51 protein-coding genes, 5 tRNA genes and 1 pseudogene are annotated in these 48,977 nt (G+C 57.4%); 30 read left to right on the top strand and 27 right to left on the bottom strand.

Going from position 1 to position 48,977, the window contains the following annotated elements; genetic code table 11:
* The 3 genes and pseudogenes from B5E43_RS12855 to B5E43_RS12845 all read right to left on the bottom strand — a co-directional run.
* Nucleotides 1–278 (bottom strand): annotated as a pseudogene (locus B5E43_RS12855) (amidohydrolase); the annotation flags it as partial.
* Nucleotides 279–321: 43 nt separating this feature from the next.
* Nucleotides 322–837, bottom strand: a complete 516-nt coding sequence (locus B5E43_RS12850) for a hypothetical protein (protein ID WP_087397330.1) — start codon at nt 835–837, stop codon at nt 322–324.
* Nucleotides 828–1,325 carry a GNAT family protein gene (locus B5E43_RS12845; protein WP_087397328.1) on the bottom strand — a complete coding sequence of 166 codons (498 nt, stop codon included), beginning with the start codon at nt 1,323–1,325 and terminating at the stop codon, nt 828–830. The genes B5E43_RS12850 and B5E43_RS12845 overlap by 10 nt, the downstream gene beginning before the upstream one ends.
* A gap of 206 nt (nt 1,326–1,531) precedes the next feature.
* Between B5E43_RS12845 and B5E43_RS12840 the strand changes: the two genes are divergently transcribed.
* From B5E43_RS12840 to groL, 10 genes are all read left to right on the top strand, one after another.
* Nucleotides 1,532–2,074 (top strand): NUDIX hydrolase, encoded by a 543-nt coding sequence (locus B5E43_RS12840; protein ID WP_087397326.1) that lies wholly within the window; start codon nt 1,532–1,534, stop codon nt 2,072–2,074.
* 31 nt (nt 2,075–2,105) lie between these two features.
* A complete protein-coding gene (locus B5E43_RS12835) occupies nt 2,106–2,816 on the top strand; it encodes a response regulator (RefSeq protein WP_087397338.1) in 711 nt (236 codons plus the stop codon).
* Nucleotides 2,817–2,907: 91 nt separating this feature from the next.
* Nucleotides 2,908–4,692, top strand: coding sequence for an ATP-binding protein (locus B5E43_RS12830; protein WP_242964828.1), 1,785 nt, complete (start codon nt 2,908–2,910; stop codon nt 4,690–4,692).
* Entirely contained in the window at nt 4,685–6,010 is a 1,326-nt protein-coding gene (locus B5E43_RS12825; protein ID WP_087397324.1) for a hypothetical protein, read from the top strand. The genes B5E43_RS12830 and B5E43_RS12825 overlap by 8 nt, the downstream gene beginning before the upstream one ends.
* Before the next feature lie 2 nt (nt 6,011–6,012).
* Entirely contained in the window at nt 6,013–6,831 is an 819-nt protein-coding gene (locus B5E43_RS12820) for a hypothetical protein (RefSeq protein ID WP_087397322.1), read from the top strand.
* Between the two features lie 124 nt (nt 6,832–6,955).
* On the top strand, nt 6,956–7,786 hold the full coding sequence (locus tag B5E43_RS12815) for an aspartate/glutamate racemase family protein (protein WP_087397320.1): 831 nt from the start codon (nt 6,956–6,958) through the stop codon (nt 7,784–7,786).
* A 114-nt stretch (nt 7,787–7,900) separates the two neighbouring features.
* On the top strand, nt 7,901–9,019 hold the full coding sequence (locus tag B5E43_RS12810; RefSeq protein ID WP_087397318.1) for a class I SAM-dependent RNA methyltransferase: 1,119 nt from the start codon (nt 7,901–7,903) through the stop codon (nt 9,017–9,019).
* Between the two features lie 23 nt (nt 9,020–9,042).
* Nucleotides 9,043–9,945: a YegS/Rv2252/BmrU family lipid kinase gene (locus tag B5E43_RS12805; RefSeq protein ID WP_087397316.1), complete on the top strand. Its 903-nt coding sequence runs from the start codon at nt 9,043–9,045 to the stop codon at nt 9,943–9,945.
* A 256-nt stretch (nt 9,946–10,201) separates the two neighbouring features.
* Complete coding sequence (locus tag B5E43_RS12800) at nt 10,202–10,486, top strand: co-chaperone GroES (RefSeq protein ID WP_087397314.1); 285 nt, start codon at nt 10,202–10,204, stop codon at nt 10,484–10,486.
* A gap of 34 nt (nt 10,487–10,520) precedes the next feature.
* Nucleotides 10,521–12,149, top strand: coding sequence for a chaperonin GroEL (gene groL / locus B5E43_RS12795; RefSeq protein ID WP_087397312.1), 1,629 nt, complete (start codon nt 10,521–10,523; stop codon nt 12,147–12,149).
* Between the two features lie 232 nt (nt 12,150–12,381).
* On the opposite strand, the gene B5E43_RS12790 is transcribed toward groL, so the two are convergent.
* Nucleotides 12,382–12,654 carry a DUF6465 family protein gene (locus B5E43_RS12790; protein WP_087397310.1) on the bottom strand — a complete coding sequence of 91 codons (273 nt, stop codon included), beginning with the start codon at nt 12,652–12,654 and terminating at the stop codon, nt 12,382–12,384.
* Between the two features lie 235 nt (nt 12,655–12,889).
* A complete protein-coding gene (locus tag B5E43_RS12785) occupies nt 12,890–13,315 on the bottom strand; it encodes a helix-turn-helix transcriptional regulator (protein ID WP_087397308.1) in 426 nt (141 codons plus the stop codon).
* Nucleotides 13,316–13,550: 235 nt separating this feature from the next.
* On the opposite strand from B5E43_RS12785, the gene B5E43_RS12780 reads away from it, so the two are divergent.
* From B5E43_RS12780 to B5E43_RS15275, 4 genes are all read left to right on the top strand, one after another.
* The gene (locus tag B5E43_RS12780; RefSeq protein WP_087397306.1) at nt 13,551–13,979 is read left to right on the top strand and encodes an NfeD family protein; all 429 of its coding nucleotides are present in this window, start codon (nt 13,551–13,553) and stop codon (nt 13,977–13,979) included.
* 34 nt (nt 13,980–14,013) lie between these two features.
* On the top strand, nt 14,014–14,979 hold the full coding sequence (locus tag B5E43_RS12775) for an SPFH domain-containing protein (RefSeq protein ID WP_087397304.1): 966 nt from the start codon (nt 14,014–14,016) through the stop codon (nt 14,977–14,979).
* A 165-nt stretch (nt 14,980–15,144) separates the two neighbouring features.
* Nucleotides 15,145–15,885: a polysaccharide deacetylase family protein gene (locus tag B5E43_RS12770; RefSeq protein WP_242964827.1), complete on the top strand. Its 741-nt coding sequence runs from the start codon at nt 15,145–15,147 to the stop codon at nt 15,883–15,885.
* Nucleotides 15,886–15,984: 99 nt separating this feature from the next.
* Nucleotides 15,985–16,155 (top strand): hypothetical protein, encoded by a 171-nt coding sequence (locus tag B5E43_RS15275; RefSeq protein ID WP_164475095.1) that lies wholly within the window; start codon nt 15,985–15,987, stop codon nt 16,153–16,155.
* Nucleotides 16,156–16,195: 40 nt separating this feature from the next.
* Here the strand turns inward: B5E43_RS15275 and B5E43_RS12765 are convergent, their stop codons facing one another.
* Nucleotides 16,196–16,714: a putative ABC transporter permease gene (locus B5E43_RS12765; protein ID WP_087397299.1), complete on the bottom strand. Its 519-nt coding sequence runs from the start codon at nt 16,712–16,714 to the stop codon at nt 16,196–16,198.
* 184 nt (nt 16,715–16,898) lie between these two features.
* On the opposite strand from B5E43_RS12765, the gene pyrB reads away from it, so the two are divergent.
* From pyrB to B5E43_RS12735, 6 genes are all read left to right on the top strand, one after another.
* Entirely contained in the window at nt 16,899–17,960 is a 1,062-nt protein-coding gene (gene pyrB / locus B5E43_RS12760) for an aspartate carbamoyltransferase (protein WP_087397298.1), read from the top strand.
* A gap of 122 nt (nt 17,961–18,082) precedes the next feature.
* Nucleotides 18,083–18,156: transfer RNA gene (locus B5E43_RS12755), tRNA-Gly, on the top strand.
* 3 nt (nt 18,157–18,159) lie between these two features.
* Nucleotides 18,160–18,236: transfer RNA gene (locus B5E43_RS12750), tRNA-Arg, on the top strand.
* A gap of 48 nt (nt 18,237–18,284) precedes the next feature.
* Nucleotides 18,285–18,361, top strand: a tRNA-His gene (locus B5E43_RS12745).
* Nucleotides 18,362–18,420: 59 nt separating this feature from the next.
* Nucleotides 18,421–18,495 (top strand) — tRNA-Gln (locus tag B5E43_RS12740).
* Between the two features lie 86 nt (nt 18,496–18,581).
* Nucleotides 18,582–18,657: transfer RNA gene (locus tag B5E43_RS12735), tRNA-Lys, on the top strand.
* Between the two features lie 133 nt (nt 18,658–18,790).
* On the opposite strand, the gene B5E43_RS12730 is transcribed toward B5E43_RS12735, so the two are convergent.
* Complete coding sequence (locus B5E43_RS12730) at nt 18,791–19,285, bottom strand: DUF5677 domain-containing protein (RefSeq protein WP_143383012.1); 495 nt, start codon at nt 19,283–19,285, stop codon at nt 18,791–18,793.
* Nucleotides 19,286–20,148: 863 nt separating this feature from the next.
* Between B5E43_RS12730 and B5E43_RS12725 the strand changes: the two genes are divergently transcribed.
* The 4 genes from B5E43_RS12725 (at nt 20,149) to B5E43_RS12710 (ending at nt 25,412) form a co-directional block, all read left to right on the top strand.
* Nucleotides 20,149–21,432 carry a glycosyltransferase family 2 protein gene (locus B5E43_RS12725; RefSeq protein WP_087397294.1) on the top strand — a complete coding sequence of 428 codons (1,284 nt, stop codon included), beginning with the start codon at nt 20,149–20,151 and terminating at the stop codon, nt 21,430–21,432.
* Nucleotides 21,433–21,563: 131 nt separating this feature from the next.
* On the top strand, nt 21,564–22,082 hold the full coding sequence (locus tag B5E43_RS12720) for a shikimate kinase (RefSeq protein ID WP_087397334.1): 519 nt from the start codon (nt 21,564–21,566) through the stop codon (nt 22,080–22,082).
* A gap of 76 nt (nt 22,083–22,158) precedes the next feature.
* The gene (locus B5E43_RS12715) at nt 22,159–24,024 is read left to right on the top strand and encodes a DEAD/DEAH box helicase (RefSeq protein WP_087397292.1); all 1,866 of its coding nucleotides are present in this window, start codon (nt 22,159–22,161) and stop codon (nt 24,022–24,024) included.
* A gap of 50 nt (nt 24,025–24,074) precedes the next feature.
* Nucleotides 24,075–25,412, top strand: a complete 1,338-nt coding sequence (locus B5E43_RS12710; protein WP_087397290.1) for a butyryl-CoA:acetate CoA-transferase — start codon at nt 24,075–24,077, stop codon at nt 25,410–25,412.
* Between the two features lie 43 nt (nt 25,413–25,455).
* Here B5E43_RS12710 and B5E43_RS15270 read toward each other — a convergent pair whose 3' ends face one another.
* From B5E43_RS15270 to mnmA, 9 genes are all read right to left on the bottom strand, one after another.
* Entirely contained in the window at nt 25,456–25,623 is a 168-nt protein-coding gene (locus B5E43_RS15270; protein WP_164475094.1) for a hypothetical protein, read from the bottom strand.
* A 1-nt stretch (nt 25,624) separates the two neighbouring features.
* The gene (locus B5E43_RS12705) at nt 25,625–26,170 is read right to left on the bottom strand and encodes a hypothetical protein (RefSeq protein ID WP_087397288.1); all 546 of its coding nucleotides are present in this window, start codon (nt 26,168–26,170) and stop codon (nt 25,625–25,627) included.
* A 244-nt stretch (nt 26,171–26,414) separates the two neighbouring features.
* On the bottom strand, nt 26,415–27,035 hold the full coding sequence (locus tag B5E43_RS12700; protein ID WP_087397286.1) for a TatD family nuclease-associated radical SAM protein: 621 nt from the start codon (nt 27,033–27,035) through the stop codon (nt 26,415–26,417).
* Between the two features lie 15 nt (nt 27,036–27,050).
* Complete coding sequence (locus B5E43_RS12695; protein WP_087397284.1) at nt 27,051–27,815, bottom strand: TatD family hydrolase; 765 nt, start codon at nt 27,813–27,815, stop codon at nt 27,051–27,053.
* A gap of 37 nt (nt 27,816–27,852) precedes the next feature.
* Entirely contained in the window at nt 27,853–28,392 is a 540-nt protein-coding gene (locus B5E43_RS12690; protein ID WP_087397282.1) for a DUF4352 domain-containing protein, read from the bottom strand.
* Nucleotides 28,393–28,535: 143 nt separating this feature from the next.
* Complete coding sequence (gene metG / locus B5E43_RS12685) at nt 28,536–30,509, bottom strand: methionine--tRNA ligase (RefSeq protein WP_087397281.1); 1,974 nt, start codon at nt 30,507–30,509, stop codon at nt 28,536–28,538.
* Nucleotides 30,510–30,536: 27 nt separating this feature from the next.
* Nucleotides 30,537–31,424, bottom strand: coding sequence for a hypothetical protein (locus B5E43_RS12680; protein ID WP_087397278.1), 888 nt, complete (start codon nt 31,422–31,424; stop codon nt 30,537–30,539).
* Nucleotides 31,425–31,523: 99 nt separating this feature from the next.
* Nucleotides 31,524–31,823 (bottom strand): hypothetical protein, encoded by a 300-nt coding sequence (locus tag B5E43_RS12675; RefSeq protein WP_087397276.1) that lies wholly within the window; start codon nt 31,821–31,823, stop codon nt 31,524–31,526.
* 5 nt (nt 31,824–31,828) lie between these two features.
* Complete coding sequence (gene mnmA / locus B5E43_RS12670; RefSeq protein WP_242964826.1) at nt 31,829–32,914, bottom strand: tRNA 2-thiouridine(34) synthase MnmA; 1,086 nt, start codon at nt 32,912–32,914, stop codon at nt 31,829–31,831.
* A gap of 248 nt (nt 32,915–33,162) precedes the next feature.
* Between mnmA and nrdD the strand changes: the two genes are divergently transcribed.
* A complete protein-coding gene (gene nrdD / locus B5E43_RS12665) occupies nt 33,163–35,289 on the top strand; it encodes an anaerobic ribonucleoside-triphosphate reductase (protein ID WP_087397273.1) in 2,127 nt (708 codons plus the stop codon).
* Nucleotides 35,290–35,307: 18 nt separating this feature from the next.
* Nucleotides 35,308–35,826, top strand: a complete 519-nt coding sequence (gene nrdG / locus B5E43_RS12660) for an anaerobic ribonucleoside-triphosphate reductase activating protein (protein WP_087397270.1) — start codon at nt 35,308–35,310, stop codon at nt 35,824–35,826.
* A gap of 49 nt (nt 35,827–35,875) precedes the next feature.
* Here nrdG and B5E43_RS12655 read toward each other — a convergent pair whose 3' ends face one another.
* From B5E43_RS12655 to B5E43_RS12605, 11 genes are all read right to left on the bottom strand, one after another.
* Nucleotides 35,876–36,457 carry an ATP-binding cassette domain-containing protein gene (locus tag B5E43_RS12655; protein ID WP_087397269.1) on the bottom strand — a complete coding sequence of 194 codons (582 nt, stop codon included), beginning with the start codon at nt 36,455–36,457 and terminating at the stop codon, nt 35,876–35,878.
* Entirely contained in the window at nt 36,450–37,235 is a 786-nt protein-coding gene (locus B5E43_RS12650) for an ABC transporter permease subunit (RefSeq protein ID WP_087397267.1), read from the bottom strand. The genes B5E43_RS12655 and B5E43_RS12650 overlap by 8 nt, the downstream gene beginning before the upstream one ends.
* Nucleotides 37,222–38,304, bottom strand: coding sequence for an MqnA/MqnD/SBP family protein (locus B5E43_RS12645; protein WP_087397264.1), 1,083 nt, complete (start codon nt 38,302–38,304; stop codon nt 37,222–37,224). Before B5E43_RS12645 ends, B5E43_RS12650 begins: the two co-directional genes overlap by 14 nt.
* Before the next feature lie 35 nt (nt 38,305–38,339).
* A complete protein-coding gene (locus B5E43_RS12640) occupies nt 38,340–38,993 on the bottom strand; it encodes a Crp/Fnr family transcriptional regulator (protein WP_242964825.1) in 654 nt (217 codons plus the stop codon).
* 162 nt (nt 38,994–39,155) lie between these two features.
* Complete coding sequence (locus B5E43_RS12635) at nt 39,156–39,788, bottom strand: DUF1847 domain-containing protein (protein WP_087397260.1); 633 nt, start codon at nt 39,786–39,788, stop codon at nt 39,156–39,158.
* A gap of 24 nt (nt 39,789–39,812) precedes the next feature.
* Complete coding sequence (locus tag B5E43_RS12630) at nt 39,813–40,373, bottom strand: Fe-S-containing hydro-lyase (protein ID WP_087397258.1); 561 nt, start codon at nt 40,371–40,373, stop codon at nt 39,813–39,815.
* A 16-nt stretch (nt 40,374–40,389) separates the two neighbouring features.
* On the bottom strand, nt 40,390–41,229 hold the full coding sequence (locus tag B5E43_RS12625; RefSeq protein WP_087397257.1) for a fumarate hydratase: 840 nt from the start codon (nt 41,227–41,229) through the stop codon (nt 40,390–40,392).
* 153 nt (nt 41,230–41,382) lie between these two features.
* Nucleotides 41,383–42,954, bottom strand: coding sequence for a hypothetical protein (locus B5E43_RS12620; RefSeq protein WP_087397255.1), 1,572 nt, complete (start codon nt 42,952–42,954; stop codon nt 41,383–41,385).
* Nucleotides 42,951–43,490 (bottom strand): sigma-70 family RNA polymerase sigma factor, encoded by a 540-nt coding sequence (locus tag B5E43_RS12615; protein WP_087397253.1) that lies wholly within the window; start codon nt 43,488–43,490, stop codon nt 42,951–42,953. The genes B5E43_RS12620 and B5E43_RS12615 overlap by 4 nt, the downstream gene beginning before the upstream one ends.
* A gap of 109 nt (nt 43,491–43,599) precedes the next feature.
* Nucleotides 43,600–44,334 carry a DUF554 domain-containing protein gene (locus tag B5E43_RS12610; protein WP_087397251.1) on the bottom strand — a complete coding sequence of 245 codons (735 nt, stop codon included), beginning with the start codon at nt 44,332–44,334 and terminating at the stop codon, nt 43,600–43,602.
* Between the two features lie 126 nt (nt 44,335–44,460).
* A complete protein-coding gene (locus B5E43_RS12605) occupies nt 44,461–45,099 on the bottom strand; it encodes a sugar O-acetyltransferase (protein WP_087397249.1) in 639 nt (212 codons plus the stop codon).
* A 318-nt stretch (nt 45,100–45,417) separates the two neighbouring features.
* Between B5E43_RS12605 and B5E43_RS12600 the strand changes: the two genes are divergently transcribed.
* The 4 genes from B5E43_RS12600 to B5E43_RS12585 form a co-directional block, all read left to right on the top strand.
* Nucleotides 45,418–45,792 (top strand): Na-translocating system protein MpsC family protein, encoded by a 375-nt coding sequence (locus B5E43_RS12600; protein WP_158099063.1) that lies wholly within the window; start codon nt 45,418–45,420, stop codon nt 45,790–45,792.
* Nucleotides 45,793–46,022: 230 nt separating this feature from the next.
* Nucleotides 46,023–47,024 (top strand): Nif3-like dinuclear metal center hexameric protein, encoded by a 1,002-nt coding sequence (locus B5E43_RS12595; RefSeq protein WP_087397245.1) that lies wholly within the window; start codon nt 46,023–46,025, stop codon nt 47,022–47,024.
* A 118-nt stretch (nt 47,025–47,142) separates the two neighbouring features.
* Complete coding sequence (locus B5E43_RS12590; RefSeq protein WP_206407002.1) at nt 47,143–48,288, top strand: hypothetical protein; 1,146 nt, start codon at nt 47,143–47,145, stop codon at nt 48,286–48,288.
* Nucleotides 48,289–48,444: 156 nt separating this feature from the next.
* On the top strand, nt 48,445–48,977 hold a 533-nt coding region (locus B5E43_RS12585), incomplete at its 3' end, for an FAD-dependent oxidoreductase (protein WP_143383010.1).

Here is a 48,977-nt window from a genome sequence, read left to right as displayed (position 1 = left end):
GTGGCGTCGGGGTGGGTGGGACAGGCCAGACCGTCCAGCTCCCCGATGAGGGCCACGTTGGGGCCCTCCCCGGCGCCAATGGCCGCCTTCACACCGGTGATAGCCAGGCCCTCCCGGGTCTGAAGCCCCAGTTCCTTTAAAAAGTCCGCCACCAGCTTGGCGGTGCGGTACTCGTGGTAACCCTGTTCAGCGTGGTGGAAGATGTCGTCGGCCAGAGTTTGAAGGCGGTCAGCGTTGGCATCCAGGATGGATAGAATTTTTTCTTCTATGCGGTCCATAGGACTCAACTCCTTATATGTAGTAATAGTCCAAAACCTGGGCTTATAGCCCGGACAAAACGGTGGCAGCGGTGTCCAGGAAGGGAATCAGCAGCACGCAGGCCAGCACACCGCAGGCCAGAATGAGTAGAATCTCCCGGGTGGAGAAGGGGGACTTGTCCCGAAGCCGGGGACAGGCGATGCGGGCAATGAAGTACAGGGCTACTGCCGAAAAGGTGGGAGGGTAAGGTGCGGCTCCCTGAGGAAACAGCCGAAGCAGGGCGTCCAGGACGGCAAGGACTGCCGCCAGGAGAAGCAGACTGTTTTCCAGCTGGATCTGAGTGAAGGGGGGCTTGGAGCGGCGGCGGTCCTCCTGGGCGTGGGTAAGAAGGGAACAGACCAGGGCCCAACTGAGCAGCACCCGCCACAGAACACCCCAGACGGCATGCCCCGGAGCCCCAAACAGGGCCGCCAGGGCGGCTGCCGTCCCCAGCAGCAGACACAGCAGGGTCAAGGAGAACCAAAACAGCTTGGGGTCCTCCTTGTGGGAGCGCAGTCCCAAGGTCTCCTTTAAGGACATGGCGCCGCCCCCACGCATTTCTGATAAGCGATCCGAGGGGTGCCGTCCTCAATCCAAATGCGGCCGCATTTGGTAAAGCCGTTTTTCTCCAAAACCCGCTGCATAGGCAGGTTGTCATCGTGGGTGTCAATGCGGATGTTGCCCGCCTGAGCCAGGCACCAATCCAGAAGCTGGGTGGCCATCCCCTTGACCTCGCCCCGGCTGGCCACCCGGTGGACGGCGCAGTAGGGGGCGTCGTTGAGCCAGGCCCCCTCAATGACCTGGTAGGTGGGGTCCTCTCCGGGAATCATGGCAAAGACGGCTTGGAGACGGCCGTCCACCTCGCAGACATAGCTGTGGCCCAGACGGATGTCCTCCCGAAGCAGGTCTTCCGGTGGAAAGTGATCCCCCCACTGGGTTGGGTTGCCTGACTGCTTCATAAATCGGCGGGCGTTGGCGTAGATGTCCAAAATATCCTGCCAGTCGGCAGGCTGCGTTTTCCGAATCAAAGGTCTCACGCTCCGTTGGTTCAATTCCGGCGGAAGGGCCGGTGGTTCAGCCTGTATTATACTCCCTTTCTCCCGGTCCGTACAGTCAATACGGGAAATTTTCCCCCGGTCCGGCCTTGCCGCTTTACCGGGGGAACGGCTTGTGCTATACTAAATAATGACTGAGTATGTGCCCTGGCACGTGGAAATAAGGAGGAATGAACTCGATGGATCTGACGGAACATACCGTAGAGAGCAAGACCATCTTTGAGGGGAAAATCGTAAAGCTGAACCTGGACCAGGCCCGGCTGCCCAACGGTACCCTGGCCAGCCGGGAGGTGGTCTACCACCCCGGTGGGGTGGCGGTGCTGGCTCTGGACGAAGATAATACGGTGACGCTGGTGCGGCAGTACCGCTATCCCATTGGACAGGAGCTGGTGGAGCTGCCTGCGGGCAAGCTGGACCACGGGGCGGAGGAGGACCGGCTGCTGGGAGCCAAACGGGAACTGAGCGAAGAGACGGGACTGGAGGCAGAGGAGTGGACCTATCTGGGGTATACCCTGGCCTCCCCGGGCTTTTGCAACGAGGCGCTGCACATGTATTTGGCCAGGGGGCTGAGCCGTTGCCAGCAGCACCCGGACGAGGATGAATTTTTGGATGTGATCACCATGCCCTTTGCCCAGTTGGTGGAGCAGGTGATGGACGGAACCATTACAGACGCGAAGACGGTGGCGACCACGCTGAAGGTGAAGGTGCTGCTGGGTCTGTGATCTCCAATGGATGGAAAAGGAGGAATACGCCGTGGGAAAGACCATTCTGATCGTGGAGGATGAGCAGAATATCGTGGATATTCTGTCCTTCAATCTCAGCCGGGAGGGTTATGACACCCTGGAGGCCTATGATGGCCCCTCCGGCCTGCAGCTGGCACTGGAGCAGAACCCCGATCTGATTTTGCTGGATCTGATGCTGCCGGGCATGAATGGGTTTGACGTGTGTAAAAAGGTGCGCCAGTCCGGGTCCTCCACCCCGATTTTGATGCTGACCGCTCGGGAGGAGGAGGCAGACAAGGTGCTGGGCCTGGAGCTGGGGGCGGATGACTATATCACAAAGCCCTTTTCTATGCGGGAGCTACTGGCCCGGGTAAAGGCCAACATCCGGCGGGTGTCCATGGCCCCGTCCGCCCCTGCCGCCGTTCAGGAGGAGGGGGAGCATGTGCTGCGGTTGGGCCGGGTCACCATCGACCAGGAGAAGGCGGTGGTCACCAAGGACGGCCAGCCCCTAGATCTGACTCAGCGGGAGTACGACCTCATCCGCTTTTTGGCGGCCCAGCCGGGAAAGGTGTTTTCCCGGGAGGCCCTGATGGAGCATGTGTGGAACTACGAAGGGTACGTAGGAGACGTGCGGGCGGTGGATGTGGCGGTGCGGCGGCTGCGGGAAAAAATTGAGGATGACCCGGCCGCTCCCAAGTTTATCGTCACTAAGCGGGGAATGGGCTATTTGTTCGGGGGTTGACGGCTCCCACGCAGTTTCATCCAACAAGCGGAGGAAGAGACACAGTGAAAAACGAAAATCCCCCCGGGGCTGAGAGAGAGGAGGTGTCCCCATGCGCAGCTTACACATGAAACTGGTTATGATTATGGTGCTGCTTATTTTGTCCCTGATGGCGGTGGTGGGGGCCTTCCTCATCAATTCGGTAACCGCCTTTTATCTGGAGGACTTTTACAGCCAGATGTCCGATGCCTTTGCCGACCCGGATATGTACCGGGACCTGACCACCCAGACGGAGGAGGAACTGGCGGGGGAAGCGGACGGAGCGGAGATGATCTACGACGTGCTCAAGGCCTATGTGGGCGAGCTGGGTGTGGACGGACGCAACCGGAAGCTGTACATTTTGGACAGCAGTGGCGTGTGCCTGATCCGCCCGGACGGAGATACGACTCCGCTGGAGTACACCTATAACCTCTCCTTCGCCCTGACCACGGGGATTGAGACGGGCCAGGCGGGGGACGAGAGCAACCTGGCGGTGGACTATATGGACGTGGCCATCCCCATTGAGCGGGGAGGGACCTCCTATGTCATTTACATCCTGGACAACAAGGCCACGGCCAACGACCTGACCGATCAGATGTTTGTGTTTATCATGGAGTCGCTGGTCTTTGGCCTGGTGATCTCCATTTTGCTCTCCTTCCTGCTGTCCAAGACTATGGTTACCCCCATTCAGCGCCTGACGGAGGGAGCCATGCGGGTAGCCGAGGGGGATTTTTCCCGAAAAATCGAGGTAGCGTCCCGGGACGAGATCGGAGTGCTGACGGACACCTTTAATGACATGGCTGACCAGCTCCAGGACACGCTTCGCCAGGTGGAAAACGAGCGCAACAAGCTGGACACCCTGTTTTTGCATATGACCGACGGCGTGGTGGCCTTTTCCCACCAGGGCCAGGTGATTCATTCCAACCCCGCTGCGGCCCGCATGCTCCACCGCTTCATCGGGCCCAATACCACCTACGATCAGCTCTTTGGCCAGGCGGCCAGCCTGGAAGAGGTACTCCAGGCACCGGACCATCTGGAGGGAGAGCTCCAGGTCCAGGACAGCTTTTTGCAGCTGCTGATGGCCCCCTTTGACCGGGGACGGGAGGGCGGCGGCGCCCTGGTGGTCATTCACGACGTCACGGAGCAGCGGAAGAATCAGGAGATGCAGCGGGAGTTTGTGGCCAATGTCTCTCACGAGCTGCGCACCCCCCTGACCAATATCCGCTCCTATGCCGAGACCCTCACGGAAAACGCCGGAGAGCTGCCCCAGGCCATGGAGAAGAAGTTTTTGGGGGTCATTCTCAACGAAAGTGACCGCATGACTCACATTGTCCAGGATCTGCTCACCCTGTCCCGGTTCGATTCCGGGCGGGATGATTTGAAGTTGACCCGGTTTTCCTTTGAGGCGGCGGTGCAGGACCTGTATAACGCAGTATACATGGAGGCCCAGCGCCATGGACACTCCCTGACGCTGAACACAGAGGAAGCCATTCCCAGCATTGTGGCTGACCGGGAACGGATTGTTCAGGTCATGATGAATATTGTATCCAACTCCATTAAATACACGCCGGACGGGGGCCATATCGCCATTTCCGCCGGGCACAGTGAGGACTGGGTGTGGCTGGAGGTGGATGACGACGGAATCGGCATTCCGGCAGAGGACCGGCCGCGGATTTTCGAGCGGTTTTATCGGGTGGATAAGGCGCGCTCCCGCCAGTCGGGCGGTACCGGCCTTGGCCTGTCCATCGCTAAGGAGATCGTGGACCGGCACCAGGGGCGGCTGACCCTGCTGAATAAGACGGGGCCGGGCTTGACGGTACGCCTGGAGCTGAAGATTGAGGGACCCGACCATGGATAGAAAAGCAAAACAGCGCCGGGTTGTGGAACTGGCAAAGGATGTTGTGATTGTGGCTCTGGTGTGCTCCGCGTTGTTCCTGGCCTCCCGGATTCAGCTTTTGGACGAGTTGGGAGGAGCCCCAGCCGGGGAGGAGCAGCAGAGCGGCGTGGTACAGACGCCGGAGGGTTCCCGTGCGGACGCGGCCCGGCCTCTGCGTCTGGTCGCCAATCTCACCGGAGCGGGAAGCCCTGTGCGCTATGGAGTTCAGTACGACACTCAGCAGTCCGATCTGCTCTTCCAGCAGGTGGCCAGCCTGCTGGCCGAGGCGCTGTCCAGCGCGGGAGAACCGACACAGGTCAGCCGCCAGGAGTGGGAACAGGCCCTGGCAAATGCGCCGGGCGTGGCCTTTGATTTTCAGGGGACCATCCCTCTGCCTGTGCTGGTGGGCTGGCTGTCCGGAGAGAATACGGCTCTGGACGGCTCTGTACGCAGATTGGTGTTGACCACCTATGAAAATCAGGTGGCGGTGTACTATCGGGATGAGGAGAGCCAGCGCTATTACCGCTGCCTGTCGGCCATGGCCAACCAGCTCCACTTGACGGAGGCACTGGGAAATTTGGGAGAAAACGGGGCTCAGTATGCCTTTGAGACCGAGAGCTACCCGATGTTGGACCCGGATACCCTGATCTCAGCGGATACTCCCGTCCCTGTGGTTTACACGGCAGCCAATCCGGCTTCCGGAGGACAGGCGGATCTGGAGACGATTTTAAATGAATTGGGCTTTGCCTCCTCCAACGGCAGCTTCTACACCTCGGTGGACGGCCAGGTGGCCCGCATTGGAAGCGACACGCTGCGTCTATATGACCAGGGCGTGGTGGAGTACCAAGCGGGAGAGGAGGGGGCCGGCTTTTTCCAAATCTCGGCCCGGGATGAGGAGAGCTTTCTCTTTGAAGCGGTGGAGATGTGCCGGCAGCTGACGGCCGCCACACTGGGGACCCGGAGTGGTGCAGCCCGGTTTTATCTATCTCAGGTTCGTCAGGCGGAGGACGGGCTGGAGGTGAGTTTTAACTACTGCCTCAACGGCTCTGTGGTGCGCTTGGAGGGAGGAGAGGCGGCGGAATTTTCCATCCAAAATGGCCAGATTGCCTCCTTCCGGCTGGTCCTGCGCAGCTATACCGACAGTGGAAAGACCTCCGTGGTCATGCCGGTGCTCCAGGCAGCAGCGGCCATGGAGGCGCAGGGCCTGAAAGGGAAAGAGCTGCTGCTGATGTATACAGATACCGGCTCCGACACCGTGACAGCCGGCTGGATGGCAGCGGACAGCGGACAGGAGGATTGAAGATGGAAGTACCCAAGCTAAAAAATATTGCCATCCTCATCCTGGTGATCACCAACCTCTGTCTGCTGGGCCTGGTGCTGCAACGGGAGCTACAGGACCGGTATTTTCGTTGGCAGGCCCGGGAAAATGCCATCCAGCTGTTGGTCCAGAGAAAAGGAGTGAAGCTGGATGAGCAGGAGGTGCCGGAGGAAATCCAGCTGCTGCCCCAGACCGTGACCCGGGATCTGGAGCAGGAAGGGGTCCTGACAGCCCAGCTGCTGGGCGACGGAGTTCAAACGGAGAACCGGGGGGCGGGCGTGTACCGCTACTTTAATGACAAAGGTTCCCTGCAATTTCACAGTGATGGTACCTTTTCCGGCCAGTTCCATCCGGGATTCTTCCCTGTGGGGGAGAACTGGGAGCAGGGCTGCCGGTCGGTGCTGGAACAGATGGGGTTTCAGAGCGAGTGGTTGGAAACCAAGGGAAACGCTCTCATCTTCCGCCAATGGTGGGGAGAGGCGCCCCTGTTCAATCAGCAGGTCACCCTTGAAATTTCCGACGGGTGTGTCACTGCCATGACGGGGGGACGGCGCCTGATCGGCGAGCCGGTGGAGGATACCACCCGGCACACCGTTTCCCCGGCCACCGCCTTGATTGAAGCCTATAATGGGATCAATGCGCTGGGGTATGTGTGCAGCCGGATTGACCATATCACCCAGGGCTATATCAGTTCCACGGCGCTGAACGGCCCCATGATGCTTACTCCGGTGTGGCGGGTGAGTGCTGACACGGGAGAATACCAGCTCAACCTGGTCACCGGAGAGCTAACCCGGGTATCCTGAGGCTAAAATTTCTCGTGCGGGAAAGATTCGGCTTTACCCGCCCGGGGAGCTGTGGTAAGATAGCCGGGTATGGGGAGCGGGCGCAGAAGCCCGCCGTTTACCCAGGGAGAGGGAGCGAGAGCGTATGTTTCATCGGAAAAGCCCAATCGGTGTTCTGGATTCCGGAATTGGCGGCTTTAGTGTGGCCCGAAGAGTCCAGCAGCTGCTGCCTGGGGAGGATCTCATTTACTTTGGAGATGGGGCCCATATTCCATATGGAAACCACTCAGAGCAGACCATTGTAGCCATGGCCCGGTACATGTTTCACTTTATGGAGGAGCAGGGGGTAAAGGCGCTGCTGGTGGCCTGTAACACCATTTCCTGCGTCATCGACCAGTGCCTGGATGCGGTGTCCTGCCCCACCTTTAACGCAGTTCAGGCGGGGGCGGATGCGGTATCTGCCCTGGAGCTGGAGAAGGTAGGAGTGATTTCCACTGTCTTTACCCACAACTCCCGGTGCTATCCCCAAAAGATATTGGCCCAGAGCCCCAAAAAGTTGGTGGTGCTCAGCTGCGGCTGCCCCGATTTGGCCCGCCTGGTGGAGCACAACCTGGGGGACCCTTCCGGTATGGCGGAGGTGGAGCGGGAGCTGCGCAAGGAGCTGGACGGCATGGTATATGAGGAGCATATCCAGTGCTGCGTGCTAGGCTGCACCCACTACCCCCTGGTGGAGGATAGCATTCGGGGGCTCTATCCCGGTCTGCCCCTCATCGACCCGGCGGAGGAGATGGCCCGGCAGCTGCGGGAGGACCTGTCCAGCCGGGACCTGCTGCGGGAGGAAGGACATACAGGTGGGCTGGAAATTTATACCACAGGAGATGTGGAGGAGTACGCATTGCGGGCGGCACAGGTGGGGCTGCAGCGGGTGCGGGGCGTGCACGCATATCCCCCCATGGAGCTGACCTGCGGCGTTTGATGCCGGTGCAGGCGGACGTCGGAACGTCCCCACGGGCCCGCTGGAGACAGCGGGCTTTTTTGTGAAGAGGATGTCCGGTGAAGGAGAAAGAGAGAAAGTGGAGGTGCTACACACATGGGGGAGCTGACCTTTGGGGTGCCCACCCTGTTTGGATTGGAGAGCCTATGCGCCGATGAGATGCGGCGTCTGGGGCTAGAGGAAGTAAAGGCGGAAAACGGACGGGTGTTGTGCCGGGGCGGTTTGGCGGATTTGCCCCGTTTGAATGTGAATCTCCGTACTGGGGAGCGGGTGCTGCTGATTATGGGTACCTTCCCCGCCGAGAACTTCGACGCTTTGTTTGAGGGGACCCGGGCGCTGCCCTGGGAACGGTTTATTCCCCAGGAGGGGCAGTTCCCTGTGAAGGGACACAGCCTCAATTCAGCCCTCCACTCCGTGCCGGCCTGCCAGTCCATTGTGAAAAAGGCGGTGGCGGCCCGGCTGGGGAGCTGCTATGGGCTAAACACCCTGCCTGAGACCGGGGCCCTCTATCAGATCCAGTTTTCCATCATGAAGGACACCGCTGTGCTGATGCTGGATACCAGTGGGGCGGGCCTGCATAAGCGGGGCTACCGGGCCCAGGGGGTGGACGCCCCCCTGCGGGAAACTTTGGCGGCGGCCATGGTGATGCTGTCCCGGTACCGGGGAAAGGACCCTCTGTGCGATCCCTTCTGCGGCAGCGGAACCATTCCCATTGAGGCGGCGCTGATTGCGAAAAACCGGGCGCCCGGCTTGAACCGCAGCTTTTCTGCCCAACGGTGGAGATGCCTGGACAAAAAGCTGTGGATGGAGGCTGCGGACGAGGCCATGGACCGGGAGTTTGACGGCGACTATGAGATCTGGGGGGGCGACCTGGACCCTAAAGCGGTGGAGCTGGCCCGGCATAACGCCCAATTGGCGGAGGTGGAGGACCTGGTCCGGTTTGATGTGGACGACGCCCGCACATTCCACTGGGGCGGACTGCGGGGGCGGGTGGTTACCAACCCGCCCTATGGAGAGCGGATCATGGAGCGCAGAGAGGCCGAGGAGCTCTACCGGGCTTTTGGGAAGGCGTGGCAAAAGTTCCCGGAGGGCTGGAAGCTCTTTCTCCTGTCCTCCCACACGGAATTTGAACGCACCTTTGGCCAAAAAGCGGACAAAAAGCGCAAGCTCTACAATGGCATGCTCAAGTGCGATCTGTTTATGTACGGGCTGTAAGGCGGGGGAGGAATTGGTGAGGTATGCGTCACCTGTTTATCATCAACCCCGCCGCGGGACGGAAGGGAAGTACCGCCCATCTAGAAGGTCTTCTGTCGGAGCTGTCGGTCCCCCATGAGAAGATCTACACAAAGGGGGCCGGGGATGCCCGGGAGATTGCCCGCCAGGCAGCAGCCACAGGGGAAGAGGTGCGGCTATACGCCTGCGGAGGAGACGGGACCCTCAATGAGGTGGTCAACGGGGCGGCAGGGTTTCCCAATGCTGCGGTGACCTGCGTGCCCAAGGGCACGGGCAATGACTTTCTAAAACTGTTTGGGCCGGAATACCGACAGCTGTTTTACGATTTGGAGGGGCTGGCCGTGGGTCCCCAGACCCCCTTTGATCTGATGGACTGTAACGGTCACCTGGGACTGGATGTGGTGTGTGCGGGGGTGGACGCCCGCATTGCCGCCGGGGTCCACCGCTATAAGGACCTGCCGGGGGTGTCCGGGAAGGGGGCCTATGTGCTCTCTTTGTTGGAGCAGGTGCTGCTGCGGGGGATTGCCTGCCCCATGGAGGTGGAGGTGGACGGGAAACGTTGGCAAGGGGAGACGGCTGTCCTGTGTGTATGCAACGGCCGGCATTACGGAGGCGGCTTTATGCCGGTGCCCGAAGCCATGCCCGATGACGGAATCCTGGATGTGCTGTTGATTCCCAAGGTAAGTCTGCTCACCTTCGCCCGCCTGGTGGGAAAGTACGCCAAAGGCCGCTATCGGGACTACCTCCAACTTATACAGGACTTCCACACCACACAAATTACTTACCGCTCTCGGGAGGAACTGGTTACCGTGGTGGATGGAGAGGTGCTGCGGGATACTCAATTTACCCTGCGCCTGTCGGAGAAAAAAGTGAATTTCTTCTACCCCGCCCAAGCCCGCTATCGTTGAAATTTAGCACTCCGAAGAACCAATTGTGAACGAAACGTAAATTTCTCAAAATCAACCCCTAATTTTTTTAAATTAGGGGTTGATTTTTTGCGGGAAAGCGGGTATTATCATAGTCAGAGTTAGCACTTAGATAAAAAGAGTGCTAAAACCCGAGAGAGAGGTTCCTCTCAAGCCGGAAAATAGCCGGGGAGAGGAGGGGACGCTCTTCCTAATCATTGTTAATACCAATATTTATCCTATAAGGAGGAACCCAATTATGAAACTCAAGCCTTTGTCTGACCGTGTCATTGTAAAGCTGGTAGAGGCGGAGGAGACCACCAAGGGCGGTATCATCCTCACCGGCGCTGCCAAGGAGAAGCCCGAGGTGGCTGAGGTCATCGCTGTGGGTCCCGGCGGCATGGTAGACGGGAAGGAAGTCGTTATGACCGTGAAGGTGGGCGACAAGGTTATCACCAGCAAGTATGCCGGCACCCAGGTGAAGCTGGACGGCGAAGAGGTCACCATCGTCCGTCAGAATGACATTCTGGCGGTAGTCGAGTAAGAAAAACGTCTAGATCGTTTGGAGGTAATGCGTTATGGCTAAAATTATTTGCTACGGCGAAGAGGCCCGCAAGGCCCTGGAGAAGGGTGTTAATCAGCTGGCTGATACCGTGAAGATCACTCTGGGCCCCAAGGGCCGCAACGTGGTGCTGGACAAGAAGTTCGGCGCCCCCCTGATCACCAATGACGGTGTAACCATCGCCAAGGAGATCGAGCTGGAGGACCCCTTTGAGAACATGGGCGCTCAGCTGGTGAAGGAGGTCTCCACCAAGACCAACGATGTGGCTGGTGACGGTACCACCACCGCCACCCTGCTGGCTCAGGCCATTGTTCATGAGGGCCTGAAGAATTTGGCTGCCGGTGCCAATCCCATGATCATGAAGAAGGGCATTGCCAAGGCCACTTCCGCTGCCATCGAGGCTATGAAGGCCAACAGCCAGAAGGTCAACGGCAGCGCGGATATCGCCCGCGTGGGTGCTGTCTCCTCCGGCGACGAGAGCATCGGTAAGCTGATTGCCGAGGCCATGGAGAAGGTGGGCCATGACGGCGTCATCACCATCGAGGAGTCCAAGACCGCTGAGACCTACTCTGAGGTCGTGGAAGGCATGCAGTTTGACCGGGGCTACATTACCCCCTACATGGTCACCGACACCGAGAAGATGGAGGCCAACCTGGACGACGCCCTCATCCTCATCACTGATAAGAAGATCTCCAACATCCAGGAGCTGCTGCCCATTTTGGAGCAGGTGGTTCAGTCCGGCAAGAAGCTGCTGATCGTTGCTGAGGATGTGGAAGGCGACGCTCTGTCCACTCTGATCGTCAACCGTCTGCGCGGCACCCTGAATGTGGTGTGCGTGAAGGCCCCCGGCTTCGGTGACCGCCGCAAGGAGATGCTCCAGGATATCGCCATCCTCACTGGCGGCCAGGTGATTTCCGCTGATGTGGGTCTGGAGCTGAAGGAAGCTCAGATGGATATGTTGGGCCAGGCTCGCCAGGTCAAGGTGACCAAGGAGAATACCACCATTGTCAATGGCGCCGGCAAGTCTGAGGACATCAAGGCTCGCGTGGCCCAGATCAAGAGCCAGATCGAGGTTACCACCTCCGATTATGACAAGGAGAAGCTGCAGGAGCGCCTGGCCAAGCTGGCCGGCGGTGTGGCTGTCATCAAGGTTGGCGCTGCCACCGAGGTGGAGATGAAGGAGAAGAAGCTGCGCATTGAGGACGCTCTGAACGCCACCCGCGCCGCTGTGGAAGAGGGCATTGTGGCTGGCGGCGGTACCGCTTACCTCAACGCGATCCCCGCTGTGGAGAAGCTGCTGGCTGACGCCGAGGGCGACGAGAAGACCGGCGTGCAGATCATTGCCCGCGCTCTGACCGCTCCCGTCAAGCAGATCGCTGCCAATGCCGGCATCGACGGCTCCGTGGTGCTGGAGAAGATCAAGGAGTCCGGCAAGACCGGCTATGGCTTCGACGCCTACAACGAGACCTACGTGGATATGATTTCCGCCGGTATCGTGGATCCCACCAAGGTCAGCCGTTCCGCTCTGGAGAACGCCGCCTCCATCGCCAGCACTCTGCTGACTACCGAGGCTCTGGTGGCCGACAAGCCTCAGCCCCCCGCACCTGCCGCTCCCGCTGCCCCCGACATGGGCGGCATGTACTAAGCGGTCTCGCCAAAAAGAAAGAAGGCCGGCACACATCATTGATGTGTGCCGGCCCTTTGTCATTTTTATATAAAATGCCCCCGTCCAAACACAGTCGGAAAACCTCACCCGAAGGGGGAGAGTCACCTGGGCACACACAAACCCAAGCCGGAATGTGTTGGAATGGGGGCATATGTCACTGGTCAATTGTGCCGGTCAGCCGGCGTGTTGTGGTCCAAAAAGTGCAGAGAAATTAAAACTCCACGCAACCAGTCTCGGTCTCGTTTACCACGTAATAGGCCTTTTTCTCCTCGGGCTTCACGTAAACCGTGAGCTTCTTGATGGCGGAGATCTTGTGTCCATCGGCCACATAGGTGTCCTTGATCTTGTCGGCCAGATCGGTTATCTTCCACTCATGGCCGGCGAATTGGATATAGATATCCTCCTCACACTTGGTAACGGTTCGGGCCACTGTCTTCTTAACCTGGGACACAGAGGTGTCTTTTGCCTTGACAGTTCTGGTCATAAAAAATTCCTCCCTTAATATCAATATCTTCTTTGGTTAGAGTATATGCTGTAATGATATTTTATGATATTTTATACCACATATGCTATATTTTCAAGTGGTAAGGTGCTTAGAAATCCTTGAATTTGGAAGGATTTGGTATGGCAAAAAAACGGATTATATTGGAAACCCGGTAATGATTGCTTCAAAATGGGAAAAGAGAATGAAATACTACAAGAATACTCAAAGATTCAGATTAAATGAGCGCCTTTTCTTCGTGGAAAATCAATTGATCGTTAATTTCGGGGAGGGAGAGGTGATGAATCAGTCCATAGTAAATAATAGCGTCCCGTTTATGCCTGAGGTATAATTGGGCGTAGCCTGCCTGTTTGAGCAGGGTTTGTGTTTCCTCAGAAGAGGCCTGTAGACCAATGCAAATGCACAGCAGGCGGTCTCGGGAGGGAATCCTACGTCCAGAAAATACTTGGTGGAGGTAAACTTCGCTGATGTTGGCGCACCGGGCCAGAGAGGCTTTGGAAATATTTTTTTTCTCGTAAAGCCGGGACAGAAGCTCAGATATGTCCCAATCAAAAAAGCTAGTCTGATTGCTTTTTAAATATTTATCCAGATTTGGTTGACTCAGTAACTCTGAGCCCAGGTCATCGGTATTCTTGAAGACCATTCCTGTCCTCCCTTTCCCGCAAGATCTCATTACCGTAACTTTACAGGATTTTGAACAGGGAAACAATATGCTGTTTGCATAGTGGCAAGGGAAGGAAGAACTGAAGCAAAGGAGCTTCCAGATTTTTGGGGGAGTGGCTATGAAATCTAGTGGTAATCAGAATGAAGTTATGATATGATAAAGAAAAACTTTGGTGTACCCAACTGAGAAGTGCGGGAAATAGAAAGGAGTCGCTATGCTGCCGAGTGCGATTTGGTTGATTGCGTTGATCGTATTGATTGTGGGAGAAGTGCTGACGGTAGGCCTAACCTTTATCTGGTTTGCAGTGGGAGCGCTGGGCGGATTGATTGTTGCGGTAATGGGCGGTGGGATCTGGCTACAGATAGTCGTATTTCTCCTGCTGTCTGCCTTGTCTCTGGTGCTGATTCGGCCAGCGGCGGCCCGTTTTATGAAAAACAGCCGGTCTCCTACTAATGCTGACCGAGTGATTGGGCAGACCGCTGTGGTGACAGAGGCGATTGACAACATTGAAGGAAAGGGGCAGGTAAATATTGCCGGACAAATTTGGTCGGCCCGAAGCCAGGAGGGAGTGGCCGTCCCGGTGGGAACGGAAGTAAAGGTGCTCCGGATTGAAGGAGTCAAAGTATTTGTGGCGTTGAAATGAGAGTGGACATCAATACAGATATGGAGGAGAACCTATGCTAAAATGGATTATTTTGGGAATCATTGTTCTGTTTGTTTTAATCCTTTTGGGGTCTTGTATCAAGATTGTTCCCCAGTCCCGAGCATTTGTGATTGAGCGTCTGGGTGCGTTCCGCACGGTTTGGGAAGTGGGCTTTCATGTGAAGGTACCCATTTTTGAGCAAGTGGCCAAAAATGTTTCCCTGAAGGAGCAGGTGGTGGATTTCCCGCCCCAGCCTGTGATTACCAAGGATAATGTGACCATGCAGATCGACACGGTGATCTACTTCCAGATTACCGATCCAAAGTTGTACACCTACGGGGTAGAAAATCCCATGTCCGCCATTGAGAACCTTACTGCAACCACCCTGCGTAATATTATTGGCGACCTGGAGCTGGATCAGTCTCTGACTAGCCGGGATCACATCAACAGTCAGATGCGCGCCATCCTGGACGAGGCCACGGACAACTGGGGTATTAAGGTCAACCGGGTGGAGTTGAAGAACATTATGCCGCCGCGGGACATTCAGGAGTCCATGGAGAAGCAAATGCGGGCGGAGCGGGAGCGCCGGGAGGCCATTCTGCAAGCAGAAGGCCAGAAACAGTCCCAAATCCTGGTGGCGGAAGGCGAAAAGCAGTCGGCCATTCTGCGGGCCGATGCAGCCAAGCAGGCGGCTATTCTCCAGGCGGAAGGTGCCAAGCAGGCTAAGATTCTGGAGGCTGAGGCCGAGGCCGAGGCGATTATGAAAGTACAGCAGGCCACTGCTGATGCAATTAAGCTCATCAATGAGGCACAACCAGGAGAGGGCGTCATTAAAATTAAGGCCTTGGAGGCCTTTGAGGCGGCCGCCAATGGAAAGGCCACTAAGATTATTATTCCCAGCGAAATTCAGGGACTGGCTGGACTGGCAGCTGCCGCCAAGACCGTCTTTGATACGGAGGACCCGAAAGCCTCGGCTGTGAAGCCTGGGACGAAGGGCTGATTGAAATTCATTTTATTTCCGGCGCCCCCACTGAAAAGAACCGGTCGGGGGCGCCGGTTTTTGTATGTAGGTCTGGAACGAAAACTAACAAAAACTGTGAGGCAACAAACGGATTCTCTTGGCGCATACTGTCCATGAATGACATGGAAAGGGGCGGAAGGGAATTTGAAAGGGAAATGGCCCAAGCGTCTGCTGTTAATGGTCCTTTCAGCTGGACTGGCGCTGGCGGGAGGAGAGAATGCGTATCCCCTTCCGGTGGGAGGAGAAGCTCAGGTGGAGCTACCGACGGGACCTGCGCCGTTGGTGGCGCTGACCTTTGATGATGGCCCCCGAAATTCCACCACTGGCCGCCTGTTGGAAGGGCTGGAGCTGCGGGAGGTATGTTCCACCTTTTTTCTTGTAGGCTCACGGATTGAAGGCAGTGAGGCGCTGATTCAGGAGATGGCGGCTGCTGGACACCAAATAGGGATCCATACCTATGACCATGTAATGATCACGGATCTGTCCCGGCAGGACTTTGACCTCCAGGTGGGGAAGACCCGAGCTCTGCTGTCAGAGATTTTGGGACCGGGGGATTATTGGCTTCGTCCGCCCTATGGGATTGTGGATCGGTCAGTGGTAAAATGGGCGGATGGACCTTTGGTCCTGTGGTCGGTGGACCCGGAAGACTGGAAGGACAACGATACCGGGCGGATTGTGGCGGCAGTGACAGAACATGTTTCGGATGGAGATATTATTTTGATGCATGACATCTATGACAGCTCGGTGGATGCGGCCTTGAATATTGTGGATATCCTTTTGGATCGGGGCTATTGTTTTGTAACGGTGGAGCAGCTCATCACCCTGCGGGGACTGCAAGCAGAAAAGGGGAGATTGTATACCGCTTTGCGTCCGGCAGAGGATTGAGAGGAAATAGGTCTATTAAATTTTGAAAAATGATTGTAATTTTCTTCGCTATCATGTAAACTAGGAGCAACAATTGAAAAGCGAAGGAGGAGCAAGTCTATGAAAGTTGCCCGTTTTGTGCTGAAGATTGTCGCATTGTCTCTGGGGGCGGCGGCCGTGATCTGTGCCCTGATTGCCTATTGGGACAAACTGGCCGAGCTGGGAGATTGCGCGAAGGGAAAGATTCAGCGTGGTGCCTGCGCCTCGGAGTATGACGACTACGAAGAGTAAAAGATAACCGCCGGTTTACCGGCGGTTATCTTTTTTGGACTCAGGAGGCATACCAACGCAGGCAGCCTCGGTCTCCGGTTTTTCGCAGCAGAGCTGCGGAGACCAGAGAATCGGTCAGCAGGGTGGCAAAGGCCAGCCAAGAGATGGAGAGGGGCACTGCTTCCAACCAGGGAGATAAAGCTGGGTGCAGGCCGTAGACAAGGGGAAGAGTCAGTACCCCCCAAATCAGAGAAAAGGGGAGGCAGACCCGGCCGTGGAGATTTCCGGGCAGCCCTTGATAATTCCAGAAAGAGACCTGAAAGGCCCATTCATAAAAAAGCGCTACCCCATATTCCACCGCCGTAGCGATTAACCCGCCAAAGAGGAAGAGGAGCAGTGGATGGCTGGTTATCTCAGGGGGGAGGAGTAGAATGGCGCAGGCTCCCAGGCCATAGACAGGACAGAGGGGCAATACCAGCAGGCATTTGCGTCCCCCACTGCCATTTGTGGCTTTTGAATAGATTACTTCGAGGATAAATCCAATAAAACTATACAGAATAAAATACCAAACCCAGATCAAAAAACCAATCCCTCCTATTCCTCCTTAGGGTGACAAGAAACCCCGGGTTCATGCGGGGGAAATTTTGTAAGAGAGCACAAAGGGAGAATAGGGGGAAAATAGGTGGGATCGCTTGCGGAACAGGTCGGATTGTGGTAGGATATTTGGAAGAAAATTTGATGAAGGAAGAGGAGTGAGCGCGTCTATGCGGCACTTGATTGATTTTGGAGATCTGGCCCGCGAAGAGTGGGACGCCCTATATGCCCGGGCCAGCCAGATCATAGATGATCCCAGCCGATTCATTGATGTATGCCGGGGTAAGGTGTCCGCCAATCTGTTTTATGAACCCTCAACGCGGACGAATTTTTCTTTCCAGACGGCGATGCTGCGTCTGGGAGGCACGGTGTTTGGCTTTGCTGACCCCAATTCTTCTTCCGTAGCCAAAGGTGAGACGCTGAAAGATACTATTAAAATGGTGTCCGGGTATGCGGATGTGATTGTAATGCGTACGCCTTGGGAAGGAGCGGCTAAAGCTGCGTCGCTGTATTCCCATGTGCCGGTGATCAATGCGGGAGACGGCGGACATATGCATCCCACCCAGACCATGGCCGATCTCACCACTATGACCCGCCTGCTGGGGGGAGTGGACGGATTGTCCCTGGGACTGTGTGGTGACTTGAAAAATGGGCGCACGGTGCATTCCCTGATCAAGGCGATGGCCAAGTTTAAGAACATTCAATTTTTCCTCATTTCTCCGCGGGAGTTGGCGGTTCCGGAGTATATGCGAGTATTTATGAAGGAAAATGGCATGCGGTTTACTGAAGTGACCGGGCTAGAGGCGGTGATCCCCCAGCTGGATGTGCTGTACATGACCCGGATCCAGAAGGAGCGCTTTGTAGATCCCCTGGAATATGAGCGAAATAAGGGAATTTATGTTCTTACCCGGCGTAAGCTGGATCGGGCGAAAAAGGATATGCTGGTGATGCATCCATTGCCCAGAGTGGATGAGATTACGGTGGATGTGGACGACGATCCTCGGGCAGTTTATTTCCAGCAGGCCCGATACGGAATGTTTGCCCGGATGGCGTTGCTGGAACACCTGGCTTTACAGCCCAGGGAGGAGCAGGTACCGTCTGTGGAGATCGGGACCAAACCAGTTTGTTCTAATCCTCGTTGCATTACTCAAACACAGCCCTATTTGCCGCCCCTGGTTAAAAAAGTGGGAAATATAGATTGCTGTGGCTTCTGCGATGCCGCCCTCCGATAGGAGGGGGCCGCAGAAGCGGCTTTAATTTTTTAAAGTGACGGAAAAAAAGTGGAAAAGGGATTGACAAATAGGGGTAATCTATGATAACATCTTGTGGCTGACACAAGGGACGCGCCAACTATGCGGGTGTAGTTCAATGGTAGAATCCCAGCCTTCCAAGCTGGTCGCGTGGGTTCGATTCCCATCACCCGCTCCATATGCGCCTGTAGCTCAGGTGGATAGAGCAACTGCCTTCTAAGCAGTGGGTCAGGGGTTCGAGTCCCTTCAGGCGTGCCATCCATTTTTGTTTGGCAGGCGCAGTTCCCGAGGTACCGTTATGATATGGTGGGTGTAGCTCAGTTGGTTAGAGCACCGGATTGTGGTTCCGGGTGTCGAGGGTTCGAGTCCCTTTACCCACCCCATACGTTAGGCGGAAGGGCCGGAGCTTCGGCTCCGGCCCTTCGCTTTTTCCTTTTGATTTAGGGGTGTAGCCAAGTGGTAAGGCAAGGGACTTTGACTCCCTCACTCGCTGGTTCGAGTCCAGCCATCCCTGCCACGGCATAGAGGTAGGAGTTGATTCTGCCTTACCCCTGTCCAAACCGTGACCCTAGGAGTTGGTTGCGGTTTGGCCTGCCGTTTTATGACCCAGTAGCTCAGTCGGCAGAGCACCTGCCTTTTAAGCAGGGTGTCCGGAGTTCGAATCTCCGCTGGGTCACCAAGACGCGCAAATACGAACACTCATAGTCGTGAGAAATGTATTTGCCGTAATAGTAAAAATAGAGCCAAGGTCGTAAGACCTTGGCTCTATTTTCAGTCTGTCAAAGAACCTCGCCACAGGCGGGGTTCTTCTGTTATAATAGAAGAAAAAAGGGGGGCGCAAGATGGAGAACTGGAAAAAAGATTCTCGGAAAGATATCGTAATGGTTGATGTAGATAGAACTACCTGACCACCAGTAATCCCCGGCCACCCGATGATGCGCTGTCTGTTTGAGCTGATCAAGTTCATTTTTGAGAGCAGTCAGTGCCTCAGCATCTTGGGTGCAGTTTTTACTCTCATATTGCAAGGCCTTGTTGCGCTGAATATCATAGTCAACATAGTAGTCATCTACATAGTTACCAAAATCATTGTCGGATTTGTGATTTTCGAAAAAAGCCAATATTATAACATGCTCGTATATGTTTCTCGTAAGTGACAATGCTCCATCCGGGTAACCGAAAGCAGATAAGTGAATAATTTCCCTCATACTGACAATGGATTTTCCAGCCGTACGCAGTATAATATTAGTATAGTCGTGACCTGTTTGAATTTGTTGCTGCGTAATTGCCGCTTCGATTTCATTTTCCATAGAATCGATTATTTTGTCCAACTCATCCAGCCTCCACTGTAAGCTACAGGGAGTTTGAATGCATAGTGCCACAGATACCGCCTCCACACAGAATACTTGTTGTTTTATATTATCACAAACATATTATCTTGCAACATCCGTATCAAAGTCAATGCGATTAAGGTGGCAACTTCTGCATCTATAGTGTTGCGATGTTCCACGTCGGAGCATGCGACATATCGCGTGCTCCGACTTTTTTATAAAAGTCAGAGCGCGCTCATTTTGCTCCTCCTCCTTTCCAAACCGGACCTGCTTGCGCTGGGCTCCGGTTTGGGGGTGGGTGCAGACCTAGGGGATTGTCCTGGAAACCGTTCACCCGTTTCATATGAATGAGGGTCGACTTTTGAAACAGATTTTTTGATCTGTCCCAAAAGCCGGCCCTCGTTTTTTATGAAAAAATATTGGCAGCACAAGGAATTACAATGAGCAGGGTTGTCGAGAAAATCTGGACATCCAAAACTGCTTAACGGTCAAATCAAAGACCTGTTTAACGCCCTTTTGGGAACGTTGGCGTTCAAGAGGAGCGCTGTTTTTTCAAAGGCAGCAGGAAAGACAAAATTTGATGGAATAAATTTGAAAATTGCACCCAACAAAAAAATAATGAAGAAAGGACAAAGAAAGTTTTCGTTATTTTGACATTTATTACAAAATACTTTTCTCTTTATTTTTGGCAATTTAATGCTATCTTTATAAACATATGAATATCTTTTTAACTTTTTATTAATACTTGCAAAATGATCTTGTAATATTTGAAAGAGATGCTATGATAGTTCAGCATAAGAAAATGAGTATAACTTTGTGCAAGAAACGAAAAGGTGATTGTCATGGATACAATACGTTTGGTAGAGGCATTCAACTTGTTGTTGGCCGCACTTTTTACCGTTCTCTATTTTTATCAGCTTGTCTATTTAGTTTTGGGACTGATTCACCGCCGCGAGACGAAAAAAGCGGATGGTGTGAGGATTCATCGCTATGCGGCCGTGATCTCGGCCAGAAATGAAGCAGGAGTAATCGGAGATTTGATCCGATGTTTAAAGGGACAGAATTATCCAACCGGTTACCTGGATATCTATGTAGTGGCGGATAACTGTACCGATCGCACCGCACAGGTGGCCCGTCAGGCTGGAGCCTGTGTGTATGAGCGGTTCAATCAGGTGCAGAAGGGGAAAGGATATGCGCTGGATTATCTCTTCCATGTGTTGGAGAAAGAGGGCCGGGATAAATACGACGGCTACCTGATCTTTGACGCGGATAATCTGGTGGATCCTAATTTCACAGCAGAAATGAATAAGGTGTTTGATAAAGGAAACTATGCGGCCATTACCTGTTACCGCAACTCTAAAAACTTTGGCTCCAACTGGATTTCTGCTGGGTATGCCATCTGGTTTTTGCGGGAGGCGCGGTTCCTCAATCGCCCCCGGATGCTGTTAGGCTCCAATTGCCACGTCTCCGGTACCGGATTTTTGGTGTCCGCTGATGTCATACGCCGCAACGGAGGCTGGCCCTTCCACCTGCTCACCGAGGACATTGAGTTTTCTGTGGACTGTGCCATTAAGGGTCAGCGGATCGGTTATTGTGAAAAAGCAATCATTTATGATGAACAGCCCACCTCCTTCCAACAGTCCTGGAATCAGCGGATGCGGTGGTCCAAAGGCTTTTACCAGGTGGACCGGAATTATAGCCATGGGTTGCTAAAGGGAATTTTCCGCCGCCCAGGGCGGGGAAGCTGGTCGTGCTACGATATGTTCATGACAGTGGCGCCTGGCATGCTTCTGACATTGGCGCTGATCGCGTTTAATTTGCTGATCTGTCTAATCTGTTGGGGGGCTCCCGCTTACATAGCAAACCGGGTGCTGAACATTGCCGGAGGATTCATGTTCTCTACGGTTATCAATTTCTATGTGGGGCTGTTCCTGTTCGGTCTGTTGACGGTGCTGTGTGAGTGGCGAAAGATTGCCATTCCCGCCCACCGGAAATTGCTTTACACCTTTCTGTTCCCCATCTTTATGTTTACATATATTCCCATCTCTTTAGCTGCTCTGGTCAAAAAGGTGGAGTGGACCCCCATTTACCACTCCAGCAGCCAAAATGCGCTGCGCAAGGCTTAATGGAAACGGTGGGTTTTTCGGAGCCGGTCCCTACTGGGACCGGCTCCTTTTCGTCACTGCCCCCTTTCTTTTTTAACCAAAAGGTGGTATGATATAAATTGATTCACTTTGTAAAGGTTGGGAGCAGCTGTTTGGATAATATTGTACTGATTGGTATGCCGGGCTCCGGGAAAAGTACGGTCGGTGTGTTGCTGGCTAAGGCCCTGGGATACGATTTTTTAGATGTGGATTTGGTCATTCAGAACCGGGAAGGGGCTCTGCTGCAGCAAATTTTGGATACCAGGGGCACCCAGGCTTTTTTAGAGGCGGAGGAACGGGCTGTTTGCTCCCTTTCCTGTACCCGTACCATTATTGCGCCGGGAGGCAGTGCTATCTGCCGGGAGAAGGCCGCAGACCATCTTCGCTCCCTGGGGGCGGTGGTCTATTTGAATGTCCCCCTACAGGAGCTGGAGCAGCGGATCCAGAATCTTTCCAGTCGTGGGATTGCCATGGAGCCGGGACAGACCCTGGCCGATGTGATGGCCTACCGGGATCCGCTCTATCGTCGGTATGCCGACCTCATTGTGGACTGCTCCGGCAGCCAGCCCTTGGCGCAGACTGTCCATCTGGTGCTGCAACGGCTGAAGGAAGAGGGGATTCCCCGCCTGTAACTCCCTAGCCCACAGGGTTACCGTGGGCCGGGCGGTCCATGTTGGACGGCCTTGGAATTTGTAAAGGATGTATTGCATGACATTTCGTGACCTGGGGCTGTCCGCCCCAATTTTACGGGCTCTGGAGGAGCAGGGGTACCAGTCTCCGTCGCCCATCCAGGCCAAAGCCATTCCGCCTGCGCTGATTGGGAGGGATGTGCTGGGCTGCGCCCAGACCGGTACAGGAAAGACCTGTGCCTTTGCCGCCCCGATTTTGCAGCGGCTATCCGGATTTCGGTTGGGGGCGTCCGCCCGGCCTATCCGGGCCCTGATTTTGACCCCTACCCGGGAGTTAGCGATCCAAATTGACGAGAGCTTTGCTGCCTATGGGAAATATTTGAAGCTGCGTCATACCGTTATCTTCGGAGGAGTGGGTCAGACGCCCCAGGTGGAGGCCCTGGGCCGTGGAGTGGATATTTTGGTGGCGACTCCGGGACGGCTGATGGACCTCCATGACCAGGGGTATGTGTCCCTGGACCATCTGGAGATCTTTGTACTGGACGAGGCAGACCGTATGCTGGATATGGGCTTTATCCACGATGTGAAGAAAATTCTCAAGTGGCTGCCCGCTCAAAAGCAGACCCTGTTTTTTTCGGCCACCATGCCGCCGGAGATCACCGAGCTGGTAAACTCCCTGCTCCACAATCCGGCGAAGGTAGCGGTCAATCCCATCTCTTCTCCGGTGGAATCCATCCAGCAGTGGGTCTATCCGGTGGATAAGGGAAACAAAACCAAGCTGCTGGCCTATCTGATTCAGACCAAAGAGATAAAAAACGCGCTGGTGTTTACCCGGACCAAGCACGGGGCGAACAAGGTGGCACGGGACTTGGAGAAAGCGGGGATTTCCGCCGCTGCCATCCACGGCAATAAAAGTCAAACCGCCCGGCAGCAGGCCCTGAACGACTTCAAGGCGGGAAAGCTGCGCTGCCTGGTGGCCACCGATATTGCCGCCCGGGGACTGGACATTGAGGAACTGTCCCACGTATTCAACTACAATCTCCCGGAGGTGCCGGAGACCTATGTCCACCGGATTGGCCGTACCGGCCGGGCAGGCCGGGGTGGAGAAGCCATTGCCTTCTGTGATTTTGCTGAGCAGCCGCTGCTGAAGGAAATTCAGCGTCTGACCGGACGGACCATTCCCGTGGTGGAGGACCACCCCTACCCCATGGTGATCAACGAGGAGGACGCAGAGGCGCGCTCTGCGGCCAAGGAGCTGCGCCGGCAGCGGGAACAGTCCCGGCAGGCGGCCAAGGAGAAGAAGGAGGCTCAACCTCTCCAGGTGGAGGAACAGGTCGAGAAAGCAGTGGCCCAGGAGGGGGAGAAGCCCCGCAAGCGCTCCCGCCGCCGGAAGAAGGGCGGGCAGCAGGCGGCTGTGCTGTCCCCTGTCCGGGAGACGCTGGAGCAGGAGAAGACCCCGGTTACCCGCCCGGAGCGGCCGAAGATGACCCGGTCCGGCAAGCTGATGGATACCGGGGATTCCATGCCCCGGACCGACTTTCAGCGCCCCAACCCTCTGGACAGCGACATCGTGCTGGATGCCACCGCCCGCCTGCTGGCACCCCGGACACTCACCCTTACCCCTGCCCGGGAGCAGCGTAGGGAGGGGCAGCGTCCGGCAAAGAAGACGGTGCCCAAGCCGCACAGCGGAAGTGGGGAGGGGCGCAAGGCCCGCAGCCCGGAAACGAAGGCTCAGAGCCAGCGGCCCCCCAAGCCCCCAAAACCAGGAAAAGGAGATCGTAGGGGGGGACAGAACGAGGAGCGCCGGCGCGTGGCGCCCAGTTCCAAGAAACGGGACCAGGGCGGCCGCCGTGGGGCTGGTTCGGAGCCCCATAGCTCCAAGCCCAAGGACTCCACCGAGCAGCCCAGCTTAATGAAACCCTATTACTTGGATATTGGCCGGTGACCGGCCTTGTACCCCGGATATTTTAGAAAAACGTGACGGAGGCAAATGAGATGGATTATCAGAAGATGTATCAAGAGAAGCTGACCACAGCCCAGGAGGCAGTCAAGGTAGTCAAGTCGGGGGACTGGGTGGACTACGGCTGGTGTACCAACCATCCTGTGGCTCTGGACAAGGCTCTGGCGGCCCGGAAGGACGAGCTGTTTGATGTAAAGGTGCGGGGCGGCGTGACCATGTGGATGCCTGAGATCGCCAAGGCGGAGGATGCCGGCGACCACTTCACCTGGAACTCCTGGCACTGCAGCGGCATCGACCGTAAGATCATGACCAAGGGTATGGGCTTTTTCAGCCCCATGCGCTATTCCGAGCTGCCCCGGTTCTATCGGGAGAACGTGGAGGTAGACGTGGCCATGCTCCAGGTTACCCCCATGGACAGCCACGGAAACTTCAGCTACGCCCTGGCCGCCTCCCACCTGGCGGACATGCTGGACAAGGCCAAGGTGATTATTCTGGAGGTCAACAAGAACCTGCCCTGGGTCTATGGCCTGACCGGCTGCGAGATCAACATTAAAGATGTGGACTACGTGGTGGAGGGAGATAACCCCGAGGTGGCCCAGCTGGGCGGGGGCGGAGAGCCCACCGCCGTGGACAAGGCGGTTGCCGAGCTGATCGTGCCCCAGATCCCCAACGGTGCCTGCCTGCAGCTGGGCATCGGCGGTATGCCCAACACCATCGGCGCTATGATTGCCCAGTCTGATCTGAAGGATCTGGGCGTACACACCGAGATGTATGTGGACGGCTTTGTGGATATGGCTATGGCGGGCAAGATTACCGGCCGGAACAAGGCCCTGGACAAGGGCCGTCAAGTCTACGCCTTCGCCGCCGGTTCCAAGAAGCTGTATGACTACGTGGACCGCAACCCGGAGGTCATGGCCGCTCCCGTGGATTATACCAACGATGTCCGGGTGCTGGCCCAGCTGGACAACTTCATCTCCATCAATAACGCCATTGACTTGGACCTCTTCGGCCAGGTTAACGCTGAGTCTGCCGGACTGAAGCACATCTCCGGCACCGGCGGTCAGCTGGACTTTGTGATGGGCGCCTACCTGTCCAAGGGCGGCAAGAGTTTTATCTGCCTGTCCTCCACCGTCACCGGAAAGGACGGCAGCGTGAAGAGCCGCATCGTCCCCACCCTGACGCCCGGTTCCATCGCCACCGATCCCCGGTCCTGCGTGCATTATATTGTCACGGAGTACGGCATGGTCAACCTGAAGGGCCTGTCCACCTGGCAGCGGGCGGAGGCGCTGATCTCCATTGCCCACCCCGATTTCCGGGAGCAGCTGATTCAGGACGCGGAGAAGATGCACATTTGGCGCCGCACCAACAAGTAAGTTTAAATAAAAAATCCCCTGTGCCATAGGCACAGGGGATTTTTTATTCATCCAGCAGTTCCCACTGAAACTGTTCCAGCTTCAGCCGGCTGCCCACCGTGGTTCCCTCAGGCAGGAGAAACATGGTGATGGAGTGGGGTTGGCCCTGGCCGGAGATCAAATCGGCGTAGTCCCCGTTGATCCCAGTCACCGTGTAATAGATGGGGCCCAAATTACAGCACCTCCTTGGAGCGGGTCTTGACGGTCCAGAGGAGGGCCGCCACGTATCCGATTACGTCTGCCACAAAGATAAACTGGGAGACAATGGCCCACACCAGACCCTTTTGTCCCAGACGGCCGGCCCGATGGGCCCAATACAGGGCGGCTAGGGAGTAGGCGGAGCCGGTCAGCAGCACACCATAGGCGAAGGCGACCGCCACAAAAACGGAGAGCAGGAAAATCTGCAGACCGGGGATCACCAAAAAAGCGGCGGAGAGCAGCGTCCAGGAGGACAGGTGGAGAAGGAAAAAGGGGATGGTGAGCAGCTTCAGCGCCAGGGCGGTGCGGGTCAACCGGCGGGTGAGTCTCTCGTTCCCCACGGCCCGTACGGCTCCGGCAATGGCCAGACCAATTCCCACTGCGGTCAGCAGGAGGATGGACAGAGTCAGCCCGGCGAACAGACCCAGGGAAAGAAATACTCCCTCACATACAACAGGGGCCACCACAGTAAACTGCAGGGCGTATAAAGCCACCAGGTACAAAGCACACCACAAATACATCGGGCATCCTTCCTTTATTGTCCGTTTTATTGGACTGTTTATGAATTAAAATAGGGCCATAATCCCAAACAGGAAAGGAGCAAAACAGATGGATTACAGCATTGTATGGGTACGGGGACACGTGGAAGTGTACGACTGGGCGGGGCGGTTTTGCTTCTCTGCCGATAACGAGCGGGAGGCCCGGGAGGAGCTGGAGCTCACCGCATAAGAAACAGCCGGGGCGCAGCTGTGCCCCGGCATTCCGTTAAGAGTCGATGAAGCTGCGGATGCGCAGCTTGACGCCCAGGTCGGCAGCGATCTGCTTGCAGTGCTCCACCTCCTGAGGGGTCTTATCCTTGTCCACAATGGTGAGCACCACATGGGGGACAAAGTGCTTGGCCTCTCCGGCAAAGTCCAGCATGGCCTGGTAAGCCGTCTCCCCCTGGATGGGGTGACACAGGGCGGCGTAGTCAGCGGCATTGTCCGAATTGAGGGAGATAGACAGGGTGTCGATGCGGCCCTTCAGCTCGGGGCATACGTCCCGGCCCAGAATCAGGTTGGCGTGGCCGTTGGTGTTGATGCGCACGGGGGGCAGCTTGTCTCCAAAGCGCTCCTTCAGCTGGTCCACCAGCCAAAGGATGTCATCCAGACGGTAGGTGGGCTCTCCGTAGCCGCAGAAGACGATCTCCCGGTAGGAGCACACGTCCCGGCTCAAAAAGCTGTCCATAGCCTCCTGACGGGTGGGCTCCCGCTCCAGCCACAGGGAGTCCTCGGTATAGATGGAGCCCTGGGCCTTGCCGTGACGCAGGCAAAATTCGCAGTTGCAGTTGCACTTGTTGGTGAGGTTGACGTAGAGCGCCCCCTCGTATTCATAGGTGATGGTCATAGCCTTCACGCCTCCTTAAATTTGAAAAAACCGCTTGCCGTTTTCCAACGTAATGCGGGCCACTTCATCCGCCTGCACGCCCTTGACTCGGGCGATGGTTTCTGCCACTAGGTGGACCTTGCCGGAGTCGTTGCGCTTGCCCCGGAAGGGCTCAGGGGTAAGGTAGGGGGAATCGGTCTCGATCATGATGCGGTCCATGGGGAGCCAGTCGATGACCTCCAGGGCCTTTCGGGCATTTTTGTAGGTAATTACTCCGGTAAAGGAGAGCATCCACCCCAGCTTAACCAGCACCTTGGCGTCCTCCAGGCTGCCGGAGTAGCAGTGGTACACCCCACGGACCTGGGGATAGTCCCGAACGATGGACAGGCAGTCCTGATGGGCCTCCCGGTCGTGGATAATCACAGGCAGACCCAAATCTTGGGCCAGCTCCATCTGGCGGCGAAATACCGTCTGCTGCAGGGGGCGGGGGGGATTGTCCTTCCAGTAGTAGTCCAGACCGATTTCCCCGATGGCCCGGACCTTGGGGTGGGCGACCAGGGAGCGCAGCTGTTCCAGCCACTGGTCGGTCCACTCCCCGCAGTCGGAGGGGTGGACCCCCACGGCGGCGTAGACAAAGGGGAATTGCTCGGCCAACTCCACGGCAGTGCGGGAGGTCTCCAGGTCGCAGCCGGGGTTCAAAATCAAGTCCACACCCTGCTCGGGCATGGAGGCCAAAACCTCCATGCGGTCGGCGTTGAAGGCGCCGGAGTCGTAATGGGCGTGGGTGTCAAATACACGCATCCAATCACCTCGTTTTGGGGCAGCAGAGCAACAACACTCAGGCCTCTGTCAGGTCAAACCATACCTGATAGCGGTCCCCGATGGAGTAGCCCGTCTCGCTCTCGCTGTCCACATAGTATTCCTCAAATACCAAGGCAGCCCGATCTGTGGTTTCGGGCACCTCAAAAACCAGATCTCCCTCCTGACTCTCTCCCGGCTCCAGGTTATAGGTATCCTCCAGCTGCCGGTTAGAGAATTTGGGCAGGGCATAGGTCCCGGCCATCTCTTCCTCCTCTGAGCTGGTGTCGCCGGAGGCAAGGGACCACAGGAGGAAGAAGTCGGTTTGGGACATAGAAATGGCCTCATCGAAGGTGTTTTTCAGGGAAAGGCGGCATGCCACCAGCTGATTGCCGCTGGCGGGGCGGTAGCCGTCGTAGCTGTCAATCACATCCACCGTATCCAACGAAAAATCAAACCAGTAGGTGGATATGGTGTCGCCGGGGGCATAATCCCCCGTCCCTTTATTCTGCCCCCAGCTGCAGCCGGATACAGATGTCAAGATCGCTGCCAACAGCAGCAGGGACCACCATCGCCTCACCGCTCACCCTCCTATTCCAAGCATGGCCTTCTGGGGAAAGATCGAAATCGATTATAGGGCATCTGGGCGGAAAAAGCAAGGGGCGGGAGGGGCGGTAGAAAAAAGGAAGGACGGCTTAGCCGTCCTTCCTGGGAGTAATGAAATCAGCACATCTTGGCTCCGGCGGGGATTTTGTCATCCAGCATGAGCAGATTGAGCTTCTCCTCTCCGTGCTCGGTGTGGGTGGCAGAGATGAGCATGCCGTTGGACTCCAGACCCATCATCTTTCTAGGAGGCAGGTTGACAATGGCCATAAGGGTCTTGCCGATGAGCTCCTCGGGCTTATACCACTTGGCAATGCCGGAGAGGATCTGACGGTCGGTGCCGGTGCCGTCGTCCAGGGTGAAGCGGAGAAGTTTTTCGCTCTTCTTCACGTTCTGGCAGTCCTTTACTTTCACGGCCCGGAAGTCGCTTTTGCAGAAGGTGTCAAAGTCCACCTTCTCGGTGAGCTGGGGCTCCACCTCCAAAGCGGGGAGGGCAGCCTTTTTGGCCTGGGCGGCAATCTCCTCCAGAGCGGCCAGCTCTTTGTCCAGGTCGATGCGGGGGAAGAGGTTCTCACCCCGCTGCACGGTGACATCGGCCCGGAGGGAGCCCCACTGTCCGGCGCTCTCCCAGGTCTGGCAGGCCTCGCAGGCGCCGATCTGTCGCAAAATCTCGGCGGAGGACTGGGGAATGAAGGGGGTGAGGAGGACAGCGCTGATGCGCAGCACCTCCAGCAGATTGTACATCACCCCGGCCAGGCGGGGACCGTTGGCCTCCATATCCCGGGCCAGCACCCAGGGGGTGTTCTCGTCGATATACTTGTTGGCCCGGCCAATGACCTTGAAAATTTCCGCCAGGGCATTCTGGAAGGCGAAGTGCTCCATCTGATCCTCGTAGCGGCTGCGGAGGGTGGAGACCAGCTCCACCAGCTCCCGGTCCTTCTCCGGGTCCTCGGCCTGCTGCTGGGGCAGGGTGCCGCCAAAGTATTTGCCTACCATGGACACGGTGCGGGAGAGCAGGTTGCCCAGATCGTTGGCCAGGTCCACGTTGATGGTGTTGATGAGGGCCTCGTTGGAGAAGTTGCCGTCAGAACCGAAGGGGAAGGTGCGCAGCAGGAAGAAGCGCAGGGCGTCTACGCCGAAGCGCTGGGCCAGCAGATAGGGGTCTACCACGTTGCCCTTGGACTTGGACATCTTGCCGCCGTCCAGCAGCAGCCAGCCGTGGCCAAACACCTTCTTGGGCAGGGGCATACCCATGCTCATGAGCATGGCGGGCCAGATGATGGAGTGGAAGCGGACAATTTCCTTGCCCACAAAGTGGACGTCGGCGGGCCAGAACTTGTCGTAGTCATCGTACTTGTCGTTCATAAAGCCCAGGGCGGTGGTGTAGTTGAACAGGGCATCTACCCAGACATAGACCACGTGACCGGGGTCAAAGTCCACGGGCACACCCCAAGTGAAGGAGGTGCGGGAGACACACAGGTCCTCCAGGCCGGGCTTGATGAAGTTGTTGACCATCTCGTTGACCCGGGAGCGGGGCTCCAGGAAATCGGTGTCCTCCAGCAGGTGCTGGATGCGGTCGGCGTACTTGGACAGACGGAAGAAGTAGGCCTCCTCCTCGGCGTCCTGGACCTCCCGGCCGCAGTCCGGACACTTGCCGTCCACCAGCTGACTCTCGGTCCAGAAGGACTCACAGGGCTTGCAGTATTTGCCTACGTACTTGCCCTTGTAGATGTCCCCGTTCTCGTACATCTTCTTAAAAATTTTCTGGATAGCGGCCACGTGGTAGTCGTCGGTGGTGCGGATGAAGCGGTCGTTGGAGATGTTCATCAGCTTCCACAGGTCCAGTACGCCCTTCTCCCCGGTGACGATCCGGTCCACAAACTCCTTGGGGGTGACGCCGGCCTCCTTGGCCTTGTCCTCGATTTTCTGGCCGTGCTCATCGGTGCCGGTGAGGAAGAGAACGTCGTAGCCGGTCAGGCGCTTGTAGCGGGCCATGGCGTCGGTGGCCACGGTGCAATAGGTGTGGCCGATGTGGAGCTTATCGCTGGGGTAGTAGATGGGGGTGGTAATATAAAACCGTTTTTTATTCTCCATGGTGTAATTTCTCCCTTACATAAAGTATCATGAAACGGACCCCTCGTTGGGGTGGGCAGTGTCCTTCGGCTCAGCCCCAGAGGGCATTCGCTCGTGGAGCAGTCGTTTGGGCCAGTGGGGGCCCATTGTGTTGCGTAGAAGGGCCCAGCTCTGGGAGAGGGATGCCAGCAGGAAGGACACCATCAGCACCAGGAAGAAGGGCTCCGGCAGATCGGCCAAGGAGATCAGGGCGAGGTATGTTCCCATCAGCAAGAAAAACAAGGCCCTGCGGGGATGGGGCCGGCCGTGGAAAAAGGCGGCGCACTCATACTGAGCCAGTAAGAGGAATACCACAGCCGCCAGCGTGATGCCGTAGCCCATCAAAACGGGGTCGGTGCCGTGGTCCAGATGAAAGCTGAACAGCCAGGCCAGGGCGGCCATGGGGGGAAAAACGGCCAGCAGGGAGCAGGATTCCCCCAAAGTTTCCCGATAGGCGCTCCGGCCCAGGGTAAGCTGGGCGGGTCCGGCCAGAAAACAGAGAAAGGCGCAGATGAAAATGGCGATGGGATAGGTAATTAAATAGGATTCCGGGTCCATTTTCCAGGCGGACAGCTGTCCCATTCCGTCCAGCAGGCCCAAAACGCCGGCTCCCAGCAGCAGTAGGCCGGAGGCGGCCATCCCCGTCATGTATCCGCTGTTGGGGCAGCGAAAGGCGGGTAAGAAATCCTCCGGTCCCTTAGCTGTGCGGATGGAGAGTAAAAAAAGCAGCGCCAGCACCGCGGTCAACAGGAGTAGAGCGTAGCTGGCGGGGTGGCCATGGACAAAGAGCTGGGTTTGGGGGTCGTACCCGGTGGTCAGCTGCCACCGGCGCAGCCCAAAACCCACCCCGCCGCCCACCACGGCCAGAGTCGGCAGCAGGATATCATATCGCTTCATAGAGGAACGCTCCTTAAAATGTATAGAGATAGCGGGGTAACAGCCCATATCATATACCAAAACCAGGGAAAAATCAAGGGAAGGCCAGGCCGGTGCGGATTACATGGGCCAGGAGCCGCCGTCCCGTTTTTTTCCAAACTGGAAGTAGAGGGCCAACACCAGAAGAACAATTCCAACTAAAGTGGCCAGTCCGGAAACAAGCTCAGAGAGCATGCCCTGGGTATACAGCAGCTGGCAGGCGGCCAAAAACACCAGGTCGCCAAAAAGCAGGTTTCGAGCCACCGGATGCATGCGTTTGCGGGCCCGGTCCTTCTCGTCGGCCAATTTGGCCTGGTTGGCCTGGCGTTTGGCATCCATCACAGCTTGGGAGTGGCGTTTTTTGTGTTTTTTCTGGCTCATATTGGTTAGAGCCCTCCTTTCCAAATGGTAGCGCCCCCCACCACCACGTCGCCATCGTAAAAGACGACGGCCTGGCCGGGGGTAATGGCCCGCTGCGGGGCGTCGAAGCGGACGAGAACGGTGTCCGAGTCTGTCTGTTCCACGGTGCAGGGCTGTTCTGCCATGCGGTAGCGAATCTTGGCCCGCAGGCGCATAGGGGAGTTTAGACGGTCAAAGGGGATAAAATTGGGCTCCCGGGCGGTGAGAACGCTGGAGAACAAGCTCTGGTTCTCGCACAAAATCACGGCGTTTTCCTCCGGGCGCAGCTCCTTGACGTAGAGGCGGCCGTGGTTGGAGGAAACCCCAAGGCCCCGGCGCTGGCCCACCGTGTAGTTGACGATCCCCTGGTGCTCTCCCAGCACATGCCCAGCTTCGTCCAGAAATGGGCCGCAGGGGTAGGTCCGGCCGGTATGCCGGCGCAGAAAGGCGGGGTAGTCGCCGTCTGGGATAAAGCAGATATCCTGGCTCTCCCCCTTGCGGGCGCTGGCCAGGCCCTGTTCCAGGGCGATGGAGCGCACCTCCTCCTTGGATAGTTCCCCCAGGGGAAAGCGGCTGTGGGAGAGCTGGTCCTGGGTAAGGGAGTAGAGCACATAGCTCTGGTCCTTTTCCAGGTGGGCGGCCTTTTTTAATAGGTAGCGCCCACTGCCCTTGTCCTGCTCCAGGCGGACATAGTGTCCGGTGGCCAGGGCGTCCGCCCCCAGTTCCTGGCAGCTGCGAAGCAAAGCGCCGAATTTTAAGCGGCGGTTGCACTGGATGCAGGGGTTGGGGGTCTGTCCGGCCTCATAGCAGCGGATGAAGGGCTCAATGACCTCCGCCTGAAACAGCTGGGACAGCTCCAGCGTGTGGTGGGGGAACCCCAACTGACCGGCCACCGCCTGCGAATCCCGTACCGCCTGGCTGGAATCTCCCTCGTTGGAGAGGTCCATGGTGACCCCCATCAGCTCATAGCCCTGCTGCCCAAGCAGCCAGGCAGCTGCGGAGCTGTCCACGCCGCCGCTCATGGCCACTGCCACGGTCTGACCCATCCAAGCAACCTCCTTGATTTTGAACATACAACTGAAAGTATACCACACTTTACGCCCCGGAGCAACCAAAATGGCGGGAAAGGCACCAAAAGCTCCGGTTTTCTCCAAAGTTTGACAGAGAAAATACATCTTGTATATGGAAACATAAAATTGAAATTAAAACACAAGATATGGTGGACAAAAGAGGGTCACTATGCTATAATTCCATCCTGAAGTGTCACGGCGCTCCGGCGCTGTTGAAATAGAAATAGCCTGAGCGAGAAGGGAGAACGACTATGAAAGTGATTAAGCGCGATGGGACCATCGTGGATTATGACCGCAGCAAGATCGTCACCGCCATTGAAAAGGCCAACGCCGAGGTGCCTGGAGAGGAGCGGCTGGGCCGAGATCGGATTGACGCCATCATCGACCGCATCGAGGAGTTGAAGCGGCCCCGGATGCTGGTGGAGGACATCCAGGATCTGGTGGAGCAGGGGCTGGTGGCGGAAAACAAGTTCCACCTGGCCAAGACCTATATCATCTACCGATACAACCGTGCCCTGGTGCGCAAGGCCAACACCACCGACGAGTCCATTCTCTCCCTGCTGCGCAACGAAAACCAAGAACTGGCGGAGGAAAACTCCAACAAAAATACCATGATCGCTGCCACCCAGCGGGACTATATCGCTGGAGAGGTGAGCCGGGACCTGACCCGGCGCATCCTGCTCCCCGAGCCCATCTCCAAGGCCCACGACGAGGGGGCCATCCACTTCCACGACGCCGACTACTTTATCCAGCCCATCTTCAACTGCTGCCTCATCAACATCGGGGATATGCTGGACAACGGCACCGTGATGAACGGCAAGCTCATCGAGTCCCCCAAGAGCTTCCAGGTGGCCTGCACCGTCATGACCCAGATCATCGCCTGCGTGGCCTCCAACCAGTATGGCGGCCAGAGCGTGGATCTGAGCCATCTGGGAAAGTATCTGCGGCGCAGCCGGGAAAAATTCAAAAAGCACATTTCCTACGAGTGCGCTGGCCAGGTGGATGAGGCCACTCTGGAGCGCCTGGTGGACGACCGCCTGAAGGACGAACTGAAGAGCGGCGTGCAGACCATCCAGTACCAGATCAACACCCTCATGACCACCAACGGCCAGTCTCCCTTTGTCACCCTCTTCCTCAATCTCCAAGAGGGGGACCCCTACCTGGAGGAGAATGCCATGATCGTGGAGGAGGTGCTGCGCCAGCGCCTGGAGGGCATCAAGAACGAGAAGGGGGTCTACATCACCCCCGCCTTCCCCAAGCTGGTCTATGTGTTGGACGAACACAACTGCCTAAAAGGCGGCAAGTACGACTATATCACTGAGCTGGCCGTGAAGTGTTCGGCCAAGCGGATGTACCCCGACTACATCTCCGCCAAGAAAATGCGGGAGAACTACGAGGGGAACGTCTTCTCTCCCATGGGCTGTCGCTCCTTCCTGGCCCCCTGGAAGGACGAGAACGGCAACTACAAGTTTGAGGGCCGGTTCAACCAGGGTGTGGTCTCCCTGAACCTGCCCCAGATCGGCATCCTGGCCCGGGGGGACGAGGAGAAGTTCTGGTCCTTGCTGGAAGAGCGGCTGGAGCTGTGCTTCCAGGCCATCATGTGCCGGCACAACGCCCTGAAAAACGTCAAGTCCGACTCCTCGCCTATCCACTGGCAGTACGGAGCCATCGCCCGCCTGCCTAAGGGAGCCCCCATTGAGCCCCTGCTCTACGGAGGCTACTCCTCCATCTCCCTGGGCTATATCGGCCTGTATGAGGTGACCAAACTCATGCGGGGGGTAAGCCATACCCAGCCGGAGGGGACGGAGTTTGCCCTGAAGGTGATGAACCGGCTGCGCAAAGCCTGTGACGACTGGAAGAAGGAGACCAACATCGGCTTTGCCCTCTACGGCACACCGGCGGAATCTCTGTGCTACCGCTTTGCCCGTATCGACAAGGAGCGCTTTGGGACGATACCGGATGTAACGGATAAGGGATATTATACCAACAGCTATCATGTGGACGTGCGGGAGCACATCGACGCCTTCGAAAAGTTCACCTTCGAGTCCCAGTTCCAGAAGATCTCCACCGGCGGCTGCATCTCCTATGTGGAGGTGCCCAACATGCGCCACAACCTGGAGGCCATGAAGGAGGTTGTCCGGTTCATTTACGACAACATCCAGTATGCCGAGTTCAATACCAAGAGCGACTACTGCCAGGTCTGCGGCTACGACGGGGAGATCATGATCAACGACGACAACCAGTGGGAGTGCCCCTGCTGCCACAACACCGACCGTTCCAAGATGAATGTTACCCGCCGCACCTGCGGCTACCTGGGTGAGAACTATTGGAACGTGGGCAAGACCAAGGAGATCAAGGCCCGGGTGCTCCACCTGTAAGATAGAAAGGAGCGCCCCATGAACTACGGCGATATCCGGCCCATCGATGTGGCCAACGGCCCCGGCGTGCGGGTCTCTCTCTTCGTCTCCGGCTGCACCCACTGCTGCGAGGGCTGCTTCAATCCCGAAACCTGGGACTTTCAGTATGGCAAGCCCTTCGGCCCGGAGCAGGAGACGGAGATTCTGAAGCATCTGTCCAAGCCCTATATCAAGGGGCTGTCCCTGCTGGGGGGCGAGCCCTTCCATCCCAAAAACCAGCAGGCGGTGCTGGAACTGGTGGAGAAGGTCCGCGCCGCTTACCCCCAAAAGGATATCTGGTGCTACACCGGCTACCTCTTTGAGGAGCTGGCTGCGGGAAGAGTGGGGGAGCAGAGCCGGGCGCTGCTGGAGGAGTTGGACGTACTGGTGGACGGCCCCTTTGTGCTGGCCCAAAAGAGCCTGTCCCTGCGCTTCCGGGGCTCAGAGAATCAGCGGCTCATCCAGGTTGCCCCCTCCCTGGAGCGGGGAGAAGTGGTCCTGTGGGATGAAAAAGAGTAATAAGCACCCCGAATATTCCAAGCTGTATTGGAATATTCGGGGTGTTTTGTTATATAAGAGTCAGAGGCGGGCCGTTCAGGAGGAGAACCCGGTCGGCCAGGGCCAGAATGGCGGGCTCGTGGCTGACCAGGAGAATGGGCAGAGCAAGCTCCTTCAGCCGGCCCATGATCCGCGCTGCCCGCTCCGGGTCCACCCCGGCGAAGGGCTCGTCCAGCAGATAGAGTCGTCCCCCCAGAGCCAGACACCGCCCCAGGGCCAGACGCCTGGCCATGCCTCCAGACAGGGTGGAGGGGTGGGCATCCTCCTCTCCCGTCAGCTCCACCACCTCCAGCCACCGTTGGGCTTCCTCGTGGCGGGAACGGGGCAGTACGTCGGTGATCTGCTGCCGGACCGTCCGCCAGGGGAGCAGGCGGTTTTCCTGAAAAAGAACGGCGGTTTCCTGGGGGGATAGCCCCAGCACCCGTCCGCTCCGGGGCCGCTCCAGACCGGAGAGCACCCGCAGCAGGGTGGTCTTGCCGCAGCCCGAGGGGCCCTGCAGGGCGGTGATCCCTTCCAGGGGCAGGGAGAGGGAGAAGTGGTCTAGCACCTGCTTGTCTCCAAAGCCCACACAGATCTCCTGCAGTTCAACCACGGTCCACACCTCCCTTTGCTCGATGCAATGCCCACCGCAGCAGCCGCTCCAACATTAGGGACAGGGCCACCACCACCGCCGTCCAGGCAAACAGGTCGGGGATTTCCAGGTAGAGCTTGCTGTTGTAGATCTCAGTCCCCATGCCTGGGCGGGGCAGACACAGCACCTCGGCCGCCACCCCCGATTTCCAGGCCAGTCCCATGGAGGTGGTGATGGCGGAGAGAAAGTAGGGGCGCAGCGAGGGCAGGTAAATGAGCCGCAGGGTTTTCCCACGGGAGAACCGGTAGGCCCGGGCCAGCTCCAAAAGCTGCCCGTCCGTCTCCCCCAGACCGCGGCAGAGATTTTCCCATACCACGGGGAGAACCATCAGCCCGGCGATGATGGCGGGAACGGTGCCCCGATGGGTCCATAGCAGAAGCAGCAGAATGAAGGAGGCCACGGGAGTGGCCCGGATGACCCGGATGGCGGGGGAGAGCAGTCGGTCGGCCCAGGACCAGCGGCAGGTCAGAGGGGCCAGGAGGCTGCCCAGCAGGGTGCCCACGGCCATGCCCGCCAAAATTCGGCCCAGGGTGGCGAAAATGGTCCCCCAGAAGGCGGGCTCTCCGGCCAGAGTCAGCAGAGCGGCCAGAACGGTGGCGGGATAGGGGAGGAGCAGCTCATTGCCCCGCCCCTCCACATGTAGCTCCACCAAATAGGCCCCAAGCTGCCAAGCCCCCAGCCAAATGGCCGGGGGCAGCAGAACAGAAATCAGTTGTTTGAGTCTCTTACTCCACTCCATAGTAGAAGGAGTCGTAGGGCAGACCGCCGCCGATGGAAGCGGGGTTGGCCTGGAAGAGGACCTGGTAATAGTTTTCCAGAACCAGCTTCATATCCGCGCCGGTGAGGAAGGTGAGGTTGCACTGAGGGATAGCGGCGGCAGCCACCTTGGCGTTGGGAGTGATCTCATACTGGGCCACCAGCTGGGCAGCATCCTCCAGATTATTGGGATCAGACATGTAGGCGATGGACTCCTCATAAGCGCTGAGGAAGGCTTCCACGCCCTGGGGATTCTCCTCCACATAGTCGGTGCGGGCCACCACGCAGCCCATGGGCAGCTCGCCTTGCTCCAGCTTGGCCCACTCGTCAGAGAGGGACAGGGCCTGGCGCACACCGGTGTCCTGAATCATCAGGGCGGTGGCAGCGGGGACGGGGAGCATGCAGATGCCGTCCTCAGAGGAGGCCATCTTGGCGGAAACCTCCTGGGCGGTCAGCCACTGGATGTCCACCTGAGAGGGGTCCACACCGGACTGAGTGAGCAGGTAATTGAGAATATATTCGGGATTGGCGCCCTGGCCGGTGGCATATACCGTCTTGCCCGCCAGGTCGGCCATGGACTGGACGGTGTCTCCCTTCTCCAGGATGTACAGAACGCCCAGCGTGTTGACAGCCAGTACCTGGATGGCTCCCTCCGACTTGGCGCTTAAGGTGGCGGCCACATTGGTGGCGATGGCGGCGATGTCCGCATCCCCGTTGATGAGGGCGTCGTTGACCTGCTGGTTATCCGCCACTACCATGGGGTCCTGGGCAATGGGGCAGGGCTTCCCATCTGCGGTCTTGCCGCCGTTTTCCCAGGCAGATTCCGCGTCGGCCATCAGCTTGGCAGCGCCCACGCCGGTGGGGCCGGAGAGAACCATAAACTTGGGCAGGGTGTAGTCGGCCGAGGTGCTGCTGTCGCTGGAGGAGGCAGAGGAGGCATCCCCGCCGGAACTGGAAGCAGAGCTGGAGGTGCCGGTGTTTTTGGGGCCGCAGCCGGAGAGCAGCGAGAGGGCAAGAGCGGCGGTCAGGAGCAGAGAGAGTGCGCGTTTCATACAATCATCCTTTCCAAATAAACCAATTTCATGGGTTATAATACATGCTCCAATGCAGAGGGGTTGGGAATAAGAATGGTCTTTCCCTGGCGCAGGATCAGGCCGCTTTTTTCCAAGGCGTCGAAGGCGCGGTACAGGCTGGCCCGGCTGACACCCAGCCGGCGTGCCAGTTGGGCGGCGGGGCAGGTGACACTGCCGGCTTGGCCATTGGCCAGCAGGTAACGGGCCAGACGGCCTTCCACCCCAGGCTGGGCCAGAGACTGCATGCGGCTTGACAAGAAGCGGATGCGTCCGGTGAGATAGCGCAGGTAGTTTTCCCGGATCAGGGGCTGTGCGGCAATGAGCTCATCCACCAGCTCCTGGCCGAGCAGCAGGCACCGGCCCGAGCGCTTGGCGGTAATGGTGGTGGCAAATTCCGGGGCATCAGAATAGAGAGCGGCAGCGCCAAACAGCTCCCCCGGTTCCAACAGGCTGACCGCAAGGGTCCCCTTGGTAACCTGAAGCTGGCCGGAGAGGAGTACGCCCAGACAGCGGCGAAACTGCCGGGGGCTGTATACCACCTGACCGGCGGAGAAGGAAAAAAGCTCAGTGCCGTCACGGGACAGAATCTGGCGCAGAAGATCTTCCTCCGCCCCCCGCAGCAGGGGACAGCGGGCCAACAGCTCCAGTTCCATCTGACCAAGCTCCAAAGCCGTACCACCCACCCCCTAAATGTGTATTATTTGAGACAGTTGAGATGATAGCACACAGGAAGAAAAAGGTCAACCCCTAGGAAAAAGAGATAAAAAGCGCCGGGAGCGGGAGTCCCGCTTCCGGCGCTGGAGAAACAAAGAGAAGAAAAAGCATCAAGTTCAGGGCTTTTCTGGGTCCAGACGGTCCTTAAAATACCCATCGGCGCAGTAAATGGCGGCGGCGGGGTTATGGCCGGTGGCCCGGTCTTTGGCCACCAGGGTGGTGACGGGGGCCTTAGAATATTTGTAGAAGAGAGAGTCGTGGCCCACGCACAGCCCCAAGCAGATATTGAACTGGGTTTCGGCCCGGTTGAGCAGCTCGGCCTGGGCGATGGGGTTGCACATGGCCTCCCGGGTGCCGGGACGTAGAAGCATGTCTGGGGAGTAGCCCAGGTCTACCTTTGGAATGTTCCCGGTCTTGCAGGCCACGGAGACCACCTCAAAGCCCTGCTTGCGCAGCACTCGGTCCACAATGGCGGCCTCCTTGTGCAGTCCTACACAGAAGCCCATCCCCAGCCGGGTGTAGCCCATGCGTTTGGCAAACTCTGCGACCTCCCGCAGCCGGGGCCAGCGGCAGTAGCCCAGATACTCGATGGCGGTGCTGGTGAGGAAAAAATCGTGGTTTTCCTCCTTGAAATATTCCTGAACCACCTGGTCGAAAAAGGCCCGGTCCTGCATGGGACAGTTTTTGGGCATCTGGTCCAGCTGACCGGATTTACAGGCCAGGATGGTACAGCTAGCGCAGGTAAACATGGGGCGTCCTCCTTTTTTGTGGAATCAGCGGCTGGCCTGGGCCAGATAAGCGGCTGGGCCGGACTGGTACAGGTCTCCACCCTGGGGGTCCAGAATGACGGTGAGGGGGAAGTTCTCCACCTCCAGCTTCCGCACCGCTTCGCAGCCCAGGTCCTCCCAACAAATGATCTCCAAAGATTTCACACTCTCCGCCATCAGGGCTCCTGCTCCGCCTAGGGCGGCCAGGTAGACCGCTCCGTTTCGTACCACAGCGTCCTTGACCGCCTGGTTCCGGGCCCCTTTGCCGATCATAATGGAGAGCCCCAGATCCAGCAGACGGGGGGAGTAGGCGTCCATCCGGCCGCTGGTGGTGGGACCGGCGGAGCCGATGACCTGTCCGGGCCGCTCAGGGGTGGGGCCCACATAGTAGACGGCGGCGCCTTCCAGGGGGAAGGGGAGGGGTTCTCCCTTGTCCAGCCGCTCCATCATGCGCTTGTGGGCGGCGTCCCGGGCGGTGTAAACAGTGCCGGAGAGGAGTACCGTGTCCCCGGCACGCAGGGGGGCCAGATCCGCCTGGGTCACAGGGGTAGTGAGCTTATATTGCATGACACACAGCCTCCTTTTACAGTTCTGCGGTGGCCCGGCGGGTGACGTGACAGCTGACGTTGACCGCAACGGGCAGTCCAGCCACATGGGTGGGGGCGGTCTCGATGGACAGCCCCAAACAGGTGGTCTTCCCGCCGAAGCCCTGGGGACCAACGCCCAGAGCGTTGACCGCCTCCAGCAGTTCCCCCTCCAAAGCGGCGTAGAAGGGGTCGGGGTTGGGCTGGTCAATGGGCCGCAGCAGGGCGTGCTTGGCCAGGTAGGCCACCTTGTCGAAGGAACCGCCGATGCCGATGCCAAGCACAATGGGCGGGCAGGGGTTGGAACCGGCCAGACGGACGGTGTCTACCACGAAGGCCTTCACGCCCTCCACTCCGTCTGCGGGTTTGAGCATCCCCAGACGGCTCATGTTTTCGCTGCCAAAGCCCTTGGGGGCCACGGTGATGCGGCAGCTGTCCCCGGGGACCAGACGCAGGGTGATGGCGGCGGGGGTGTTGTCCTCGGTGTTGACCCGGCGCAGGGGGTCGCCCACAATGGATTTGCGCAGGTAGCCCTCCCCGTAGCCGCGTCGGACTCCCTGGTGGATGGCCTCCTCAAAGGGGCCGTCAATGTGGACCTCCTGGCCCAGCTCCACGAAGACACAGGCCATTCCGGTGTCCTGGCAGATGGGGAGGTCCTTGCTCTGGGCCAGCTCCAGGTTGTCCCACAGCAGACCCAAGGTCTCCTTGGCCAGAGGCCAGGGCTCCTCCTGACGGGTGCGGTCCAGGGCGGCCACAATGTCGTCAGGCAAGTGGGTATTGGCTTGGATGCACAGCTGAGCCACTGCGTCCGTGATGGCAGCGGCGGAAATGGTTCTCATAGGGGCATGTCCTCCTCCCGGTCCTGCCCAGGGGCGGGACGGTTTTTGTCTCATTTTACCACCCGGGAGCGGGGGATGCAAGGAAATGTCAAAAGGTCCGGCAGCTTGGCTGCCGGACCTGAGGGGCCATGGTTATTCCTTGGTGTGGCGGGATCAGTCTGGGAGGTAGAACTCAAAGGTGGCCCAGGCGGTTTCGATGGCGCCGTGGTGGCCGGCATCCCGCTGTCCGCCCAGATCGGAGATGGAGGCGAAGGGGTAGTGGAGCAGGGAGGACTGGTGGCGGAGGAACAGGTAGGTGAGGTCACCGAAGCCCCCATTCACCACTCCGCTCTGGCTCTGCTGGGGGTGGACGGTGTAGGCCAGCCAGCCCCGCAGATCCTCCGCCCCGGCGGGGATGGAGAAGTTGAACCAGGGGGAGAAGTGGCGGCGGCCGAAGGCGTCAAACTCGAACTGGTAGATCCAGGCGGTGAGCTCCGGCACCTGGTCCTCCGTCTCGCCTCCCCCCAGTTGGAGGGAAATCTGGGCGGCGTAGGGGTCCCCATTCCGGTCCCAGAGCAGCCCCCCGGCAAAGTCGTCTGTATAGAAGTAGCCCGAGGGGTCTATGGAGAACTGGTCCTGGAGGCGGAGGGAGGGGAGGACGGTATAGCGGAAGAAATGGAGAACCCGCGCCGACCCGTCTGGAAGCCGGATGGCCCATACGGACAGCTCCGCTTCTCCATCCCCCAGGTGAACCGGAACGGGTGATCCTTCGGGGGCAGGCTGCTCCGGGTCATAGCCGCTCACATCCTTAGGCTGGCCCTGGATGACCTGTTGAGCTCCGGCGTACCGCTCCAGCTCCGCCCCGTCCAGACAGTTGGCCAGCTCCTCCGGAAGTCCCAGGGCAATGAGACGCTGCCGGACGGCAGCCTGATCTGAGGTGAGGGAGCGGGAGACTTCCGCCGCAGGCAGGGTGGGCAGACGGCTGCTGACAAAGAGGGCGGCGGGGATGGCCAGCAGGACTACACCGAAGACCAGGAGGGTAAAGCGCCTGCCCGGCAGACGCACGGGAGCGGGGACAATGTCGTATCCACGCCCCGCCAGGGCTTCACTCTGGAGTAGGATGCACCGAAGCAGGTAAATTTCCAGGGCGATAAACAGCGCCGGCCGACCGTAGTAGAGCCAGTCGTTGGTGATGGAAATGCCCATCATCGCCTGATCATAGGCTGGGACTAGCTCCGACCAGAGGGCCAGGGCGATGCAGAGCAGGTAGACGGCCAGTCCCCGGCCCAGCCAGTCCTTGGGGCTGGATTCTCCCCGGCGGGTAAAGGCCCGCCGAATGCCTGCCCGCAGGGAAAAGAGGAGCAGGAACATGATGGCGGACAGGATACCGGCCAGGGTGTGATCTAGTCGGGGTTGGTCTGTGATCCACTGGACGACAGGGGTGGCGGTGAGGATGTCCACCCCCATGTGCAGCACCAGCAGGAGGGCGGACAGTGCCCAGCACAGGCGGAACCAGGGGTCGCTTTTACGCAGAGAGCGGCAGCCCAGGTACAGCAGAACGGCCCCCAGCAGGGGGAGAAGATACTGTAGGTAAAAAAACTCCAAGCGAAAGACGTTCAGGGCCATGCCAAGCATCATGCTGCGGATGGCGGTCTGCCAGGGGGTATAGTCGGTTAAGGAACTGGGGTCGGGAGGCAGCTGGGACATCTCTTCCATCAGAATCCGGTCAAAGGAATCCTCCTTCATTTCCATTCACCTCCCAGTTGCTCCTGAAGTTTTTTGCGAATGCGGTATAGGCGGCCTTCCACTGCCCGCGGGGTGGTGCCCAGTTCATCTGCAATGCGCTGGGTGGACTGCAGATAGTAATATTTGCGGTAAAACAGCTGATAATCTCTGTGATTCAAGGCGTTAAGAGCCCTGCGCAGCGCCTGGGCGCGCTCTTTTTGCAGGAGTGTCTCCTCAGGACTGGGGGAGGGATCTGGTTGGAGGAGAGACAGCTCCTCTTCCTGGGGGCGGCGACGCAAGCGGCGCAGATGGTCAAAGGCGGTGTTGCGGCACACGGCGGTCAGCCAGGTGGCGGGGGTGGCCTTTTCTGGGTCATAGTGGTGCCGCCCCTCCCACAGCTTGGCCCGCACCTGGGCCAAACAGTCTTCCCGGTCCCCGGGGTCGGAGAGGATGCCGCCCACGATATAGTGCAGCATACCGTCAAAGTGCTGGAGTAGGGATTCCAGGGCGTCGGGGTCGTCCTGCCGCAGCCGGTCCATCCATTGGGCGGGGTCCATGGCGTCACCTCCTGAGCTTCTTCTAACTGTATATACGACACGGGGGTAAGAACCCCACGAAAAAGAAATAAATAAAAATGCGCCGGAGGGAACCGGCGCAGGAAAGAGATTATAGCACAACCGTGTAAACGGCACCGAATATCAGGGCGGGGAGCATATTGGCTACCCGGAACCGGCTGTCAAAGGCCAGATTCAGTCCGACACAGAAAATGAGGATAGAGCCCAGAAACGAGAGATTGTCCGTGACCGCCTGGGAGAAGATGGGGGACAAAAGTCCGGCGAAGAGAGTCACCGATCCCTGAAGGATTCCCACGGGCAGAGCGGAAAAGATTACTCCTTTCCCGTAGGTGGAGGCAAAGATCATGATAATCAGGCAGTCCAAAATGGATTTGGTAAACAGAGTGGAGGGATCGTGGGAAAGTCCGTCCTGAATGGAGCCTACGATGGCCATTGCTCCGATGCACACGGTGAGGGAGGCGGTGACAAAACCCTGGATGAACTGATTGTCTCCGCCGGAGCGGTCGGCCCGTGCCTTCAGCCAGGCACCCAGACGCTCCATTTTACCGTCCAGATCCAGCCACTCGCCCAAAAATGTGCCCAGGGCCAGGGAGAGAACCATGCCCAGGGTATCGCGTGTGGAGGCACCAACCAGACGTCCGTTTTCCATTTGGAGCATGCCCAACAGGGCGCCGCTGGCTCCAATAAACAGCACACATAGTCCAAGAGAACGGGTGACCGCTTGCTGATAGTGCTCTTTCAGTCCACCCTTGAAGATCAGACCGATCAGACCGCCAAGAACGATGGCCAGTACATTTACTACCGTGCCGATTCCGGCTGGGAACATGTTATCACCTGCTATGAGCCGGAAGACCGGCCTGGATTTTAGAGTAAGGAATTTTCTGGCTTTGGGGGACTGAGAGTAGGTTTGATTTATTATCGGGGAGGAAAAAGCCTGCTTTGGGAGGGGAGGTTATAGTGCATAGGTGGGGTCGTCGGGGGCAAGGTGGTCCTCCATATCAAAGGGACGGTCCCGGAAATAGCAGTCCCGCTCTTCGGGCCGGATCGTCCGGATGGGACGGCAGGGATTGCCGGCGGCCACTACGTTGTCAGGCAGATCTTTGCCCACCACACTTCCGGCGGCAATGACCACATTGTTTCCCACCGTCACGCCGGGGAGAAGGATGGCGCCTCCGCCGATCCAGACATTATGGCCGATTGTGATGCCAAAGCCGTACTCATAGCCGGAGTTGCGGGCCTGGGGGTGAATGGGGTGGCCGGCCGTAAAAATGGAGACGTTGGGGGCGATCATGCAGTTGTCTCCGATGCGTACCCAACCCGCATCCAGAATAGTGAGGTTGTAGTTGGCGTAAAAGTGCTCTCCCACCTCAATGTGATAGCCGTAGTCACAATGAAAGGGGGCTTCAATCCAGAAATCTTCGCCTGTGCGGCTAAACAGTTCCTTGAGGATGGACATGGACTGCTCCTGGCTTTGGGGAGGGGTATTGTTAAAGGCGTAAATTTTTTCCTTGGCTGTCTGACGAGCTTCAGCCAGACCGTCCAGCCAGGGCTTATAGGGCAAGCCTGCTTCCATGCGCTCCTGGTGATCCATTTGACGTTCACTCCTTATTGTTTTTGTTAAACCACGAAGAGCAGTATATCACAGCTGGAGGTTCAGGGAAAGAGCAGTGGGCAAGAAAATAAAATGAAAGTTTGATGAATCTAACCTTGCAAAAAAGGAAGACAAAAGATGGACAAGAAGTGGGATAATTCAACAAAAAAGGAGGGGGCAAGGGGAGAAAAATTGACACAATTTTCAACCGAAGATTGCAACGTGAAATAATTAACAAAATCGGACATTTTTCTTGCATATTTCTTGGGAGTATGGTATAATGAGGCAACCAAGAAAGGTGTGCTTCTGTAGATGCAGATGGGAGAGTTCAAGCAGGAAGTGCTGCGAATCAACAACAAGGTCAACATGGAAGTATTCCATCAAGGGCTGCTGTCTCAGCGTGTGGATGTACTGCGGGACAAGGTGCTGATTACAGCTAAGAACCGTCGTGTGAGCGTGTTATCCCTGGTGGACGAAACCGACAAAGGCACCACAGAAATTATGGACCGTGCGTTGATCGCACAATTTAAGCGGCTGTTCATTTTGGAGATGAAAGAAGAACTGGGAGTCAAGGTCCTGGCGCATTTGAAGGACTATGATCCAGGATTGGAAATCTCAGTTAGTCTGTCCATTTTTGAAAAGCCTGTGGAAGAATTGCTGCCGGAATTAAAGAGAGAGACGGGAAACAAATAACTTCAACAACAAAATAATTGTCGGGTAAGAACAGAGTTCCAATTCCCTGGTGAGGGCCAATGACGGTAGAATGATACTGCCAGCAGAGGCCAGCACAGAGGATGGAGCCTTGTGAAAGCTGTGATTGACCGCAAAATGCAAAGGAGCAAAGGCTCCTGGAGCATTTTGCGGTTTTTTTGACTTCTTCACTGGAATACTTTAATTTTTAGAGATAAAGGAGACAGAAAAGCATGGCAAAAGTAAAGGATGTATTGCAAGCCCTGGACGATCTGACCGGTGGCCGGTGCCTCAAGAGTTCCCATGACTGGGCCAGCGGGAAAAATCCCTGGGTCGTGATGAAATCCTCTGGCATCCCCGGAAAGGGGATCGTGGAGATGCCCGGCTTGATTTGGGGTGACGCGGAGCAGGAGGTCAAGAAGATCGCGGTATGCATGACGGTGACGGAGAGTGTTATCGAGCTGGCTGCGGCCACTGGTGTGGACGCCATCGTTTCCCACCACCCCATCGCCGATGCGGCCAATTCCGGCGGCGTGTTGATCAAGTATTACCTGGGCATCTACAACCTGGCTCATTTTGAACTGCACGAGGCCTTCCATGGTACCCATCCCGGTATTCCCTGGCTCCATGGCCATCGGCCCTTCTTCTCCTCCGTGAGCTATGGCGGCGTGCCTGGTAACGTGGTCAATGTGGGCAATGTGCTGCCTGAGATCGATACCATTGGTGATTTGATCGACCGGCTGAACATTCTGATGAACGCGAAGCTGGACGAGCATATGCTGGAGATCGAGCGCAAGGAGCGGGGCTGCGACAAGATCGAGGAGACGTCGGTGGCTGCCTGCGCCAAGATCCTGGTGGGCGACCGCAGCAATAAGGTGCGGACAGTGATCCACATGCATCCCCATTGCGGCTTTACTCCGGAGCATCTGGAGCAGTTGAAGCGGGACTATCCCGAGGCGGATACCGTGATCGCCTCCATCAGCCGGGTCTATCCGGGCCATCCGCTGGTGGCGAAGGCGGAGGAGCTGGGGATGAACTTCATCTGCGGCAACTCTCACGCGTTGGAAATCTTTGAAAACGGCGTGCCTCTGGCCCAGGCGCTGAAAAACCACCTGCCCGAGTGCGAAGTGGTTATTTTCCGGGAGCGTCAGACCAGTATCCCTCTGGAGGAAGTGGGGTCCCCTGAAATTCGGGATTACGGCACCAAGATTGCCGCCAAATATCTCCACCGCTGAGGGAAGGCAAGGAAACGGTTGATGAAATCAGCAGGCTCGTAAGGAACAAAAAAAGGGGAGGGAAGAAAAAGAGAGGGGACGATCCTGCTGAAAATTATATGTAAATGGGAGGTAACTTATGGATACGAAAGAAAAAAAGGCTGCAGTGGAAACCGCAGAAGAGCGTGCCAAATGGAAGCCCATTGAGTGGGTCGGTCTGATTTTGTTCATCGCGTTCTTGGTTTGTATCTTTGCAGCCCATGAGCAGTTCTCCGGGGCCTTTAATGCAATGTTTGCCAAGGCATACCAGATGTTTGAGTTCTACCTGTTTGGTTCCTCTATGCTGGGTGCCACCATCGTGGTCTCCATCATGACTGGCCGTATTCTGGAGCGGTTGGGCTTTACCGATGCTCTGATGCGTATTTTCCTGCCGATCATGAAGTATCTGAAGATCAACGCTGCTGTGTGTGTGGGCATTATCTACAACATTCTGGGCGACGTGAATGCGGCTGGCCGCATTGCCGGTCCTGTGGTTATGAAGGCTGGCTGTACCAGAGACGAGCAGAAAATCGCCATTGCTACTCTGACCAATGCGCCTGCGTCCTTCTCTATCATCGTGCTGGGTATCATCGCCCTGTCTACAGCTGGAATTAACCCCTTCCCTGTTATGATCGTGGGTATTTTCCTGCCCATCTTCCTGGTTCCGGCTTTCCTGCGCCTGTTCTGGCGGGATACCAAGGCGGCTGACATTCATGATCTGCCCCGCTTCACCCCCGACACCGGTGTAATGGACCTGATTTTCGGCTCTGCCCGTGAGGGTGTGACCACTGTTATCACTCTGATCCTGCCCGCTGGCTGCGCGGTGTTCGCAATTATCGGCCTGCTGGAGTACTTCGGAATTTGGGGCGTGATTACGGCTAGCTTGGGCGGAGTCCTTGAGGTGATGGGTATTGAGCCTACCACAGGTCTGCAGACCATCACTGTCGCCGGCACTCTGGCCATGAAGACTCTGGGCACCATGGTAACTCCCGCCACTGCTGACGCTGCTGCTGGTGCTCTGGTAGAGGTTCTGGCTGACCCCGCGGTGAAGAAGCTGCTGATTGGTTCCTTTGTCCTGGCCAACTCCTCCTGGCCCATCCAGGTGCCTCTGGGCCAGATCCCCGCTGTTTGGAGCGGTGTTGTTGATCTGAAGACCAGGGAGATCATGTTTGCTGCTATCGTGGGCTGTGTGATTCGTCTGGTCTATGCTGCTCTGTGTGCGCAGCTGTTTGGTCTGTTCCTGTAAGCAAGCGTAGCAACGATTATACATCTAGGGGGCGCGCCAGGATTAGGCGCGTCCCCATGCGCTTGACGTTAGTCATGAGTCTACAAGCAGAATATGTAATCACAAGGAAAACCTTAGGTTTCCATGTCGATATTTTGAGAAAGAAGGGTGTAACAGATGAAAGTTGTTGTAGTAGGCGGAGGATGGGCAGGTTCCGGAGCGGCCATCGCGGCGAAGAATGCCGGCGCAGAGGTAACAGTTCTGGAGCGTACCGACATGCTGCTGGGCACTGGCCTGGTTGGCGGTATCATGCGGAACAACGGCCGGTTTACCGCTACCGAGGAAGCGATTGCTCTGGGCGCCAATGAGATTTTTGAGACCATCGACGCCAATTGCCGGCACACCAACATTGAGTTCCCCGGCCACTCCCATGCCAGCCTGTATGACATCGCACTCATCGAGCCCGCCATCAAGGCTCTGCTGCAGAAGAAGGGCATCGAGGTCCGCACCTTGGCCCGCGTGAAGGACGTGGAGATGGATGGGGACAAGATGGTGTCCGTGATCCTGACCAACGACGAGAAGATCAGCGGTGATGTGTTTATCGACGCCACCGGCAGCGCGGGTCCCATGGTGAACTGCGGCAAGTACGGCAACGGCTGTGCGATGTGTGCGCTGCGGTGCCCCACCTTCGGCGGCCGTGTGAGCGTGGT

The organism is Flavonifractor sp. An100 (assembly GCF_002161175.1).
GTDB lineage: Bacteria > Bacillota > Clostridia > Oscillospirales > Oscillospiraceae > Lawsonibacter.
Note: the sequence above shows the minus strand (reverse complement) of the source record. Positions and strands in the feature narration are given on the sequence as shown.

Coding starts and splice junctions, on each gene's coding strand:
- B5E43_RS12730 (WP_143383012.1), bottom strand. CDS start 19,285: ATGGAAAATGAAATCGAAGCGGCAATTACGCAGCAACAAATTCAAACA.
- B5E43_RS12775 (WP_087397304.1), top strand. CDS start 14,014: ATGCTAAAATGGATTATTTTGGGAATCATTGTTCTGTTTGTTTTAATC.
- B5E43_RS12705 (WP_087397288.1), bottom strand. CDS start 26,170: ATGTATTTGTGGTGTGCTTTGTACCTGGTGGCTTTATACGCCCTGCAG.
- B5E43_RS12635 (WP_087397260.1), bottom strand. CDS start 39,788: ATGTTTACCTGCGCTAGCTGTACCATCCTGGCCTGTAAATCCGGTCAG.
- nrdD (WP_087397273.1), top strand. CDS start 33,163: ATGAAAGTGATTAAGCGCGATGGGACCATCGTGGATTATGACCGCAGC.
- B5E43_RS12625 (WP_087397257.1), bottom strand. CDS start 41,229: ATGAGAACCATTTCCGCCGCTGCCATCACGGACGCAGTGGCTCAGCTG.
- B5E43_RS12710 (WP_087397290.1), top strand. CDS start 24,075: ATGGATTATCAGAAGATGTATCAAGAGAAGCTGACCACAGCCCAGGAG.
- B5E43_RS12700 (WP_087397286.1), bottom strand. CDS start 27,035: ATGACCATCACCTATGAATACGAGGGGGCGCTCTACGTCAACCTCACC.
- B5E43_RS12680 (WP_087397278.1), bottom strand. CDS start 31,424: ATGAAGCGATATGATATCCTGCTGCCGACTCTGGCCGTGGTGGGCGGC.
- B5E43_RS12590 (WP_206407002.1), top strand. CDS start 47,143: ATGGATACGAAAGAAAAAAAGGCTGCAGTGGAAACCGCAGAAGAGCGT.
- B5E43_RS12650 (WP_087397267.1), bottom strand. CDS start 37,235: ATGGAGTGGAGTAAGAGACTCAAACAACTGATTTCTGTTCTGCTGCCC.
- pyrB (WP_087397298.1), top strand. CDS start 16,899: ATGCGGCACTTGATTGATTTTGGAGATCTGGCCCGCGAAGAGTGGGAC.
- B5E43_RS12675 (WP_087397276.1), bottom strand. CDS start 31,823: ATGAGCCAGAAAAAACACAAAAAACGCCACTCCCAAGCTGTGATGGAT.
- B5E43_RS12790 (WP_087397310.1), bottom strand. CDS start 12,654: ATGACCAGAACTGTCAAGGCAAAAGACACCTCTGTGTCCCAGGTTAAG.
- B5E43_RS12840 (WP_087397326.1), top strand. CDS start 1,532: ATGGATCTGACGGAACATACCGTAGAGAGCAAGACCATCTTTGAGGGG.
- B5E43_RS12815 (WP_087397320.1), top strand. CDS start 6,956: ATGTTTCATCGGAAAAGCCCAATCGGTGTTCTGGATTCCGGAATTGGC.
- B5E43_RS12850 (WP_087397330.1), bottom strand. CDS start 837: ATGTCCTTAAAGGAGACCTTGGGACTGCGCTCCCACAAGGAGGACCCC.
- B5E43_RS12715 (WP_087397292.1), top strand. CDS start 22,159: ATGACATTTCGTGACCTGGGGCTGTCCGCCCCAATTTTACGGGCTCTG.
- B5E43_RS12805 (WP_087397316.1), top strand. CDS start 9,043: ATGCGTCACCTGTTTATCATCAACCCCGCCGCGGGACGGAAGGGAAGT.
- B5E43_RS12800 (WP_087397314.1), top strand. CDS start 10,202: ATGAAACTCAAGCCTTTGTCTGACCGTGTCATTGTAAAGCTGGTAGAG.
- B5E43_RS12785 (WP_087397308.1), bottom strand. CDS start 13,315: ATGGTCTTCAAGAATACCGATGACCTGGGCTCAGAGTTACTGAGTCAA.
- B5E43_RS12645 (WP_087397264.1), bottom strand. CDS start 38,304: ATGAAACGCGCACTCTCTCTGCTCCTGACCGCCGCTCTTGCCCTCTCG.
- B5E43_RS12825 (WP_087397324.1), top strand. CDS start 4,685: ATGGATAGAAAAGCAAAACAGCGCCGGGTTGTGGAACTGGCAAAGGAT.
- B5E43_RS12610 (WP_087397251.1), bottom strand. CDS start 44,334: ATGTTCCCAGCCGGAATCGGCACGGTAGTAAATGTACTGGCCATCGTT.
- B5E43_RS12620 (WP_087397255.1), bottom strand. CDS start 42,954: ATGAAGGAGGATTCCTTTGACCGGATTCTGATGGAAGAGATGTCCCAG.
- nrdG (WP_087397270.1), top strand. CDS start 35,308: ATGAACTACGGCGATATCCGGCCCATCGATGTGGCCAACGGCCCCGGC.
- B5E43_RS12725 (WP_087397294.1), top strand. CDS start 20,149: ATGGATACAATACGTTTGGTAGAGGCATTCAACTTGTTGTTGGCCGCA.
- B5E43_RS12830 (WP_242964828.1), top strand. CDS start 2,908: ATGCGCAGCTTACACATGAAACTGGTTATGATTATGGTGCTGCTTATT.
- B5E43_RS12595 (WP_087397245.1), top strand. CDS start 46,023: ATGGCAAAAGTAAAGGATGTATTGCAAGCCCTGGACGATCTGACCGGT.
- B5E43_RS12600 (WP_158099063.1), top strand. CDS start 45,418: ATGGGAGAGTTCAAGCAGGAAGTGCTGCGAATCAACAACAAGGTCAAC.
- B5E43_RS15275 (WP_164475095.1), top strand. CDS start 15,985: ATGAAAGTTGCCCGTTTTGTGCTGAAGATTGTCGCATTGTCTCTGGGG.
- B5E43_RS12820 (WP_087397322.1), top strand. CDS start 6,013: ATGGAAGTACCCAAGCTAAAAAATATTGCCATCCTCATCCTGGTGATC.
- B5E43_RS12615 (WP_087397253.1), bottom strand. CDS start 43,490: ATGGACCCCGCCCAATGGATGGACCGGCTGCGGCAGGACGACCCCGAC.
- metG (WP_087397281.1), bottom strand. CDS start 30,509: ATGGAGAATAAAAAACGGTTTTATATTACCACCCCCATCTACTACCCC.
- B5E43_RS12605 (WP_087397249.1), bottom strand. CDS start 45,099: ATGGATCACCAGGAGCGCATGGAAGCAGGCTTGCCCTATAAGCCCTGG.
- B5E43_RS12810 (WP_087397318.1), top strand. CDS start 7,901: ATGGGGGAGCTGACCTTTGGGGTGCCCACCCTGTTTGGATTGGAGAGC.
- B5E43_RS12630 (WP_087397258.1), bottom strand. CDS start 40,373: ATGCAATATAAGCTCACTACCCCTGTGACCCAGGCGGATCTGGCCCCC.
- B5E43_RS12695 (WP_087397284.1), bottom strand. CDS start 27,815: ATGCGTGTATTTGACACCCACGCCCATTACGACTCCGGCGCCTTCAAC.
- groL (WP_087397312.1), top strand. CDS start 10,521: ATGGCTAAAATTATTTGCTACGGCGAAGAGGCCCGCAAGGCCCTGGAG.
- B5E43_RS12780 (WP_087397306.1), top strand. CDS start 13,551: ATGCTGCCGAGTGCGATTTGGTTGATTGCGTTGATCGTATTGATTGTG.
- mnmA (WP_242964826.1), bottom strand. CDS start 32,914: ATGTTCAAAATCAAGGAGGTTGCTTGGATGGGTCAGACCGTGGCAGTG.